The sequence below is a fragment of the Massilia phyllosphaerae genome, assembly GCF_034659755.1.
Taxonomy (GTDB): domain Bacteria; phylum Pseudomonadota; class Gammaproteobacteria; order Burkholderiales; family Burkholderiaceae_D; genus Telluria; species Telluria phyllosphaerae.
Genome location: NZ_JAXSQX010000003.1, coordinates 453,339 through 510,181, shown reverse-complemented (window position 1 = coordinate 510,181; position 56,843 = coordinate 453,339). Strand labels below are relative to the sequence as shown.

Annotated in this window: 49 protein-coding genes, 1 tRNA gene and 1 pseudogene (2 of these 51 cut by a window edge); 28 read left to right on the top strand and 23 right to left on the bottom strand. The window is 66.3% G+C overall.

Annotated features, from left to right (window positions below; all coding sequences use genetic code 11):
• Together U1H99_RS14900 and U1H99_RS14895 are read right to left on the bottom strand one after the other, a co-directional pair.
• Window positions 1-1,717: the 5' portion of a DEAD/DEAH box helicase gene (locus U1H99_RS14900; RefSeq protein ID WP_323142504.1), read on the bottom strand. 1,394 nt of this gene lie to the left of the window's left edge; only the first 1,717 of its 3,111 coding nucleotides appear in the window; it begins with the start codon at window positions 1,715-1,717; its stop codon lies beyond the left edge, outside the window.
• 242 nt (window positions 1,718-1,959) lie between these two features.
• Window positions 1,960-2,577 carry a TetR/AcrR family transcriptional regulator gene (locus U1H99_RS14895; RefSeq protein WP_323142503.1) on the bottom strand — a complete coding sequence of 206 codons (618 nt, stop codon included), beginning with the start codon at window positions 2,575-2,577 and terminating at the stop codon, window positions 1,960-1,962.
• 121 nt (window positions 2,578-2,698) lie between these two features.
• Here U1H99_RS14895 and U1H99_RS14890 point away from each other — a divergent pair, with 121 nt between their 5' ends.
• Window positions 2,699-3,721: an MBL fold metallo-hydrolase gene (locus U1H99_RS14890; RefSeq protein WP_323142502.1), complete on the top strand. Its 1,023-nt coding sequence runs from the start codon at window positions 2,699-2,701 to the stop codon at window positions 3,719-3,721.
• A 91-nt stretch (window positions 3,722-3,812) separates the two neighbouring features.
• On the opposite strand, the gene U1H99_RS14885 is transcribed toward U1H99_RS14890, so the two are convergent.
• A complete protein-coding gene (locus U1H99_RS14885; RefSeq protein WP_323142501.1) occupies window positions 3,813-5,636 on the bottom strand; it encodes a putative bifunctional diguanylate cyclase/phosphodiesterase in 1,824 nt (607 codons plus the stop codon).
• Window positions 5,637-5,853: 217 nt separating this feature from the next.
• Between U1H99_RS14885 and U1H99_RS14880 the strand changes: the two genes are divergently transcribed.
• Together U1H99_RS14880 and U1H99_RS14875 are read left to right on the top strand one after the other, a co-directional pair.
• Entirely contained in the window at window positions 5,854-8,211 is a 2,358-nt protein-coding gene (locus U1H99_RS14880) for a Tex family protein (RefSeq protein ID WP_323142500.1), read from the top strand.
• Between the two features lie 2 nt (window positions 8,212-8,213).
• A complete protein-coding gene (locus U1H99_RS14875; protein ID WP_323142499.1) occupies window positions 8,214-8,693 on the top strand; it encodes a GNAT family N-acetyltransferase in 480 nt (159 codons plus the stop codon).
• Here the strand turns inward: U1H99_RS14875 and U1H99_RS14870 are convergent.
• Window positions 8,674-9,249, bottom strand: a complete 576-nt coding sequence (locus U1H99_RS14870; RefSeq protein ID WP_323142498.1) for a c-type cytochrome — start codon at window positions 9,247-9,249, stop codon at window positions 8,674-8,676. The genes U1H99_RS14875 and U1H99_RS14870 overlap by 20 nt on opposite strands.
• The gene (soxC, locus tag U1H99_RS14865) at window positions 9,236-10,435 is read right to left on the bottom strand and encodes a sulfite dehydrogenase (RefSeq protein ID WP_323142497.1); all 1,200 of its coding nucleotides are present in this window, start codon (window positions 10,433-10,435) and stop codon (window positions 9,236-9,238) included. The genes U1H99_RS14870 and soxC overlap by 14 nt, the downstream gene beginning before the upstream one ends.
• A gap of 342 nt (window positions 10,436-10,777) precedes the next feature.
• Between soxC and grxD the strand changes: the two genes are divergently transcribed.
• On the top strand, window positions 10,778-11,095 hold the full coding sequence (grxD, locus tag U1H99_RS14860; RefSeq protein WP_323142496.1) for a Grx4 family monothiol glutaredoxin: 318 nt from the start codon (window positions 10,778-10,780) through the stop codon (window positions 11,093-11,095).
• A gap of 4 nt (window positions 11,096-11,099) precedes the next feature.
• On the top strand, window positions 11,100-11,714 hold the full coding sequence (locus U1H99_RS14855) for a UbiX family flavin prenyltransferase (RefSeq protein ID WP_323142495.1): 615 nt from the start codon (window positions 11,100-11,102) through the stop codon (window positions 11,712-11,714).
• Here the strand turns inward: U1H99_RS14855 and U1H99_RS14850 are convergent.
• From U1H99_RS14850 to U1H99_RS14840, 3 genes are all read right to left on the bottom strand, one after another.
• Window positions 11,711-11,881, bottom strand: a complete 171-nt coding sequence (locus tag U1H99_RS14850; RefSeq protein ID WP_323142494.1) for a hypothetical protein — start codon at window positions 11,879-11,881, stop codon at window positions 11,711-11,713. The two genes, U1H99_RS14855 and U1H99_RS14850, sit on opposite strands and share 4 nt — an antisense overlap.
• A 172-nt stretch (window positions 11,882-12,053) precedes the next feature.
• Complete coding sequence (locus tag U1H99_RS14845; protein ID WP_255517587.1) at window positions 12,054-12,473, bottom strand: hypothetical protein; 420 nt, start codon at window positions 12,471-12,473, stop codon at window positions 12,054-12,056.
• Window positions 12,474-12,775: 302 nt separating this feature from the next.
• The gene (locus U1H99_RS14840) at window positions 12,776-13,843 is read right to left on the bottom strand and encodes an MBL fold metallo-hydrolase (protein WP_323142493.1); all 1,068 of its coding nucleotides are present in this window, start codon (window positions 13,841-13,843) and stop codon (window positions 12,776-12,778) included.
• A 138-nt stretch (window positions 13,844-13,981) separates the two neighbouring features.
• Here U1H99_RS14840 and U1H99_RS14835 point away from each other — a divergent pair, with 138 nt between their 5' ends.
• From U1H99_RS14835 to U1H99_RS14805, 7 genes are all read left to right on the top strand, one after another.
• A complete protein-coding gene (locus U1H99_RS14835; protein WP_323142492.1) occupies window positions 13,982-14,398 on the top strand; it encodes a MerR family transcriptional regulator in 417 nt (138 codons plus the stop codon).
• A gap of 87 nt (window positions 14,399-14,485) precedes the next feature.
• The gene (locus tag U1H99_RS14830) at window positions 14,486-15,670 is read left to right on the top strand and encodes an isovaleryl-CoA dehydrogenase (RefSeq protein ID WP_323142491.1); all 1,185 of its coding nucleotides are present in this window, start codon (window positions 14,486-14,488) and stop codon (window positions 15,668-15,670) included.
• A 245-nt stretch (window positions 15,671-15,915) separates the two neighbouring features.
• Window positions 15,916-17,118 (top strand): acetyl-CoA C-acyltransferase, encoded by a 1,203-nt coding sequence (locus tag U1H99_RS14825; RefSeq protein ID WP_323142490.1) that lies wholly within the window; start codon window positions 15,916-15,918, stop codon window positions 17,116-17,118.
• Window positions 17,119-17,183: 65 nt separating this feature from the next.
• Window positions 17,184-17,852 carry an SDR family oxidoreductase gene (locus U1H99_RS14820; RefSeq protein ID WP_323142489.1) on the top strand — a complete coding sequence of 223 codons (669 nt, stop codon included), beginning with the start codon at window positions 17,184-17,186 and terminating at the stop codon, window positions 17,850-17,852.
• 43 nt (window positions 17,853-17,895) lie between these two features.
• Complete coding sequence (locus U1H99_RS14815) at window positions 17,896-19,023, top strand: acyl-CoA dehydrogenase family protein (RefSeq protein WP_323142488.1); 1,128 nt, start codon at window positions 17,896-17,898, stop codon at window positions 19,021-19,023.
• Between the two features lie 7 nt (window positions 19,024-19,030).
• Window positions 19,031-19,597, top strand: a complete 567-nt coding sequence (locus U1H99_RS14810) for a GNAT family N-acetyltransferase (RefSeq protein ID WP_323142487.1) — start codon at window positions 19,031-19,033, stop codon at window positions 19,595-19,597.
• 110 nt (window positions 19,598-19,707) lie between these two features.
• On the top strand, window positions 19,708-20,757 hold the full coding sequence (locus U1H99_RS14805) for an MORN repeat-containing protein (RefSeq protein WP_323142486.1): 1,050 nt from the start codon (window positions 19,708-19,710) through the stop codon (window positions 20,755-20,757).
• A 10-nt stretch (window positions 20,758-20,767) separates the two neighbouring features.
• Here the strand turns inward: U1H99_RS14805 and U1H99_RS14800 are convergent, their stop codons facing one another.
• Window positions 20,768-21,781 (bottom strand): zinc-binding alcohol dehydrogenase family protein, encoded by a 1,014-nt coding sequence (locus tag U1H99_RS14800; protein ID WP_323142485.1) that lies wholly within the window; start codon window positions 21,779-21,781, stop codon window positions 20,768-20,770.
• Between the two features lie 118 nt (window positions 21,782-21,899).
• Between U1H99_RS14800 and U1H99_RS14795 the strand changes: the two genes are divergently transcribed.
• Together U1H99_RS14795 and U1H99_RS14790 are read left to right on the top strand one after the other, a co-directional pair.
• Window positions 21,900-22,802 carry a LysR family transcriptional regulator gene (locus tag U1H99_RS14795; RefSeq protein ID WP_323142678.1) on the top strand — a complete coding sequence of 301 codons (903 nt, stop codon included), beginning with the start codon at window positions 21,900-21,902 and terminating at the stop codon, window positions 22,800-22,802.
• Between the two features lie 78 nt (window positions 22,803-22,880).
• The gene (locus U1H99_RS14790) at window positions 22,881-23,423 is read left to right on the top strand and encodes a PaaI family thioesterase (RefSeq protein ID WP_323142484.1); all 543 of its coding nucleotides are present in this window, start codon (window positions 22,881-22,883) and stop codon (window positions 23,421-23,423) included.
• Between the two features lie 20 nt (window positions 23,424-23,443).
• Here the strand turns inward: U1H99_RS14790 and U1H99_RS14785 are convergent, their stop codons facing one another.
• From U1H99_RS14785 to U1H99_RS14775, 3 genes are all read right to left on the bottom strand, one after another.
• Window positions 23,444-24,478: a S66 peptidase family protein gene (locus U1H99_RS14785; RefSeq protein WP_323142483.1), complete on the bottom strand. Its 1,035-nt coding sequence runs from the start codon at window positions 24,476-24,478 to the stop codon at window positions 23,444-23,446.
• A 207-nt stretch (window positions 24,479-24,685) separates the two neighbouring features.
• Window positions 24,686-27,448 (bottom strand): TonB-dependent receptor, encoded by a 2,763-nt coding sequence (locus U1H99_RS14780; RefSeq protein ID WP_323142482.1) that lies wholly within the window; start codon window positions 27,446-27,448, stop codon window positions 24,686-24,688.
• Between the two features lie 171 nt (window positions 27,449-27,619).
• A complete protein-coding gene (locus U1H99_RS14775) occupies window positions 27,620-29,431 on the bottom strand; it encodes an ABC transporter substrate-binding protein (protein ID WP_375341614.1) in 1,812 nt (603 codons plus the stop codon).
• 177 nt (window positions 29,432-29,608) lie between these two features.
• Here U1H99_RS14775 and U1H99_RS14770 point away from each other — a divergent pair, with 177 nt between their 5' ends.
• Both U1H99_RS14770 and dacB read left to right on the top strand, forming a co-directional pair.
• Window positions 29,609-30,847 carry a spore maturation protein gene (locus U1H99_RS14770; protein WP_323142481.1) on the top strand — a complete coding sequence of 413 codons (1,239 nt, stop codon included), beginning with the start codon at window positions 29,609-29,611 and terminating at the stop codon, window positions 30,845-30,847.
• Window positions 30,848-30,859: 12 nt separating this feature from the next.
• Window positions 30,860-32,419, top strand: a complete 1,560-nt coding sequence (dacB, locus tag U1H99_RS14765; protein WP_323142480.1) for a D-alanyl-D-alanine carboxypeptidase/D-alanyl-D-alanine endopeptidase — start codon at window positions 30,860-30,862, stop codon at window positions 32,417-32,419.
• A gap of 136 nt (window positions 32,420-32,555) precedes the next feature.
• Here the strand turns inward: dacB and U1H99_RS14760 are convergent, their stop codons facing one another.
• The 9 genes and pseudogenes from U1H99_RS14760 to murQ form a co-directional block, all read right to left on the bottom strand.
• Window positions 32,556-33,272 (bottom strand): hypothetical protein, encoded by a 717-nt coding sequence (locus U1H99_RS14760; protein ID WP_323142479.1) that lies wholly within the window; start codon window positions 33,270-33,272, stop codon window positions 32,556-32,558.
• A 140-nt stretch (window positions 33,273-33,412) separates the two neighbouring features.
• A complete protein-coding gene (locus U1H99_RS14755; RefSeq protein ID WP_323142478.1) occupies window positions 33,413-34,024 on the bottom strand; it encodes a M15 family metallopeptidase in 612 nt (203 codons plus the stop codon).
• Between the two features lie 2 nt (window positions 34,025-34,026).
• Complete coding sequence (locus U1H99_RS14750; RefSeq protein ID WP_323142477.1) at window positions 34,027-34,938, bottom strand: LysR family transcriptional regulator; 912 nt, start codon at window positions 34,936-34,938, stop codon at window positions 34,027-34,029.
• Between the two features lie 268 nt (window positions 34,939-35,206).
• Window positions 35,207-36,064 (bottom strand): annotated as a pseudogene (locus U1H99_RS14745) (N-acetylmuramoyl-L-alanine amidase); the annotation flags it as partial.
• Entirely contained in the window at window positions 36,061-37,014 is a 954-nt protein-coding gene (locus U1H99_RS14740; protein WP_323142475.1) for an N-acetylglucosamine kinase, read from the bottom strand. The pseudogene U1H99_RS14745 and the gene U1H99_RS14740, both read right to left, overlap by 4 nt.
• 55 nt (window positions 37,015-37,069) lie before the next feature.
• Window positions 37,070-38,620, bottom strand: coding sequence for a glycoside hydrolase family 10-like protein (locus U1H99_RS14735; protein WP_323142676.1), 1,551 nt, complete (start codon window positions 38,618-38,620; stop codon window positions 37,070-37,072).
• 87 nt (window positions 38,621-38,707) lie between these two features.
• A complete protein-coding gene (locus U1H99_RS14730; RefSeq protein ID WP_323142474.1) occupies window positions 38,708-39,850 on the bottom strand; it encodes an acyltransferase family protein in 1,143 nt (380 codons plus the stop codon).
• A 4-nt stretch (window positions 39,851-39,854) separates the two neighbouring features.
• Window positions 39,855-41,135, bottom strand: coding sequence for an MFS transporter (locus tag U1H99_RS14725; protein WP_323142473.1), 1,281 nt, complete (start codon window positions 41,133-41,135; stop codon window positions 39,855-39,857).
• Window positions 41,136-41,187: 52 nt separating this feature from the next.
• Window positions 41,188-42,069: an N-acetylmuramic acid 6-phosphate etherase gene (gene murQ / locus U1H99_RS14720; RefSeq protein ID WP_323142472.1), complete on the bottom strand. Its 882-nt coding sequence runs from the start codon at window positions 42,067-42,069 to the stop codon at window positions 41,188-41,190.
• Between the two features lie 307 nt (window positions 42,070-42,376).
• On the opposite strand from murQ, the gene U1H99_RS14715 reads away from it, so the two are divergent.
• The 11 genes from U1H99_RS14715 to U1H99_RS14665 all read left to right on the top strand — a co-directional run bounded on the left by U1H99_RS14715 (window position 42,377) and on the right by U1H99_RS14665 (window position 55,329).
• Window positions 42,377-43,618 carry a D-amino acid dehydrogenase gene (locus U1H99_RS14715; RefSeq protein WP_323142471.1) on the top strand — a complete coding sequence of 414 codons (1,242 nt, stop codon included), beginning with the start codon at window positions 42,377-42,379 and terminating at the stop codon, window positions 43,616-43,618.
• A 272-nt stretch (window positions 43,619-43,890) separates the two neighbouring features.
• Window positions 43,891-44,343, top strand: coding sequence for a YchJ family protein (locus U1H99_RS14710; protein ID WP_323142470.1), 453 nt, complete (start codon window positions 43,891-43,893; stop codon window positions 44,341-44,343).
• Between the two features lie 16 nt (window positions 44,344-44,359).
• Window positions 44,360-45,967, top strand: a complete 1,608-nt coding sequence (locus tag U1H99_RS14705; protein ID WP_323142469.1) for a carboxyl transferase domain-containing protein — start codon at window positions 44,360-44,362, stop codon at window positions 45,965-45,967.
• 15 nt (window positions 45,968-45,982) lie between these two features.
• Window positions 45,983-46,771 (top strand): enoyl-CoA hydratase/isomerase family protein, encoded by a 789-nt coding sequence (locus U1H99_RS14700; RefSeq protein ID WP_323142468.1) that lies wholly within the window; start codon window positions 45,983-45,985, stop codon window positions 46,769-46,771.
• Between the two features lie 59 nt (window positions 46,772-46,830).
• Window positions 46,831-48,171: an adenosylmethionine--8-amino-7-oxononanoate transaminase gene (gene bioA, locus U1H99_RS14695; RefSeq protein WP_323142467.1), complete on the top strand. Its 1,341-nt coding sequence runs from the start codon at window positions 46,831-46,833 to the stop codon at window positions 48,169-48,171.
• Between the two features lie 4 nt (window positions 48,172-48,175).
• Complete coding sequence (gene bioF, locus U1H99_RS14690) at window positions 48,176-49,375, top strand: 8-amino-7-oxononanoate synthase (protein ID WP_323142466.1); 1,200 nt, start codon at window positions 48,176-48,178, stop codon at window positions 49,373-49,375.
• Window positions 49,372-50,199: a dethiobiotin synthase gene (bioD, locus tag U1H99_RS14685; RefSeq protein WP_323142465.1), complete on the top strand. Its 828-nt coding sequence runs from the start codon at window positions 49,372-49,374 to the stop codon at window positions 50,197-50,199. The genes bioF and bioD overlap by 4 nt, the downstream gene beginning before the upstream one ends.
• 28 nt (window positions 50,200-50,227) lie before the next feature.
• Entirely contained in the window at window positions 50,228-51,256 is a 1,029-nt protein-coding gene (gene bioB / locus U1H99_RS14680) for a biotin synthase BioB (RefSeq protein ID WP_323142464.1), read from the top strand.
• Between the two features lie 146 nt (window positions 51,257-51,402).
• Complete coding sequence (locus U1H99_RS14675; protein WP_323142463.1) at window positions 51,403-53,442, top strand: acetyl-CoA carboxylase biotin carboxylase subunit; 2,040 nt, start codon at window positions 51,403-51,405, stop codon at window positions 53,440-53,442.
• A 44-nt stretch (window positions 53,443-53,486) separates the two neighbouring features.
• Window positions 53,487-54,416 carry a 2-hydroxyacid dehydrogenase gene (locus U1H99_RS14670; RefSeq protein ID WP_323142462.1) on the top strand — a complete coding sequence of 310 codons (930 nt, stop codon included), beginning with the start codon at window positions 53,487-53,489 and terminating at the stop codon, window positions 54,414-54,416.
• A 4-nt stretch (window positions 54,417-54,420) separates the two neighbouring features.
• Entirely contained in the window at window positions 54,421-55,329 is a 909-nt protein-coding gene (locus tag U1H99_RS14665; protein WP_323142461.1) for a hydroxymethylglutaryl-CoA lyase, read from the top strand.
• A 199-nt stretch (window positions 55,330-55,528) separates the two neighbouring features.
• Here the strand turns inward: U1H99_RS14665 and U1H99_RS14660 are convergent.
• Both U1H99_RS14660 and rsmI read right to left on the bottom strand, forming a co-directional pair.
• Window positions 55,529-55,605, bottom strand: a tRNA-Pro gene (locus tag U1H99_RS14660).
• A gap of 167 nt (window positions 55,606-55,772) precedes the next feature.
• Window positions 55,773-56,678, bottom strand: a complete 906-nt coding sequence (rsmI, locus tag U1H99_RS14655; protein ID WP_323142460.1) for a 16S rRNA (cytidine(1402)-2'-O)-methyltransferase — start codon at window positions 56,676-56,678, stop codon at window positions 55,773-55,775.
• A gap of 11 nt (window positions 56,679-56,689) precedes the next feature.
• Between rsmI and U1H99_RS14650 the strand changes: the two genes are divergently transcribed.
• Window positions 56,690-56,843, top strand: the 5' portion of a protein-coding gene (locus U1H99_RS14650) for a penicillin-binding protein activator (RefSeq protein ID WP_323142459.1). Its footprint extends 1,187 nt past the window's final position; the window shows 154 of its 1,341 coding nt (coding positions 1-154); it begins with the start codon at window positions 56,690-56,692; the stop codon falls past the right edge of the window.

Sequence of the window (56,843 nt, the reverse complement as noted above, 5' to 3'; positions counted from 1 at the left end):
GGTAGTCGCGCAGGGTCGCCTGCAAGCCCTTCGGCGCATCGACCTTTTTCACTTTGCCGAACTGGCTCAGCTTGCGGCCGGTCTCGCGCAGGCGTTCGCCGCCGGTCCAGTTGAAGGCGGCGCCGCGCGCCAGCTCTTCGAGGCGCGCCGCGTCCAGCGTCGACAGGCGCACCTTGCTCTTGATCTTGTCGTTGAAATACAGCTCGCCCAGCGTCGACAGGATCGGTTTGACGCGGCCCCAGGGCAGCGCCACGCGCAGGCCGTCGGGCAGGGTCGCCAGCATCTGGTCGGCTTCGCCGTGGAAGGCCAGCACTTCCGGATTGAAATCGAGCGGCGTGCTGCGGATGAGTTGCACCAGCACCGGCAGCAGTGGCACGCGCTTGCGGTTGACCACGATGCCCAGTTCCAGCTCGAACCAGGCGTTACCCGCCTCGGCCGGCTCTTCGATCTGGGCATACCAGTCCTCGACCGGCACCACGTCGTAGCGGTACTTGGGCGACTTCTGCAGGTGCCAGCCGATGTCGGACAGCGCATCCAGTTCGTTTTCGGCAAAGCGCAGCCAATGCGCCTGGCTGTCCAGCAACTGCGCGCCGGCCAGTGCCGACAGGGGCGCCGTGGCCGGCTTGCGGAAGCCGATCTCGTGCAGCATGTCGAGCGCCGCGGCTTCGAATGCCTCGTTGCGCTGGATCACTTCGGTGACGTCGCCGATCTGGCGCACCACGCGCTGGGCCGGGTCGAAGGACACGCGCTGGCCGTCGTAGTCGAACGACAGCACGGCGAAATCCTGCCAGCGCTGGGTCGTGCCGTCGGCCACCTGCACCGCATCCAGCAGCAGGTGCGGCTGCGGCTTGACGTCGGTGCGGATGCGCTGCGTGAGCGGCTGCGGCAGCGGCATCAGCTGCTGCAGGCCGTGCGCCAGCAACAGTTGCGACACGCGCTTCTTGTCGTTGCCCGCCAGCGGTGGCGCCTGCGACACCAGAGCCTGCAGGTCGGCCAGCGAAATATCGATGCCGCCGCGGTTCAGGGCCAGCGGACCGCAGGACAGGTTGTCGATATACCACGGCGGATCGGTCGGCAGCATGTAGTCGACCAGGTCGGCGCCCGGGTGGTTGGCGCCCTTGGCCGGTTCCACCGACCAGCCGAGCTTGGCAGTACGGCCCTCGTCGCGCCAGGTGAGGTTGGCCTGGCGCTCCGGGCCGGCCTGCAACGGATACAGCAAGCCGTTGCTCATGTCCGACCAAGAATTAGCCCACAGCAATTTACCTTGCGCCAGCAATTGCGCCAGCAGGATGGCGCCGACCTTGCCCTTGGGCTCGGTCGCGCTGGTGCTCTGGTTGGAACCGCTGCGCATGGCGATGAAGAAACGCACCAGATCCTCGTCATCCCCTTCGAGATAGGCGGGCGGCGCCGACAGCAGCGAGAACACTTCGCCAACCGGACTGGCCGACGCCACGTCCCCGTTCGGACGCAGGCGCGCCTTGCACAGGCACACCGCGACATGGCGGCCACCGCTGGTCGGGGCCATGACATAAACGAATTTGTACTGGACAGCCTTGGGGTCAGCCACTTCGGCGGTCAGCTTGGGTTGCGGATGCGCTGCCGCTTCGACCCTTTGCAGCCAGCTCAATACCGGGGCGGGCAGGACAGGTGCGCGTGCGGGCGCTCGAGCCGGCGGGGCGTCGCTGGTATCGTCGCGAGGAAAATCAACTGTGTGCATGGGGTCTCAGGAATCTGGGATTTGAAAAAACAACAATGTTTATTATCCTCTATACGGACAGAACTGTTTTGTTCGTGATCGCACGTAGCAGGATGAAACTTTACAAGCCGAAAGGAGTAAAAGTTACACTCTTCCGCAGGTTTTTTCTAGCACCTGCACTCGTAAACATCGATTGTTGGGAGATTGAGCAAGCTTGCGCGCGTTTTGGCAGCCTTCCGACAGCGACAGCCAGTCCGCAGGTGTCAGTCGGCGCCGCTACCGAAGTAAGCCAGGAACATCGACACCGACGCGTCGATGAGACGCGCCTGCGCCTGCGCATCCAGCGGTGCGGCGCCCAGGGTGACTTGCGGCCAGAACGCGAAGGTCTTGATATGGCCTTGCAGCAGGGTGGAAGCAAATGCAGGGTCGCCCGGTTTCAGCCTGCCGTCGGCCTGGGCGGCGCGGATCCAGGCGGTGAGTCCCTCCTCGCGTTCGCCGATGCGGTCGAACACGGCGCGCGCGTGCGCGGGCGCGTGGATCGCCTCGGCCACCGCGACCCGGGCCAGGTCGATGAAATCGCGCTCGGCCAGCGTGCGCATCTTGTGCGCCAACAGCTCGGTCAATTGTTCGCGCAAGCCGAGGGCGCGGCGATAAGGCAAGTCCAGCGCCTCGGCCTCGCTCTGGAACAATTGCACCAGCGTCTCCGCGAACAGCTCGTCCTTGCTCGGGAAATGGTTGTACACGGTGCGCTTGGACACCCCTGCGGCGGCAGCGATCCGGTCCACGCTGGTGGCCTCGAAGCCACAGGCACGGAATTGTTCGGCGGCGGCCTTGAGAATGGCCTGGCGCTTGCGGTCGGTAAGGCGGGTTGGTGCGTCCATCGGATAATTCTACACTCGCTAGTTTACTTTCTCAAAAACGGAAACTACACTGTGTAGTGTACATTTACATTTATCCAACGCGATGCGCCTTCTGACGAATGCCCTTTTTGGAGTCCTGCTCATGACCGGTTCTACCCTGGCGTCGACGCCTGCCCCCGCGACCTCTCCCCAATTCCACGACGGGAAATTCCGCAACCCGGTACCGATGCACGAGCACAGCTTCGGCGAGATGGTCAGCCTGTGGTGGAACTTCATGGTCCACAAGCCGGCCGGCACCGTGCCGGAAGGCGCGATTCCGGTACGAACCCTGAGCCGGGCCGACCTGCTGGCGGCGCCCGACAACACCCTGTTCCGGCTCGGCCACTCGACCCTCCTGCTCAAGCTGGCCGGCGAGTTCTATCTGACCGACCCGGTGTTCTCGAAGCGCGCGTCGCCGGTGCAGTGGGCCGGACCGGCACGCTTCCATGCGCCGCCGATCACGATCGAGGAGCTGCCGCCGATCAAGGCGGTGATCCTGTCGCACGACCATTACGACCACCTCGACGAAGCCGCGGTCAAGGCGCTGGCCGGCAAGACCACCCACTTCCTGGCACCGCTGGGCGTGGGCGACCGCCTGGCCGGCTGGGGGATCGACGCCGCCAAGATCCATCAGTTCGACTGGTGGCAGGGCACCGAGATCGACGGCGTACGCTTCGTGGCGACGCCGTCCCAGCATTTCTCGGGCCGCGGCCTGGGCGACCGCAATACGACGCTGTGGGCATCGTGGGTCATCCTGCACCAGGACCTGCGCGTGTTCTTCAGCGGCGACAGCGGCTATTTCAGCGGCTTCAAGGACATCGGCGCCAAATATGGCCCGTTCGACGTGGCCCTGCTGGAAACCGGCGCCTACGACAAGCAATGGCCGGACGTCCACATGCAGCCCGAGGAAACCCTGCAAGCCTTCCTCGACCTGAAAGGCAAGTGGCTGGTGCCGATCCACAACGGCACCTTCGACCTCAGCCTGCACCGCTGGCAGGACCCGTTCGAGCGCATCTCGGCGCTGGCGCAAGCGCGCGGCGTGGCCCTGTCGACGCCGGAGATCGGAGAACCGCTCGACCTGGTGCAGCCGCACCCTGGCCGGCCATGGTGGCGCGCCGTCAAATGAGCCGCCAGCCGGCATGCGCGGCGACGTCGGCGACGCGCCGGCTGTGCAAGGCAGCTGGCCGGGTACCGGGCCGGCGCAAGGTTTGCCATCGCTAGCGCAGCAGGGCGCGCAACGCCACCGGATCGAGCCTGCCGTTGCTGTCCTTGCCCAGGCCGGCCAGCCAGCCTTGCACCGTCTCGGCCGGGCGCGCCGGGCTGAAATACCAGCCCTGCACGCAGCCCATGTCCCTGCCGCGCAGCCAGTCGAGATCTTCCTGGCGCTCCACGCCTTCGCACAGCAGTTCGGCATCGAACACGGCGGCGACCCCGTGTATCAGGGTCAGCAGGCCGGCCGTGCGCTGGTTGCTTGCCACGCCGTGCACGAAACGGCGGTCGGCCTTGAGGCGGTCGAAGCAGAAGCTGCTGAGCGTGTCGAGGTTCGAATAGCCGGTGCCGAAATCGTCGACCGCGATGCGCAGGCCGAGTGCGCGCAGCGCGGCCACCCGTTCGGACAGCAGCTGGGGCGATTCGAGCAGCTGGCTTTCGGTCACCTCGACTTCCAGCAGATGGCCGGGCACGCCGCTACGCGCGAGCAGGTCGCGTATGCGCGGCAGCACCTCAGGATGCAGCAGCGTGGCGCGCGACGCGTTCAGGGACACCGGCGCGGGCACCAGGCCGTCTGCCAGCCACGCCTGCAGGTCGGTGCAGACACGGGCCAGTACATGCAGGTCGAGCTCGACGATATCGCCGGCATGCTCGGCCAGTCCGATGAACCGGTTGGGCCCGAGCAATCCCAATACCGGATGCCGCCAGCGCACCAGTGCCTCCAGGCCGATCAGGCGGCCCTGCGCCAGATCCACCTGGGGCTGGTAATGCACTTCCAGCGCGCCGGCATCGCCGGCCCCGCGCTGCAAGGCTTGCAGTTCCATGCGCAGCTGCGTGCCGGCCCGCAGGCCCTGGTCGTACTCGCGGATGACGCTGGCGCTGCGCGCGTGACCCACCGCATGGGCGGCCGCTTCCGCACCATCCAGCAGGGACAAGGCGCCATCGTGGGCGGCATCATGCGCGCCAGCCAGCACGCCGCCGGCGGGGTGCCGCACGATACCGATGCGGGCATGCAGCCGACGCTGTCCCGACGCGGTATCGAAAGGCGCATCCAGCACGTCCCGCAATGCATCGATCCTGGCCGCGCTATCCTGCAGCACAGCATCCATGGCAAACGCGAAACGGTCGCCGCCCAGGTGGCCGGTCAGCCCGTACAAGCCACCCCAGGCCACGATGCGCTCGCCGACCAGGCGCAGGATGGCGTCGCCCTGGGCACGGCCGACGGCGTGGTTCAGCTGGCGAAAGCCGATCAGGTCGACGTAGCCGACCGTCAGCTCGGCGCCGTCCTCGGCATGGTCGAGCAGGCACTGCAGGTGATGCGCGAACACCTCGCGCTTGTACAGGCCGGTGGCGCTGTCGCAGTAGCGTGCATTCAGGGTCTCCGCCGCCACCTCGCCGAGCAGGCGCAGCTGGGCCGCCTGGTCGGCGTGGAGGGTGCGCGCCTCCTTGCCCATCACCCAGAGCGTGCCGAACACGTGACCGCCGGCCCCACGCAGCAGCACGGCGGCATAGTGGCACAGTCGCGCCACGGCCACGACGGGATTGTCCGCGAAGCGCGGATCGTTGGAAGCATCCGGCACTTCGAACCAGTCCTCGCCGACTTCGAGCGCGGTGTCGCAGAAGGACCCCACGCGCGGCAGGTAAGCATCGCCAACGCCATAGCGCCCGGGTACCCACATCTGCGACTGGAACACCAGGCTGACGCCGCCGATGCTGGTGCCGGTGGCCTTGACCGCCAGTTCGGTAATGCAATCGAGCCGTGGGTCGGTCGGCGCCAGTACTGGCTGGACTTCCCGCTCAGGGCGGGTCTGGGGGCGGCGCGCACTTTCCATGGTTACGCAGAATAATGATGGGTTCCTCCATCCTACTCCTGCTCGCATGGGGATGGCATAGCGACATGACTGGATACAGTCAATTGTGCATTCTTATTTGTGGATGCTTACCCGCCGCGCATGGGCGCCTTCCATGCGCCGCGGCCGCTGTCAAGACTGGCGAATCTGCCCGGTTTGCGTATCATTGCCACTCTGATCCATACCACTGCCCGACTCCATGCTGCCGTCCATCGAACAACGCCTCGCCCAAGAACTGTCCGCCAAACCGGTGCAGGTGGCCGCCGCCATCGCCCTCCTCGATGAAGGCGCGACCGTCCCCTTCATCGCCCGCTACCGCAAGGAAGCCACCGGCGGCCTGGACGACGTCCAGCTGCGCCTGCTGGAAGAGCGCCTGCGCTACCTGCGCGAACTGGAAGACCGGCGCGCTGCCGTGATCGCCTCGATCACCGAGCAGAACAAGATGACGCCGGAACTGCTGCAGGCGCTGGCGCTGGCCGAGGACAAGACCCGCCTGGAAGATCTCTACCTGCCGTATAAACAGAAGCGCCGCACCAAGGCCCAGATCGCGATCGAGGCCGGGCTGGCGCCGCTGGCGGACGCCCTGCTGGCCGATCCGTCGCAGCATCCGGACACCGTCGCCACCCAGTACCTGCGCGAGGCCTTCACCAATGCCGACGGCGTCAACAACCCGGGCGTGGCGGACACCAAGGCCGCGCTCGACGGCGCGCGCCAGATCCTGATGGAACGTTTTGCGGAAGACGCCGAACTGCTGCAGGCGCTGCGCGAATACGTGCAGGAACACGGCATGGTCGAATCGAAGGTGGTCGAGGGCAAGCAGGACGAAGGCGAAAAGTTCGCCGACTACTTCGATTACTCGGAAACCCTGTCGACCGTGCCCTCGCACCGTGCGCTGGCACTGATGCGCGGCCGCCGCGAAGGCATCCTCGACGTGACGCTGCGCCTCGATACCGAGCTTGAAAAGCCGAAGTGGGATGCCCCGCTGAACCCGTGCGAAAGCCGCATCGCCGCGCGCTTCGGCATCAAGGGCGCCGGCCGCCCGGCCGACAAATGGCTGCAGGATACGGCGCGCTGGACCTGGCGCGTAAAAAGCTTCATGTACATCGAGACTGAACTGATGGGCCTGCTGCGCGACAAGGCGGAAACCGATGCGATCCAGGTGTTTGCGCGCAATTTGAAGGCCCTGCTGCTGGCGGCGCCGGCCGGCCCGCATGCCACCATGGGCCTGGACCCGGGCCTGCGTACCGGCGTCAAGGTCGCGGTGGTCGACCCGACCGGTAAAGTGGTCGACACCGCCACCATCTATCCGCACGCGCCGCGCAACGACTGGGACGGCTCGCTGCACACGCTGGCCAAGCTCGCGGCCAAGCACAAGGTGTCCCTGATCTCGATCGGCAACGGCACCGCGTCGCGCGAGACCGATAAACTGGCGCAGGACTTGATCAAGCAGCAGCCTGACCTGAAACTGACCAAGATCGTGGTGTCGGAAGCCGGCGCCTCGGTGTATTCGGCGTCGGAATTCGCGTCGCGCGAGCTGCCCGACCTCGACGTCTCGATCCGCGGCGCGGTCTCGATCGCGCGCCGCCTGCAGGATCCGCTGGCGGAACTCGTGAAAATCGACCCGAAGAGCATCGGCGTCGGCCAGTACCAGCACGACGTGTCGCAGACCCAGCTCGCGCGCCAGCTCGACGCCGTGGTCGAGGATTGCGTGAACGCGGTCGGCGTGGACGTCAACACGGCGTCGGCGCCGCTGCTGGCGCGCGTGTCCGGTTTATCGGCCAGCGTGGCCCAGAGCATCGTCAACTATCGCGATGCCAAGGGTGCGTTCGCCTCGCGCGCAGCCCTGAAGAGTGTGCCGCGCCTGGGTGATAAAACCTTCGAACAGGCCGCCGGTTTCCTGCGCGTGATGGGCGGCGAGAATCCGCTGGACGCGTCGGCGGTGCACCCGGAATCGTATCCGGTGGTGCAGAAGATCCTGCTGGACATCCAGCGCGACATCAAGCACGTGATCGGCGACGGCGCGCTGGTGAAGTCGCTGAACCCGGCCAAGTATGCCGATGAAAAATTCGGCGTGCCGACCGTGTCCGACATCCTGAAGGAACTGGAAAAGCCGGGACGCGATCCGCGTCCGGAATTCACCACGGCCACCTTCAAGGAAGGCGTGGAAGAGATCAGCGACCTGCGTCCGGACATGATCCTGGAAGGCGTGGTGACCAACGTCGCCGCCTTCGGCGCCTTTGTCGATATCGGCGTGCACCAGGACGGCCTGGTGCACATCTCGGCGCTGTCGAACACCTTCGTCAAGGACCCGCACACGGTCGTAAAAGCCGGCCAGGTGGTCAAGGTAAAAGTGCTCGAAGTCGACGTCAAGCGCAAGCGCATCGCGCTGACCATGCGTTTGTCGGACAGCGCGCCGCAGGCAGGCTCGCAACCGCAGCAGCGCGGCGACCGCGATGACCGCAAGCGCATGGGCCAGCAACAGCAGCGCCAGGAACGCTCGGCGCCGGCGGCAGCGGGCGGTGCCATGGCGGCGGCATTCGCCAAGCTCAAGAAATAAGCATGTTCACGATCGCCCGCGCCGACCCGGCATCGCCCGACGCCCGCGTGCTGCTGGCGGAACTGGGCGCGGCGCTGGCGGCGATCACCGGCAGCGACGGGTCGGCCTCCTTCGATGCGGCCGGCGTGCGCGAGCCAGGGAGCTGCTTCCTGCTGGCGCGCGATGGCGACAGCAAGCCGGCCGGCTGCGGCGCCCTGCGTCCGCTGTCCGGATCGGTGGCCGAGCTCAAGCGGATGTATGCGCGGCCCGGCAGCGGCGCCGGCGTGCACCTGCTGGCGGCGTTGGAGCGCCAGGCCGCCGGCTTCGGCTACACCGAGGTGTGGCTGGAAACCCGCAGGGTCAACGCGCGCGCGGTCGCCTTTTACGAAAAGCATGGCTACCGGGTGATACCGAATTACGGCAAGTACGCCGGACGGCCGGAAGCCCTGTGTTTCGGCAAGCGCTGCGGGTCGGACTACCCTGTTATTTCAATACCGGCTTGAACCCGTCCCGGTTCGGCATCCGGATGGCGGCCAGCGACGCCGCATCGAGCACCGCGTCGGCTTTCAGGATGCCGTTCAGGTGCAGCGTGTAGGCGGTCACCGCATATACCTCGTCAGGCGTCAGCGATTGCGGGCTGTCGAGCGGCATGGCGCGGTGGATGTAGTCGTACAGCGTGGTGGCATACGGCCAGTAGCTGCCGACCGTGAGCACCGGCGCCTTGCTGGCCAGCGTGCCCTGCCCGCCCGCCAGGCGCGGCGCAATCCCCTTGTCGACGTTGGTGCCGTGGCACGACAGGCAGCGCGCCTCGTAGATCGCCCGCCCCCGGGCCACCGAGCCGGAACCGGGCGGCAGCCCGGCGCCGTCGGCGCGCACGTCGATATCCCAGCCGCGGATCTGGTCGGCGCCGGGCGTCTGGCCGAGTCCCAGGCGCGTCGCCTCGCGTGGTGCCGCGCCTTTTTCCATTTCAGGGCGCGGGGCCGCCGGCGCGCAGGCAGCCAGCGCCACGGCAGCCGCACCCGCCACGGCCAGCACAGCGATGGTCTTAGACGTGGACATTCGACACCTCGCCATTCGATGCGACCTTCCAGCTCTGGATGGCGTTGTAGTGATAGATCGAGTTCTGGCCGTCGGTCCCGATCAATGCCGCGCGGGTCGGCTGCACGTTCCCCGCTTCGTCGACGGCGCGGCTTTGCAGGATCGCTTCCTGTCCCGACCACACCCATGGCAGGCGAAAGCGGGTCAGGGCCCGGCTTTGCACCGGCCCGTCCAGCGTCGCCGCCTGCCACTGCCGGCCGCCGTCGAGCGACACCTCGACCCGGCTGATGCGTCCATGCCCGCTCCAGGCCAGGCCGCTGATCTCGCGGAACCCGTGGCCGTCCAGCACCTGGCGTGCCGAAGGCGCCGTGATCACCGATTTCACGCCCATCGCGAAGGTGAACTGGCGCGCCGTCCCGTCCGGCATCAGGTCGGTGTACTTGGCGGTTTCCTCGCGCGTCTGGAACGGCGCGTCGCCTACTTTCAGGCGGCGCAGCCACTTGATGTTCATGTTGCCCTCGAAGCCGGGCAGCAGCAAGCGCAAGGGGTAGCCCTGCTCCGGGCGCAGCATCTCGCCGTTCTGGCCGTAGACCAGCAGCGCATCGTCGAGCGCCTTGGCCAGCGGGATGCTGCGCGTCATGGCCGCCGCGTCGGCGCCCTCGGCCAGGATCCAGCTGGCTGACGCTTTCAGGCCGGCTTCGCGCAGCACGTCGGCCAGGCGCACGCCGGTCCATTCGGCGCCGCTGATCAAGCCGTCGATGTCCTGCACGCTGCCTTTGCCGGGTGCCTTGAATTCGGCCATGCTGTTGCCGGAACACTCGATGAAATGGCTGCGCGAGACGGCGGGAAAGCGCAGCAGGTCCTTCATGCTCAGCAACAGCGGCCGCTCGACCAGGCCATGCAGCATCAGGCGGTGCTGGGCCGGATCGATGGCCGGCACGCCGGCGTGGTGGCGCTCGAAGAACAGGCCGTTCGGCGTATTCGTGCCGAACAAGCTTTGCAAGGGGGTGCGGGTGGCGGTGGGAAACGGCGACGGCTGGTCCGGCAGCTTGCGCAGCACGTTCTTTTCGAACGGCGAGGGCAAGCCGTAGGCCGGATTCAGGAAGCCGGCGCCGGGCTCGCGCATCCATTGCGGCACATTTGGCGGCAGATTCGGCGGCAGGTTGTCCGCCACGGCGCTGCCGCCGGCGGCGGCCAGCGAGGCCACGGCGCCGCGCGCGATGAAGCGGCGCCTGCGCGGTGACGCCGGCGCCGCTGCCGGCGCGTCGGCATCTGGTCAAGCGATGTCCATCGTGTTCCCATCAGCAATTGAAGAGCTGATAACTTTACGCCGCTGCGAAAGTCACCGTCAACGGCAGCGCTAGACCAAGTTCAGATAAGCTCATGCAGTTTATGAGCGGATTTGGATAACACCCAGATTGACGGGAGAATGGGCGCACACCTTACAAATTGGATCCCCGCCTTCGCGGGGACGACCCGGCGGTAAACCTGCCGGGTCGTTTTCTTATAAAATGCCGGCATCCACGATTAATTACCTGAGGCGACAACCATGAGCGACGTACAAACCTGGATCAAAGAAACCGTGACCAACACGCCTGTCGTGCTGTTCATGAAGGGCACCGCCCAGTTCCCGCAGTGCGGCTTTTCCGGCCGCGCCATCCAAATCCTGAAAGCCTGCGGCGTCGATAACATCGCCACCGTCAACGTGCTGGAAGATGCGGAAGTCCGCCAGGGCATCAAGGATTACTCGAACTGGCCGACCGTGCCGCAGCTGTACGTGAACGGCGAATTCGTCGGCGGTTCGGACATCATGACGGAAATGTACGAGTCGGGCGAACTGGCTGCCCTGCTGAAAAAGAACGGCTGAAAGCATGGCTGATCTGCAGCCGCGCGCCGTGACCCGCCGCATTGTCGTCGCCATCACCGGCGCGACCGGCGCGGTCTACGGCGTGCGGCTGCTGCAGCGGCTCGGCGCCTGTCCTGGCGTCGAGACCCACCTGGTCGTCTCCGATGCCGCAGCGCTTACCCTGCACCAGGAAGTCGGCTTGCAAAAGCGCGACGTGGAAGCGCTCGCCCATGTGGTGCACCGCAACCGCGAGATCGGCGCCTCGATCGCCAGCGGCTCGTTCCAGACCGAGGGCATGGTAATCGCGCCCTGTTCGATGAAAACCCTGGCCGCGGTGGCGCACGGGCTGTCGGACAACCTGATCACGCGCGCCGCCGACGTCATCCTCAAGGAACGCCGGCGCCTGGTGCTGATGGTGCGCGAGACGCCCTTCAACCTGGCGCACCTGCGCAACATGACCGCCGTCACCGAAATGGGCGGCATCGTGTTCCCGCCCTTACCGAGCTTCTATAACCTGCCGGCCAGCATCGACGAGATGGTCGACCACACGGTCGCGCGCGTGATGGACCTGCTCGGCGTGGACAACAGCCTCGCACCGCGCTGGGCCGGCATGCGCGGGGACAATGCCACGGCCGACTAACGGTCGCCGTAGCGCTCTTTTTCTGCTTGCCGGGCTTCCCTGGCGTCTTCGATCTTCCTGCGCTGCTCGTTACGCTTGCGCATGATTTCTGCATGTTGCTGCGCCGTCATCGGCGGCGCGGTCATCAAATCCTTCAACTGCGCGGCATTGCTGTAGTTATTAATCATGAGGTCGTTGCATCCTTGTTGACTGATAACGATACCGATTATGCGCGAGACTCTGCAGTTTGTGCCGTTCGCTTGAACAAAAATCACGTATGCAAGGAAATAAAAAAGCCCGGTCGGAAATCCGCCGGGCTTGTTACCGTTCCTGTTCGCTGCCAGGCAGCGTGTAAGAAACTTATTTTTGCTGGTGATGCATGCGCACCAGCATGCGGATGAATTCGCGTGCCAGTTGCTTGTGGTGTTCGTCCAGGCGCTGCAAGTCGGCGATCAGTTTGACGTCGGCCGATTCGAAACGGGCGGCGCCTTCGCCGCTGTCGCCATTGCTGGCGGCGTTTTCCGAGCCACCGAAACGCAGCCAGTCGGCCGGCACGCCCAGCCACTGGGCGATCATGCGCAGTTTTTCCTGGGTCGGGATGGCTTCGCCGACCAGCCACTTGCGTGCAGCGTGGACCGTGATCGGGCGGCCTTCAAAGCGAATGTTAAATTCCCGTGCCAACCGCGTAGGGCTATCCGGCGAGTAATGGGCATTTTTCAGGGCTTGCTGCAGGCGCTCGCTGAAGCTCTCCCGTTCGTTGGTCGAATTCATGGGTGGCATTAATGGTTCATGCAAAGCCGTCATTGGTCGCTCCTTAAGTCAGACCGTCTGTGACGACAGGACAGGCTGGACGTAACAAAAGTGTGAGTATTGATCGATTCTCACATGCTGTCCAGCAATTCCCCACCTTTTCGGTCCTTGATTATGCAAGTGTGAAAAATATCCTACAGGAAAAAGAAAACGTTTGCCGAAATGATTTCACACGTGGCAATACCTAGGCAATCGCAATGAATGCCCATCATGCATTGGATGGGGCCGGGGGCCGCTTATGCAGGCCGCTTACGGTGAAAGTAAGTGATTGCTTAGGTGGCCTGGAAGCGAATGATGCCGTCGGCACCGGTTACACGGCGCAAGTGACCGTTTTGCCACAAAGCATGCAAATGGGCCAGTGCTTCGCCCAGGGCGAAGCTCAGCTGGTGGGCGTCGAGCGGGCGCCGGAACATGATCGGCACAATGTCAACCGCCGATTGCGGCGTGGCGCAGGCGGCCTGGACTTCGTCCAGCCGCGCCGCATGGTGGTCGCGCAGCTGGCGGATGCGGGTGTGCAGGCCGCGGAAGGGCTTGCCGTGCGACGGCAGGACCAGCACGTCGTCCGGCAGGTCGCCGAACTTGTCCAACGAATCCAGGTACAGCTGCAGCGGGTTGCCCTCGGGCTCGACCGCGAATACCGAGACGTTGGTCGAAATGCGCGGCAACACCATGTCGCCCGACACCAGCACGTTCAGCGCTTCGCTGTAGAGCGACACATGTTCGGGCGAATGGCCGAAGCCGGTGATCACGCGCCACGTGCGGCCGCCGATCGCGACCTGCTGGCCATCCTGCAGGCGGGTATAGGCCGGCGGCACCGACGGCACCAGCGACGGGTAGTAATTCTTGCGGCTCGCCATCTGTTCCAGCATGGCGGCATCGACCAGCCCGTGCAGCCGGAAATGCGGGATGGCCGAGGGGCCGTCGACGCCGGGCAAGGCCGCCGCCATCATGCGCGCGAAGGCGAACTCGGCGGCGCTGGTCCAGAACGGTACCTTGAAACGCTCGCACAGCCAGCCGGACAGGCCGACGTGGTCGGGATGGCAATGCGTCGCGAAGACGCGCAGCAGCGGCCGGCCGTCCAGGGCGCCGGCGATCAGCTGTTCCCAGGCGGCGCGGGTGGCATCGGTGCCGGCGCCGCAATCGATCAGCGACCAGCCGCGCCGGCCGTCGATCTCGTCGTCCAGCAGCCACAGGTTGATATGGTCGAGCGCGAACGGCAGCGGCATGCGCAGCCATTTGATGCCCGGTGCGGCCGGCGTAGGTGCTATGTCGAGCACGGTGCCGAGGGCCGGGACGGTGTCGCCGAAAGGATAGGCCAGCTGGGATTCGAGAGCGTTCATGCGCAGGTCTTTCGTGATATGACGGACGCGGCGCGCTACAATCACCGCCAATGAGATTACGTTGACGTAAACGGAAAGCGGCGCCAGCCTGGATTTTAAGCGATTCCCGGCGCCGTCACACTTTGCCCGCAGGACACCATGGCCACGACCTATACCATCGCCGAACTGGCACGCGAATTCGACATCACCGCCCGCGCCATCCGCTTCTATGAAGACCAGGGTTTATTGAGCCCGAAACGCGAGGGCCAGGGCGGACGCAACCGCGTGTACACGCCGCGCGACCGCACGCGCCTGAAACTGACGCTGCGCGGCAAGCGACTGGGCCTGACCCTGTCGGAGATCAAGAGCATCATCGACATGTACGAGTCGCCGAAGGACACCGTGGCCCAGATCGACCGTTTCCTCGACGTGCTGGCGCACCAGCGCCGCACCCTCGAGCAGCAGCGCGCGGACATCGAGATGTCCCTGGCCGAGATCGCCGTGCACGAGGACGAGTGCAGACGCTTGCTGGAAGAAGCCGGCGTGCAGGACGCGCCGGAGCGCAACGCCGCCTGACGCAACAGCCGTCTCACTTGACGTTTACGTTAACGTCACTCCGCGTTATCATGCACTTATAAGACACCCGATAAGGACGGAGACGATATGCTGCACCTTCCAGGCTTGACCTTTGACCACGGCGAAGACATCGCCGCGCTGCGCGAAGCGGTGCAACAGTTCGCGGCCAGCGAAATCGCGCCGCGCGCTGCGGAGATCGACCGCACCGACCAGTTCCCGATGGACCTGTGGAAGAAGATGGGCGAACTGGGCCTGCTGGGCATCACCGTCGGCGAGGAATACGGCGGCGCCAACATGGGCTACCTGGCCCACATCGTGGCGATGGAAGAAATCTCGCGCGCCTCGGCCTCGGTCGGCCTGTCGTACGGCGCCCACTCGAACCTGTGCGTGAATCAGATCAAGCGCAACGGCAACGAAGAGCAAAAACGCACCTACCTGCCCAAGCTGATCTCGGGCGAGCACGTCGGCGCGCTGGCCATGTCCGAGCCGAACGCCGGTTCCGACGTCGTCAGCATGAAGCTGCGCGCCGAGCTGAAGGGCGACCGCTACGTCCTGAACGGCACCAAGATGTGGATCACCAACGGCCCCGACGCCGACACCCTGGTGGTGTATGCGAAGACCGACATCGAGGCCGGCCCGCGCGGCATGACCGCCTTCCTCATCGAAAAAGGTTTTAAGGGTTTCTCGATCGCGCAGAAGCTGGATAAATTGGGCATGCGCGGCTCGCACACCGGCGAACTGGTGTTCCAGGATTGCGAAGTGCCGGTCGAGAACGTGCTGGGCGGCGTGGGTAAAGGCGTCAACGTGCTGATGTCGGGCCTGGACTTCGAGCGCACCGTGCTGTCCGGCGGCCCGCTGGGCATCATGTCGGCCTGCATGGACGCGGTGGTTCCCTACATCCACGAACGAAAACAGTTCGGCCAGGCGATCGGCGAATTCCAGCTCATGCAGGGCAAGATCGCCGACATGTATTCGACCATGATGGCCTGCCGCGCCTACGTCTACGCGGTCGGCCAGGCCTGCGACCGCGCCACCGGCCCGGAGCAGGTGCGCGCCCTGCGCAAGGACGCCGCCGGCGCCATCCTGTACAGCGCCGAAAAGGCGACCTGGATGGCCGGCGAGGCGATCCAGACGCTGGGCGGCAACGGCTACATCAACGAGTACCCGGTCGGCCGCCTGTGGCGCGACGCCAAGCTGTACGAAATCGGCGCGGGCACCAGCGAGATCCGGCGCATGCTGATCGGGCGCGAGCTGTTTGGCGAGACCATGTAAGTCAAGGTTCAAGCAGGAGAAGTGGAGGGGAGACGCGGGCTGCGTCGTAGAGCCGAAAAGGCCACAAGAAGAGTCGCAAAGACCGCCGCAAGCCCCCACCGAACGTCGTTCCCGCTTGCGCGGGAAGTCGGTTCCGGCAATGCCGGGAACGACGGGCTGGTGGTCCCTCTTCCAGTTACAGCCGTTCGACGTCCTCAAAACACCGGCGATCCCATCGCCACCCTCATCCTGTCTGGAGACACACCATGAACAACGATCCGATCGTCATCGTCGGCGCCGCCCGCACCCCGATGGGCGCCTTCCAGGGCGACTTCTCCTCGAAATCCGCCAGCGACCTGGGCGCCGTGGCGATCAAGGCCGCGGTCGAACGCGCTGGCGTCGACGCCGACAAGGTCGAACACGTCTACTTCGGCAACTGCCTGATGGCCGGCCAGGGCCAGGCCCCGGCGCGCCAGGCGCTCATCAAGGCGGGCCTGCCCGTCTCGACCGGCGCCGTGACCCTCTCCAAGATGTGCGGCTCGGCGATGCAGGCCGCGATCTTCGCCCACGACGCCTTGAAAGCCGGCAGCGCCGACATCGTCGTGGCCGGCGGCATGGAGTCGATGACCAATGCGCCCTACCTGATCCCGAAAGCGCGCGGCGGTTACCGCATCGGCCATGCGCCGATGTTCGACCACATGATGCTGGACGGCCTCGAAGACGCCTACTCGCGCAACGAAAAGACGGGAGAAGGCCGCTCGATGGGCACCTTTGCCGAGGAATGCGTGGCGACTTACCAGTTCACGCGCGAAGACCAGGACGCGTTCGCGATCGAATCGGTCAAGCGCGCCCAGAACGCCAACAACGACGGCAGCTTCGACTGGGAAATCGCGCCGGTGAGCGTGGCGAATCGCCTGGGCGAGCAGATCATCGAAAAGGACGAAGGCCCGCTCAAGGCGCGCACCGACAAGATCCCGTCGCTGAAACCCGCGTTCAAGAAGGAAGGCACCGTGACCGCCGCCTCCTCGTCCTCGATCAACGACGGCGCCGCCGCGCTGGTGATGATGCGCGAATCGACCGCCAAGGAACTGGGCCTGGCGCCGATCGCACGCGTGATCGGCCACGCCACCCACGCGCAGGAACCGAATTTGTTCACCACCGCCCCGATCGGCGCGATGAAAAAACTGTTCGCCAAGACCGGCTGGACCAGCGGCGACGTCGACCTGTTCGAGATCAACGAAGCCTTTGCCGCGGTGCCGATGGCCGCCATGCGCGACCTCGACATCCCCCACGGCAAGGTCAACATCCACGGCGGCGCCTGCGCGCTGGGCCACCCGATCGGCGCCTCGGGCGCGCGCATCGTCGTCACCCTGCTGGGTGCGCTGAAGAAGACCGGTGGCAAGCGCGGCGTGGCCTCGCTGTGCATCGGCGGCGGTGAAGCGACCGCGCTGGCGATCGAAATGGCCTGAACCACGCGCGTCGCCAAAACACGGTATGGTGACAGCTTGTCATCCATACCGTAAGGAGCTGCACCATGTCCACCGTTCTCATCTTAGGCGCCTCGCGCGGCATCGGCCACGAACTGGTCCGCAAGTACCGCGCCGACGGCTGGCGCGTGATCGCCACCGCCCGCCAGCAGGCCGACTGCGACGAACTCGCGCAGCTGGGCGCCCAGGCGCTGCGGCTGGACGTGACCAACGCCGAATCCATCGCCGGCCTCGGCTGGCAGCTGGACGACGAAAAGATCGACGCCGCCTGGCTGGTGGCCGGCGTCTACGGCCCCACCCACGACGGCTTCCCGACCGAGCAGGAATTCGACCAGGTCATGCACACCAACGTGCTGGCCGCGATGCGCCTGCTGCCGATCGTGGCGCCGCTGGTCGCCGCCACGCGCGGCAAGCTGGCCGTGATTTCCTCGCGCATGGGTTCGATCGGCGAGCGCCGCAGTGCCGACGGCTCGCTGTACCGCGCCAGCAAGGCCGCGCTGAACTCGGTGCTGGCCGATACCGCCTTGCGCTTCGGCCCGCAGGGCGTCACCTGCGTCAGCTTCCATCCGGGCTGGGTCCAGACCGACATGGGCGGCGCCGGCGCCACCCTGACGGTGGAAGAGAGCGTCAGTGCGTTGCGCGCGACCCTGGCCGGCGTCGGCCACGGCCAGAACGGTTCCTTCTTGAACTACGACGGCGGTCCGATTCCCTGGTAACGCGCAGGCAGGGGCGCCGCGATAACAATACAGACGAGACACCATGATATTGAGCGAAGAACACCAGATGATCCGCGACGCCCTGCGCGCTTTCTCGCAGGAGCGCCTGGCCCCCAACGCCGCGCGCTGGGACCGCGAACACCACTTCCCGAAGGAGGAGCTTAAGGAACTGGCGCAGCTGGGCGCCTTCGGCGTGGCGGTGCCCGAACAGTATGGCGGCGCCGGCCTCGACTACGTGGCGCTGGCCCTGGTGCTGGAAGAAATCGCGGCCGGCGACGGCGGCACCTCGACCGTCATCTCGGTGAACAATTGCCCGGTATGCTCGATCGGCATGACTTACGCCAGCGAAGCCCAGAAACAACGCTGGCTGCGCCCGCTCGCCCAGGGAGAACTGCTGGGCGCCTTCGCCCTGACGGAACCCCATACCGGCAGCGATGCCGCCGCCCTGCGCACGACTGCCACCCGCGACGGCGATCATTACGTCATCAACGGCACCAAGCAATTCATCACCAGCGGCAAGAACGGCGACGTGGCGATCGTCATGGCGGTCACGGACAAGGCCGCCGGCAAGAAAGGCATCAGCGCGTTCTGGGTGCCGACCGACACCCCCGGCTACATCGTGGCCGGCATCGAACACAAGATGGGCCAGCATTCCTCGGACACGGCGCAGATCGTGTTCGACAACTGCCGCGTCCCGCTTGACAACCTGATCGGCGAAGAAGGGCAAGGCTACAAGATCGCACTGTCCGGCCTGGAGGGCGGCCGCATCGGCATCGCCTCGCAATCGGTCGGCATGGCGCGCGCCGCCTACGAGGCCGCCCTGAATTATGCAAAAGAGCGTACCAGCTTCGGCAGCCCGATCTTCGACCACCAGGCGGTACAGTTCCGCCTGGCCGAGATGGCGATGGGGATCGAAGCCGCGCGCCAGCTGATCCTGCATGCGGCATCGATGAAGGATGCGGGACTGCCCTGCCTGAAGGAAGCGGCGATGGCCAAGCTGTTCGCCTCCGAAATGGCCGAACGGGTGGTTTCGAGCGCGATGCAGGTGTTCGGCGGCTACGGCTACGTGGCCGATTTCCCGATCGAGCGCATCTACCGCGACGTGCGCGTGTGCCAGATCTACGAAGGCACCAGCGATATCCAGAAGATCCTGATCGCCAGGGCGTTATGATGGCGTCATGAATGCACCCAACGAACAGGTAGCGAAGATGAAGATCCGCCCAGCCGTCGAAGCCGACCTGGCGGCCTTCTTCGCCTACCTGGACGACCACCTGCGCGACAACGGCGCCAACGGCACCCCGCTGTTCCAGCCGCTGTCGCGCGACCAGCCGCGCATGCCGGCCGGGCTGCGCCTGGCCTTCATCAAGGGTCTGCACCTGGCGGTCGGCCAGCCCGGCTGGCGCCGCCTGTGGCTGGCGCTCGGACCGACCGGCAACATCGCCGGCCACATCGACCTGCGCGCGCGGCCTGAATCCGCTGCCGCGCACCGGGCAATGCTGGGGATGGGCGTGCAGCGCCTGTACCGGCGGCGCGGCCTGGGTGTGCAGCTGGTCGGCACTGCCGTCGACTGGGCGCGCCAGGAAGCCGGCATCGACTGGATCGACCTGGAAGTGCTGGCCGATAACCGGCCCGCCGTCGCGCTGTACCTGCGCGCGGAGTTCCGGATGATCGCGCGCATCGAGGACATGGTCAGGGTCGATGGCGCCAGCTACGACCTGTGCTACATGACCTTGCCGCTGGGTTGAGCTGCAGCGGCGCCGCTGCAACAATAATTTTCCCTTTTGTTAACATTCCTGTGGCCGCGTGCTAGAGTGGAAATGCTTGCGTTTTCATAAACTTTATCAGCCGAGTCCACATGAAATCCATGATCGTCCTGAGCCTGGCGCTGAGCGCAGGCGGCGCCCTGGCGCAAGATGCGCCCATCACCTACGGCGCCGCCGATTGCAGGATCGCCAAGCTGCTGCCCGCGCCGGCGACCGCGGTGCAGTGGAGCGGCAAGTGCCAGGATGGCTTTGCCGATGGCGTCGGCATCCTCACGTGGAAGACCGCGGACGGCAGCGCCATGCGGCTGCAGGGACGGCTCCTGCGCGGCGCCGTCGCCGGCGAAGCCAAGCTGCGCATCGGCGACAAGCTCACCTACATCGGTTCGCTGCGCGACGGCATCCCCGACGGTGAGGGCTATCTGAAATATGCCGACGGCCTGCAGTATGAAGGCGGTCTGAAGATGATGGTGCGCGAAGGGAAAGGCACGCAAATCTACGTCAACGGCAACGTCTACCAGGGCCAGTTCAGCAAGGACCGGCCGAACGGCCAGGGACGCCTGAGCTTCGTACTCGGCGGCAGCATCGAAGGCGAATTCGTCGACGGCAAGCCGACCACCAGGGGCAAGATGGTGTATGCCGGCAGCGGCCGTACCGAGGACTTGCAGACGCTCGCGCAAAAGGAAGCCCACCCCAAGCCCGCTGCCGACAAGACCTTCAGGACGCGCGAGGACGAAGCGCAACTGGGCACCCACTTCCGCCGCGTCAACGGTAGCGGCTCACTGCCCAGCAACGCCGGCTGGGAGATGCTGACCGAGGACGAGAAAGCACAGTTCCGCAGCCAGTATCCGGCACTCGAGGAAGGCGACGATCCGCCTTATCCGGAACACGGTCCGGGCGGCATCTACAAGGTGGTGCGCGCGGCCGGCGGCCGCTACGGCGACAACAGCGAGCTGCACCTGAACGTGCTGGTCGGCGCCGACGGCGTAGCGAAACAGGTGGTCAAGCTGGGCGACTTCGACGCCGAAGCCACCCGCTACGTCGCCGCGGCCGCCATGGGGGAGCACTACAAGCCGGCCAAGTGCCACGGCGCGCCGTGCGAGATGATGTATCCGCTGCACGTCAGGTTCCAGCTGGTCTGGTGACCCGCGCCGCTTAGAACCCTTCCAGCACGATCTTGCCCTGCGCCCGGTTCGACTCGAGCAGCGCATGCGCACGCTTCAGGTTGTCGGCGTTGATGACGCCGAAGTTCTGGTTGACCGTGGTCTTGATCGTGCCCGCGTCCACCAGCTCGGCGATGCGGTTCAGGATGCGGTTCTGCTCGGCCATGTCGGCGGTGTTGAACAGCGAACGGGTGAACATCAGTTCCCAGTGCAGCGACACCGCTTTTCGCTTGAACTTGCGCACGTCGATCGGGGCCGGGTCGTCGATCAGGCCGAATTTGCCCTGCGGCGCGATCAGGTCGACGATCTGGTCGAAGTGGTGCTCGGTGTGGGTCAGGCTGATCACGTAGTCCGGGGCCGGCAGCCCGGCCTGCGCCAGTTCCTCGCCCAGCGGCTTGCTGTGGTCGATCACGTGGTGGGCGCCCAGCTGCAAGGCCCAGTCGCGGGTTTCCGGACGCGAGGCGGTGCCGATCACCGTCACCTGAGTCAGCCGGCGCGCCAGCTGCAGCAGGATCGAGCCGACGCCACCGGCGGCGCCGATCACCAGCAGGGTTTTACCCTTGCCCGCGTCGCCGGTCGGCACGTCCAGGCGGTCGAACAGCATTTCCCAGGCCGTCAGGCCGGTCAGCGGCAGCGCCGCGGCCGGGCCGAAATCGAGCGATGCCGGCATGTGGCCGACGATGCGCTCGTCCACCAGCTGCAGCTCGCTGTTGCTGCCGGCGCGCGCGATCGAACCGGCGTACCAGACGCGGTCGCCCGGCTGGAACAGGGTCACGTCGGGACCGACCGCCTTGACGATGCCGGTCGCATCCCAGCCCAGCACCTTCCATTCGCCGGCTTCCGGCTTGGCGCTCTTGCGTACCTTGGTGTCGACCGGGTTGACCGACACCGCGTGCACCTCGACCAGCAGGTCGTGGCCTTGCGCGACCGGGTCCGGCAGGGTGATGTCGACCAGCGCCTGGGCGTCGTCGATGGGGAGGCTGGTCTGGTATCCGATGGCTTTCATGGGGGGCTCCTTATGCAGATGGGTTATCGATGGCTGTCATTCTGACCAGTTTCGCTTTTTTGATAAACTGGGTAATGCCGAATTCACTTTCAATAATATTTTGAAAATCGCTTTGAAAATTCGTAGCGTCCAGGACCTGGAAATCTTCGTGGCGACGGCCGACCACGGCAGCCTGTCGGCGGCGGCGCGCCAGCTTGCGCTGTCGCCGGCCGTGGCCAGCGCCGGCCTGAAGCGCCTCGAGGCCGACCTCGGCGCTGCCCTGTTCGTGCGCACCACGCGCAGCATGCGCCTGACGCTGGCCGGCGAACGCCTGCTTGGGCGCAGCAAGGCGCTGCTGGACGGCTTGCGTGAGGCCGAGGACGAACTACGCGCCGGCGGCGATGGCGTCGAGGGCCAGCTGCACATCTCGATGCCGTCCGACCTCGGCCGCCACGTGGCGCTGCCTTGGCTGAACGAGTTCCAGGCGCGCCATCCGGGCGTGCGCCTGCGCCTGCAGCTGACCGACCGCGTGGCCGACATCTACCGCGAACCGGTCGACATCGGCCTGCGCCTCGGCAAGCCGCCCGGATCGAGCATGGTGGCGCTGCCGCTGCTGGAGGATAACCGGCGCGTGCTGTGTGCGGCGCCCGCCTACCTGGCAAGGCGCGGGGTACCGGCCTCACCGTACGAACTGGCCGGCCATAACTGCCTGTGCTTCATGCTGGACGAGACGGTCAACGACCGCTGGCGCTTCAGCAAGGACGGCGAGGATATCGAGGTCACGGTGCAGGGCGACCGCGTGGCCGACGATTCCGAGATCGTGCGGCGCTGGGCGCTGGAAGGACTCGGCATCTGCTACCGCTCGCGCATCGACGTCCAGGCCGACCTCGCTGCCGGCCGGCTGCGGCAGGTATGTCCGGACTGGCAAGGGAGCAACGTGCCCTTGTACATGGTGCTGGCCAACCGCCGGCAGGTGTCGCCGGCGGTGCGGGTGCTGCGCGAATTCCTGGTGGCGCGCTGCCGGGCGCTGGCGGAAAATTGAAGGCCACCGGATGACGCTGCGGAACCCGGGCATAATCGTCGCACCAACCCGTGCATAGGCACTTACCGAGGACAGCGCATGAACACCGCATCGACGACGGCAGAACAATGGGAGCGACAACTGCGCGAGGTACGCGCCCGCGTGGCGCAGGCCGGCGGCAAGCCGGGCGTGGTGCCGGCGGAAGCGGCACGCGCCATGAGCGGCCTCGAGATCATGCAGGCGCTGCTGGCCGGACACTTTCCGTATGCGCCGATCGCCGAGACGCTGGACTTCTTCCTGGTCGAGGTGGAGCCAGGCCAGGCGACCTTCCAGGGCACGCCCCTGCCCGGCCACCTGAACCCGATGGGCACCGTGCACGGCGGCTGGTATGCGACCCTGCTCGATTCGGCGGTGGGCTGCGCGGTGCAGACGATGCTGGCGCCGGGCCAGGGCTACACGACGGCGGAACTCAGCGTGAACCTGGTGCGCGGCGCGCGCCTGGATGGCGGACCGCTGCGCGCGATCGGCAAGGTGCTGCATTGCGGCCGCCAGCTGGCGACCGCCGAGGGCAGGATCGTGGATGCGCAGGGCCGGCTGTACGCGCATGCGACGACCACCTGCCTGGTGTTCGGCGCGCGCTGACCGCTGCTAACTGACCTCTGCTAGCTGACCGCCGGCTCCAGCAACGTCAGCGTCTGCGCAGCCGTATCGAGCGTGGCGCGCACGCCCAGCGGCATGGTGAACTGGTGGCGGATGTGGCCGAACGAATAGCCGCTCACCGCCGGTACCTGTAAAGGCTGCAGGTGTACGTCGAGGGTCTGGTCCAGCGTGAGCGACGGTCCCTCCCCCTGCGGCCCGCAGTTCTCGCAGATGCCGATCATGAGGGCGGCCGCCCCCGCCAGCGGCAGCGACAAGTCGAGCTGGGTCATCCAGCGGTCGATCCGGTACGGTTCCTCGTTGACTTCCTCGATGAACAGGATGGCGTCGCGGTAATCGGCGGCATACGGCGTGCCGGCCAGCGCACTCACCAGGGACAGGTTGCCGCCGACGAGACGCCCGCTGGCGACGCCGCCATGCACGGTGCGTATGCCGTATTGAGGCGCCTGCAGCGCCTTCAGGGCATTCTCCGCCGCCATCGGGATCGTGTAGCTGGCGCGCGGGTCGGTCAAGACCGCCAGCATGTGCCCGTCCGAATAGGCGGACGGCGTGCTGCTGGCGACCGGGCCGTGGAAGGTCACCAGGCCGGCATGGGCTTGAATAGCCAGGTGCAGCGCCGTGATGTCGGAATAGCCGAGCAGGATCTTGGGGTGGCGGCGGATCAAGCCGTAATCGAGGTGCTGCAGCAGCGAGATGCAGCCGGAGCCGCCGCGGATCGCCCAGATGGCCTTGACCTCCGGGTCGCGGAACATGCAGTGCAGGTCGGCGATGCGGGCCGCCACCGTGCCGCCGTAGTTGCCCCAGACTTCGCGCAGCCAGGCGCCCTGCTTCACCCGGAAACCGAGGGCTTCGATGTGCTTGACGGCCTTTTCGATGGCATCGTCGCTGGTGTAGCCGCCGGGGGCGACCAGGCCGATGACATCGCCCTTGCGCAGGCGCGGGGGTTTGATCAGGGGTGGCATGAAAGGGGAGGAAGAGGCAGTTGCGGCAGGCAACGCCAGGGATGCGGCCAGCGCGCTCCCGAAACGGCGCCTGCTCATGCGGGTTATGCTCGACATGCGGATACGGACCATCCTTAACGTCGTCCCTGCGAAGGCAAGGACCCAAGTTGCAAGCTTATCGTTAACGAAAGCAGAACTTGGAGAAATGGTGCCGGGGGCACCATTTCGCCTGCGCGGGGATGACGGTATGGATGGCGGGGACGACGGTGTGGATGGCAGGGGCGACGTAGTGAATGGCGCGAACGATCAGAAGAACGTATAGCGCACGTTGAAATTCAACGACCGCCCACGTGGATCGGCCACGCGCGGGTCCCAGCCTGCGCCCACGACTTCGTCCACGTTGTGCGCCGTGAACGGCGGGTCGCGGTCGAACAGGTTCTGGATGCCGACCGTGATCGCGGTGTTGCGGAAGCCGGTGTAGGTGGTCGACAGGCCGAAGGTGGTGTAGCTGGCCACGTGCGGCTTGAAACCGGCCGGCGGCGCGCTCTTGCCCGCGTCCGGCAGCTGGTCCTTGTAGCCGTCGCGGTACAGGTTACTCAGCAGGAAGCTCCACGGCCCATTGCTCACGCTGAAGGTCGCGTTGTGCTTCCAGCGTAGGTACAAATCGCGCGTATAAAAATTGCCGACGTATTCGACGTAGGGCTGGCCCTCGAATTCGGCGAACTGGTAGCTCTGGGTCCAGGTGCCGTCCAGACCCGCATTCCAGCGCCAGCCGCCCGGCAGGCTGCCGCGGCCACGCAGGCCGACGTCGGCGCCGCGCGTCTTGAGGCCGGCCGCATTGATCCAGCCGGCGTCGATGTACTCGATGATGCCTTCGCCGTTGCGGTGGATGTATTCCGGCAGCGCGGCGGCATTCGCCAGCACCACTTGCGGGGTGCGGTTCAGGATGCGGTCCTTGACGTTGATCGCCCAGTAGTCGACCGACACCGAGAAGTTCGGGCTCGGCTCGAGGATGATGCCCAGCGTGCCCTGCTTCGAGGTTTCCGGACGCAGGTTCGGATTGCCGCCGCTAAAGTAATCGAGGCGCTCGATCGCGCAGTAGCGCGGGTCGTTCGGGTGGGCCGCGCAGCCGACCGGGTCGGACACGCCGTTCGGCAGCTCCTGGCTCAGGCGGCCGCTGTACAGCTGGCCGAAGCTCGGCGCCAGGAAGCCTTTGTTCGCCGAACCACGCAGCATCACCCAGCTGGCCGGCCGGTAGCTGAAGGCGACCTTCGGATTGGTGGTGGCGCCGATCAGGCTGTAATCGTCGCGGCGCAGCGCCAGCTGCAGTTCCAGGTCCTTGATGACCGGCACCACCAGCTCGGCGTAGACCGCCTTGATGTTGCGCGCCACGCGGTTCTGGTTGGCGTTGCCCGGCGCCAGCAGGATCTGGGTGGCGTCGACGTCCTGGTGGAAGGCGTAGCTTTCGCGGCGCAGGTCGGTACCGATCGCGCCCGAGACGGCGCCGGCCGGCAGCTGGAAGATCTCGCCCGAGATCGAGCCGTTCAGCTGGGTCAGCGTGGTCTTGCCCTGCTGCAGGCGGCCGTAGAACCTGGTCGCGTCCAGCGCCGCCATCGCGGCGTCGGTCTGGCCCTGCTCGGGCGAGGCCCACGGATTCACGATGCCGCTGCCCAGCACCGAGTACAGCGCCTTGGTATTCGCATAGCCGTCCAGCAGGTCGGTCGTGGTGCGGCTGAAGCTGTGCGACAGGTCGACCCGGTAATCCCATTTGCTTGCCAGCGTGCCTTCGGCGCCCAGCAACAGGCGCGCGGTGTCGGTGCTGTATTGCTGGGTGCGGTCGCCGAGTGGCCAGGCGCGCCATTTGTACAGGATCGGCTTGGTCGGATCGTAGCTCGGAATATAGGCCTGCAGGTTCTGGTAGTACGGACCGCCCACCGGATAGGCATTGCCGGCCGCCAGCGTGGTCGAGATCTGGGCCGGGGTCAGGATCGCCAGGGCATTGGTGTGCGCGCCGACGGCTTCGGCGTACAGGCGGTGCTCCGGCGCCAGCTGGAAGGTGCCGCGCGCAACGAAATTGGTGCGCTCGGTCGGCAGCTGCATCACGTAGTCGCCGCCGTAGTCGTAGGTACAGGAATAGGTTGAACGCAGCGGCGACGTGGTCTTGGCCCACAGGCTGCTGGTGTACTGGTGCATGCCGGGGACGGTGTCGCACTTGCCTTGCAGGCTCAGCAGGCCGGCCTGCAGGTAGGTGTTGGGGTCGCCCGGCATCTTGAAACCGGTGCCCAGCGCGCTGCCGGCGCCGGTCAGCTGGTTGGCGACCGGGGTGCCGGTGGTGTCCGGCGACAGGCCGCGCTGCGGCTGGTAGCCGTTCGAGAAGCTGCGCTGGCTGGAGTCGAGGCGGTCGTTCTTGTCGTGGCCAAGGGCGAACATGACGTTGTAGCGGTCGGTGTCCAACTTGCCCTTGCCGGCCGTCAGGCCCAGGCGCCGGGTGGCGCCGCCGCCGGCTTCGGTGAAGTTGCCGCTGGCGCTCGCCTGCACGCCTTCGAAATCGGTCTTCAGGATGAAGTTGATGACGCCGCCGACCGCATCGGTACCGTAGATCGCCGAGGCGCCATCCTTCAGCACCTCGACGCGGGCGATGGCCGCCAGCGGGATCGTGTTCAGGTCGACCGCCTTGCCGGACAGGCCATAGCCGGCGATGCGGCGGCCGTTGATCAGCACCAGCGTGCCGCTCGGGCCGAGGCCGCGCAGCGACGCGAAGGAACCGCCGCCGCTGACGCGGTCGGAATCGGCGCCGAACACGTTGTTCCCCGAGGTCATGTTGTCGGCACCGGTGCCGTTGGCCGAGATCAGCGTCATCAACTGTTCGGCGTTGTTGATCCCCTGCTTGTCGAGCTGGTCCAGCGTGATGGTCTGGACCGGCAGCGCGCCTTCTAGGTTGATGCGCCGGATGCTGCTGCCCGTGATTTCGACGCGCTGCATCGGCTGCTGCGATGCCACCTGCTGGGCGAAAGCCGGGCTGACGGCGCCGATCAGGGCAATCATGTGGGTTAACGTCTTGAGCTTCACGCCTCTCTCCTTGGGTACTTGCCGCGCGCGTTTCATAGGCCGGTAATGTGTTTGCATTACGATATGGGTCATCTCAAAGGTAAGCGCAGGCATGCTGCGCCAGCCAATGAAAATTCCGGCGCTGAGTATAACTAGAGGGAATGTTTAGCTAAGGAAAAACTGGCAAAAGAATCACTTTGCCCGGAGCGTGCGTGCTCTTTCTGCAACATCGACATCCAGATAACGCCACTGCGTCAATTCGACCGGGTGGCGTTTGTAGTTTTTCAACCACGGTTGGCGGATATCGGCCGACAGCACCTGGGTCAGCGGCACCCACGGGTTGTAGGCGTGGATCAGCTGGTTCATCTCGAAGTACAGCTTTTGGCGGGCCGGACCGTCGGTCAGCAGCCGCGCCTGTTCGTAGCGTTCGTTATAGGCCGGCAGATCGAAGCGCGCGTAATTGGCGCGGCCGGCGTTCGGGCCGTACAGCAGCTGGTAGAAATTCTCGCCGTCCGGGAAGTCGGCCACCCAGTTACTTTCGAACATCTGCACCTTGCCGAGGCGCGAGGCCTTGATGATCTCGGTCTTCTTGTCCGATTTGAATACCACCCGCAAGCCGATCGCATTCAGGCATTTGCGCCACAGTTCGTCGCGCAGGCGGCCGCTGACCGTGGCTTCGCTACTCATCTGCAAGGTCAGGTTGGCGCCGTTCGGCTGCGTTCTGAAACCACCCGGGTCGCGCCGGGCGTAGCCATATTTGTCGAGCAGCGCGTTGGCCAGCGCCGGATCATAGCGGACCGGGCTGCGGTAGCCAGGATCGTAGCCGAGCACGTTCGGCGGCAGCGGCGATTCGGCCTTGATCGCAAACCCTTTTTTTAACAGCGCAATGTCTTCCGCGCTGTTGTAGCTCAGCGCGATCGCGCGCCGCAGCGCCAGCTTGTCCTTGCCGTAGCCGCCGATGAGCGGGTCCTGCATGTTCATCCACATGTAATAGGTCTGCAGCACCGGGAAGCGGTACAGTTCCATGCCGCGCGCGGCCAGCTCAGGCTTCAGCTTGCCGTCGCGGATCACCATCTCCGTCATCGATTCCGGCACCTGCTCCAGGTAATCGTATTCGCCGTTGAGGAAGCCCAGCATGCGGCCCTGGAATTCTTCCGCGATTTTGACTTCGACCCGGTCCACGCGTGGCAGGGTCTTGCCCTCGAGTGCCGCATCGATCGCCTTGTCGGCGGGTGTGTTGGCCGGCGTGCCGTGGAATACCGCCGTGGATGCCGGATTCTTCAGCAGGACGATGCGGTCGCTGTGCTTCCACTCGCCCAGCATGAAGGGGCCGGTACCGACCGGGTGGTTGCCGGCCTGGCCCGGGTAAGCCTCGATCACTTCGCGCGCCACCACGCCGGTGGCCGGGGTCGCCATATAAAACAGGAAATTGTTGTCAGGCTCGACTAGTCGGATCCGCAGCGTGTAGCGGTCGAGCGCCTGCAGGCCGGGAATCCGGGTGTCGACGCTGAAATTGGTCTTCAGGGCAGCATCGCCCAGCAGCTTGCCGTCGAACAGGAAGGACCACGGCGATTTCAGCGCCGGATCGTACAGGCGCGTCAGGCTGTAGACGTAATCCTGGGCCGTCACTTCGCGCTGCTTCCCTTTGAACGCCGGGTCGGGCGTGAAATGGATGCCGGGGCGGATGTGGAAGGTGTAGCTGCGGCCGCCCTCCTCCACGGTCGGCAGCGCGGTTGCCGTATTGCCCTGCAATTTGAGCGGGCGCGCCAGGTAGTCGTAGCGCAACAGCGGATCGAACAGGTTTTCCAGCAGGGACAGGCTGGCGAGGTCGGAACCGACCGCCGGGTCGAGGCCGGCTTCGCTGGTGGACAGGAACATGTGCAGCACCTTGCCCTCGCCGGCGGCGGCGGCGGTGGTAGCGGCCAGTACCGGAACGGCCGCGGCATGAAGCAGGGTCGACAACAGGGCAGCAACGGTAACGGCAGCGGGGCGGAAGATCGGCATGGCAGAGGTCCAGGAGGCGTTGCGAATTATAGGCCGCGGAAGCGCCGCCAAGCGCATCCAGCGGCAATACAGGCCACGCAATATAACTTTTAAACATAGCCTTGCAGCATTCTTTCATCGTGGCAGCGGGCTGTGCGCCTATACTCTTCCCTGCACGCGACCCGAACGACATTTCCCATGGCACTGAATTACATCTGGATCGGCTTCTTCCTGGTTGGTTTTATTGCGGCGCTCGCCCAATGGATCTTTCTTGGCGATACTGAAATCTTCAAGCGCATCATCGACGGCACCTTCGACTCGTCCAAGATGGCGGTAATGGACATCGCCCTGCCGCTGGCCGGCGTGATGACCCTGTGGCTCGGCCTCATGAACGTCGGCGAAAAGGCCGGCGCCATCGGCTGGCTGGCGAAACTCATCTCTCCCTTCTTTTCGCGCATCTTCCCGGACGTGCCGAAAGACCACCCGGCCACCGGCCACATGGTGATGAATTTCTCGGCCAACCTGCTGGGCCTGGACAATGCGGCCACGCCGTTCGGCCTGAAGGCCATGGAAAGCCTGCAGAGCTTAAACCCGCAGAAAGATACCGCCAGCAACGCGCAGATCATGTTCCTGGTGCTGCATACCTCGGGCCTGACCCTGATTCCGCTCGCCATCATGGCCCAGCGCGCCATCCTCGGTGCGAAAGACCCGTCCGACATCTTCATTCCCTGCATGGTCGCGACCTATGTCGCCACCGTGGCCGGCATCATCGCGGTGTCGATCCGCCAGCGCATCAACCTGATCAATGGCGTGGTGCTGAGCTGGCTGGGCGGCATCACGGCCGCGATCGGCCTGATGATTTTCTACTTCACCAATTACCTGACCAAGCCGGAAATCGAGACCGTGTCCAAGGTCGCGAGCAACCTGATCCTGTTCACGATCATCGTCGTGTTCATCGTCGGTGCGCTGCGCAAGGGCGTGAACGTCTATGAAGCCTTCATCGAAGGCGCCAAGGGCGGCATCCAGACTTCGCTGACCATCATTCCGTATCTCGTCGGCATGCTGGTGGCGATTTCCGTGATCCGCAATTCGGGCGTGCTCGGCTTTGTCGTGCAGGGCCTGGAATGGGTGATCCGCATGGTGGGCCTGGACACCGCCTTTACGCCGGCACTGCCGACCGCATTGATGAAACCGCTGTCGGGCAGCGGTTCGCGCGCGCTGATGATCGACGCCATGAAGACCTACGGCGTGGATTCCTTCGTCGGCCGCCTGGCCTGCATCTTCCAGGGTTCGGCCGACACCACCTTTTATATCGTCGCCCTGTATTTCGGCTCGGTGGGCGTGCGCAAGACGCGCTACGCCATTTCGTGCGGGCTGATCGCGGACCTCGCCGGTATCGCCGCCGCCATTTCCGTCGCCTATGTGTTCTTTGGATAAATCAGGATGAGCATGTTCCGAAGCAGACTCCTTGCCCTTGCCTTTCCTGCCCTGCTGGCCGCCTGGCTGCCGGCCCAGGCCCAGTTGCCGGCACCGGTGGTTAGCGCCCTGCGCAGCACCACGATTCCCGAGGAGGCGCTGAGCGCGGTGGTCCTGCGCGACAACCAGACCGTGCTGTCGCACCTGGCCGACCGCCCGGTGCATCCGGCCTCGACCATGAAACTGATCACGACCCTGGTCAGCCTGGACGTGCTGGGGCCGGTGTTCCGCGGCCGCACCGAGCTGCGCAGCAACGGCCAGGTGCAAGGCGACACGCTCAAGGGCGACCTGGTGCTGCGCGGCGGCGCCGACATCGACTTCACGACCGAAGCCTTGAGCACCATGCTGCGCAGCCTGCGCTACCAGGGCATCCGCCGGATCGACGGCAACCTGGTGCTCGACCGCCAGCTGTTCAACCCGGCGCGTGCCGACCTCGGCGCGCCGCCTTTCGACGAATCGCCCGAGTCCTATTACAACGTCATTCCGGACGCCCTGCTGCTCAACAAGAACATGCTGCAGCTGGACCTGCGTTCCACCAGCGGCCGCCTGAAGATTGCCGCACTGCCGGAAATGGATGGCGTGACGGTCGAGTCCGACATGCGCCTGGTGAACGGCGATTGCGGCAACTGGGACGCCGGCTGGCAGCACCCGGACGTCCAGACCGGCGCAGACGGGCGCCTGCGCGTGATGCTGCACGGGACCTTCCCGAAAAATTGCGTGGCCAGCGAATCGATCAACGTGGTCGACCGCCAGGAGTACGTCGGCCGCATGGTCCGTACCGCCTGGTCCGCCCTCGGCGGCACCATCGACGGCAGCACGATCGAAGGCGCGGCGCCATCCGATGCCAAGCTGCTGGCCGAACACGTGTCGCGCGCCTTGCCGGAACTGGTCCGCGACACCAACAAACCCTCGGACAATCTGCTGGCGCGCACCCTGTTCCTGAGCCTGGGCGCCCTGGCGCCGGACCCGGTGCTGGGCAGCCGCCCGCTGCCGGGCAGCCTCGAGCCGACCCTGACGCGGGCCCAGGCCACGGTGCGCACCTGGCTGCGCGCCCACGGCATCGACGACACCGGCCTGGTGCTGGAAAACGGCTCGGGCCTGTCGCGCATCGAGCGCGTCACCCCGGTGCAGCTGGCCGGCGTGCTGCTGGCCGGCCAGCGCAGCAACTGGGCGCCCGAATTCCAGGCCAGCATGCCGATCGTCGCCATCGACGGTACCATGCGCCGCCGCCTGCACGACAGCCCGGCGGCGGGCCGCGCGCGCATGAAGACCGGCACCCTCAAGAATGTGGTGGCGCTGGCCGGCTATGTGCCGGATGCGAGCGGACGCCAGTGCGTCGTGGTGGCCATGATCAACAGCGACCTAGTCAGCAACGGGCGTGGCCGCACCGTGCTGGACACGCTGGTCGACTGGGTGGCGCGGATGGATGGGCCGCAACCGGCGCAGCCTGTACAACCAGTGCAGCCGATACAGGCGCTGTCGGCGGCACCAGCGCTGCCGGCAGCGCAACCGGTTCCGGCCACGCAACCGTAGGGTGGACGGCTCGACCCTTGCAGATAAATCTGCCTGAGCGCATGCGCCGTCCACGCGACAGCATGGACGGCGCATCACTGCGTGGGCGGCGCATCCGTACGGGCTGATCAGCTGGTAACGGTCGAGCCGCACCACCCTACCGTGCAGGTGGCGTACCGGGTGCCGCTGTCGCTGCCGCCGGTGTTGCCGGCGCAGCCGTACTGGCCTGCGCACTGCCATTCTTGCCCGGCTCCAGCCACGGCGTACCGGCCAGGTTCGGCTTGGCCTCGACCAGCGTCACATTGGCGCCGGTGCCTTCGCGGATCGCGCGCACCAGGTCCATCATGGTCGATTCGGTAAATTTTTCCGGGGTGCCCAGCACCATGCCGCCGACCCGGCGCGGCCAGGCCAGCCAGCCGCCTTCGGGCTTGGTGAAGACCGCGTACATGTCGAGGTGGTAGCCGCTCTTGTACGGGAACAGGCAGGCGACCAGGTTCATGTTGTCGCTGCCGTGCACCTTGGGCGCGGCCTTGGCGGTCCAGGAAGCGCCGTCGCAGCTCGGGCCCTTGTCGACGGCGGTGCCCGGCGCCGCGGGGGTCGGATCGGCGATCTTGAAGTGGCCCGGGAGCTCGGTGACCTGCACCCCGGCCGGCGTGGCGACCTGGGCATCCTTGACGTTGCGGTTGATGCCGTTGCTGGCGGCCTTGGCCACCGTTTCGGCGGGGGCTTCGGTCTTGATGTCGAATACGCGGTAGTACTCGACCGTCGTGTCGCGTGCGGCCAGGTTGTTGCCGCCGTTGCCGGTGCTGCAGCCGGTGGCCAGCGCCGCCATGGCCGCCAGCATGCCGGCACCCGCCAATATCGAGCCTTTCATACGCACCTCCCATGTTTTGGGGACGGTTACCCGCCCTGCATTGATGGTGGGATTTTCCAGCCAGGGATGCGGCGCAGACTGCGTTTGCTCAAGCGTTTGGCTTGAGCGTCAGCGTGGCGCGACAGCGGCGTGGGTTCCGGTCAGAGCACGCGGCGGAAAGTCCGGCGCACATGGTCGCGGTCGCCGCAATCGAAATGCCACCACTCGGTATTGATGCCGACGAAGCCGGCCTGGACCATGGCGGCGCGCAGCAGGCGGCGCTGCGCCACCTGCTGGTCGGTCAGCGCCCCGGCGTGCAGGAAGCCTTCTTCCAGCGCCGGGTGCGACAATTCCGTCATGTCGTCGAAACCGGTACCCATGTCGAGCTCACGGCCTGCCGCATCGAGCAGCGTGACGTCGAGCGCCATGCCGTAGGAGTGGATGGAGCCGCGCGCCGGGTCGGCCAGGTAGATGCGCAGCTCGGTGCCGTCGAGCGCATCCCACAGCTGCTGCTGCACGCGCTGCGGACGCAGGGCGTCCAGCACCAGCAGCGTGTGGCCGGGCGCGTGCTGCGCCAGCCAGGCCACCGCCCGCTCGAGCGCGACGGCGGCGTCGCGGTGCAGCCAGGCGCAGTCGAACGGCGAATACAGATCGCGGCCGGTGAAATTGTACGGCGTCGCGTAGCGCAGGTCGACGCCGATGCCGGCGACCGTGGACAGGTGGCGGAACGCCGGATCGCCGCCGATGTCTTCGCTGGCTATGCTCAAACCCATCGTCATCTCTTTTCGATCAGTGCCCGAGCGGTGGCGCCGATGCAGTTGGCCAGTTCGCGCGCACCGTGCGACAGCGGCGCATGGCTGGCGGTGAGCAGGTACAGCTGTACCGGAAGCGCCGGTGCCCACGGGCGGCACTGCACCTTGTCGCGCGTACCGGACGCGGCCGTGAACGGATCGAGCACGGCGCAGCCGGCGCCCGCTTCCACCAGTGCCCGCGCGATCTGGTAAGTCTGCACCACGGTGTGGAAGACCGGACGCACGTCCTGCGCTTCGCAGGCGGCGACCACCATCTCGCCGAGCGGGTCGCCGTCGGCCAGGCCGATCAGTTCGCCGTGCATGCTGTCGATGAGCGCCGCCGGCGTGACCGGTTCGGCGCATTCGGCTTCGCTCCAGGTGCCGGCCGGCGCCATCACGGTCAGCGCACCCTGTGCGATCGCTTCGGCCTCGATGCCGGGGTGGCGCGGATCCTGCAGCGACAGCGCGAGGTCGGCTTCGCCCAGGCGCAGGGCGTTCACGATCTCGCTGGTATGAAAAGTGGCCAGTTCGCAGCGGGTCTGCGAGAAATCGCGGCGCCAGTCGGTCAGCGCGGCCGGCAGCACGCTGATCGCGACGGTGGGCGTGGCCACCAGGCGCACCGTCTCGCAGGCGCGGTTTTTCAGGCTGGCGGCGAGGCGGCGGATGCCTTGCAGGTCGCGGTGCAGCTTTTCGGTTTCGGCGAACAAGCGGTGCGCTTCCGGCTTCGGGTACAGCTTGCCGCGCACGCGCTCGAACAGCGGCATGCCCAGCTGCAGCTCGGCGTGCTGCAGCACCTTGGTCACCGCCGGCTGGGAGATGTGCAGCACCTGGGCGGCGCCGCTGATGGTACCCACCTGCATGATGGCGTGGAAAACTTCGATATGACGCAGACGCATCGCTGTTCCTTGGCTTGGACGACCGCCGCGCGTCAAGCGCGCGGCATTGCCAAGCTTAGCGGAAAACCCGCCCGGCGGAAAAGCCTCACTGCTGGACCGGCACCGGCGGTGTTGCGGGAACGACAGTCGGGCTGCCCGGCGCCGTGGCCGGCGGCGTGGTCGGCAGCGGCGGCGTGGTCGGTGCGGACTGCGGCTGCGTGGCCGGTGCCGGCGGCTGTACCGGCTGATACTGCGGCTGTGGCTGTGGCTGCGGCTGTGCCGGCTGGTACTGCGGCTGCGGCTGCACCGGCTGGTACTGATAATGCGGCGCCGGCGCCGGGAACGGTTGCGGCAGGGCGCCGCGCGGATTGGTCAGCGCTTCCAGCAGCACCGCCGTTTGCAGGTCCGGCAAGCCGTCGATGTTACTTGGGCGGTATTTCATCTGGAAAGCGGACAGCACGGTGCGGGTCTGCTCGTCCAGGTTGCCGGACTGGACCAGGCCGTAGCCCCAAGTGGCCAGCTTCTTCTGGTACCAGGCGATGTCCGGCAGCTGCACCTGGAAGATCGGCGTCAGCGCGGCGACGCGGTTGGCGTCCGGCCAGGCCACCAGGCCGGCGGCGGCCAGCTGGCGCCACGGGAACATCGGACCCGGGTCCTGCTTGCGCAGCGGCGCGATGTCGCTGTGGCCGAGCACGTTTTCCGGCGCGATGTGGTGACGCGTGACGATGTCGCGCACCAGCGGGATGATGGCGTCGATCTGCGACTGCGCGAACGGCGCGTAGACGCGCCCGCTCGGGGTATCCTTCCAGCCCGGGTTGACGATCTCGATGCCGATCGAGCTGTTGTTCAGCTGCGTGAAGTTCTTCCAGCTCGAGTTGCCCGCATGCCAGGCGGCGTTCTTTTCGTCGACCAGGTTGTAGATGTGCGGGACCGGGTCGTCGGTGACCAGGTAATGCGCGCTGACTTCCTGCTGGGTCAGCGTGGTGAGCGAGGAGGCGCGGTCGCCCACGGTGTAGTGCAGCACCAGGAAACGCGCGCGGCTGGCCTGGCCCTTGGCGGTGTAGGTATGGTCGTATTGCGGACCGGACGGTGGCGTGGCGCAGCCGGCCAGCAGGGCAAGCAGCAAGGTGGCAACGAGAGTCTTCATGGTGGGTTCGTATTGTTGTTGATTGGGGTCAGTGCCAGGCGCGCGGCCGCATGGTGGGCGCCGGCTGTGGCTTGGGTCAGTACGGTATCCGGCGCCAGGCCTGCGCGCATGGCGTCGAGGATGAGCGGATGCAGCCCGGCCGCGCGCCCGGACAGCGTCACCGGACGCGGACCGAAGCGGCTGGTCAAGGCCCGGGCCAGGCGCGCCAGTTCGCGGCCGGCCTCGCGCAGGATGTCGGCCGCGACCGGATCTTGTTCCGCGCTGGCGGCCACCGCCAGCGCCAGCTTGCCGACGGCGCCGCGCTCCTGGCCGTAGATGAACTGGCGCGAACATGCCCAGTCGTCGCCGCCGACGTAGTCGAATACCGCCCGCGCCATCGGCGAGGTGCGCCAGGCGCCGGGCCGCTCGTCCTCGTTGCGCCAGATGTGGCGCATGGCCTCGCGCGCGATCCAGAAGCCGCCGCCACCATCGTCCAGCACCACGCCGCGGCCGCCGGCCCGGTGGAACTGGCCGTCGGTGTCGATGAAGGCGCCGATCGAGCCGGTGCCGGCGTACACCAGGTAGCCTGCGCCGAGGTCGAAACTGGCGCGGTAGGCGATGTCGATGTCGCTGCAGAAGTGGATGGCCGCCGGCGCCAGGTGCAGCAGCTCGGCCAGCCAGCGTTGCAGCAGTTCGCTGTCGCCGCCGAAGCCGGTCAGGCCGGCCCACACGCGCGCCGGCGCACCGTGCGGCAGCACCGCCAGCGCCAGCCGGGCAAAGGTCGCCTGCACCGCATCGCGCCCGGCCTGGCTACTCATCTGCAGCGCGGACAGGCCATCCACGCTGCCTTCGGCCACGATGGCGCCGCCGGGTGCGGCCAGCGCCCAGCGGGTGGCGGTACCGCCGGCGTCGATGCCGAGACCGAACTCGGCAGCCAACCCGGACCCCGGTGCGTATTGTGAATGAATCATGATCAAAGCGAAGTGTACGCCGTCGCGCCGATCCGCCGCGCATGAATGAGGGTGTTTACGCCCTGCGCCAGGCCTGCACGCGCGCGCTTTCGTTGCCGAGGCGGTCGACCGCGCTGACCACCACCGCGTCGGCCGGGCCCAGCTTGACGTCGTCCGGCACCGTCCAGTCCACGCGCGACGCTGGCGCCACCGCGAATTGCCAGCGGCCGCCATGGCGCGACCAGATCGCATAGGTCGCGTTGGCGCTGCCGGCGGCCAGCTTCAGCAGCACGCCATTGCCCTTGCGCACGGCCGCGACCGAGGGCGTGCCCGGCGTGGTCTTGCCGAGCCAGGGCGTGGCCGGCACCAGCGCCGGCGATGAATAGCAGCCGGCGCGCAGCTGGTCGCCGATGCCCTTGCGGTTCTGCATCAGCGCGACCATGCTGAAGTGGACGTGGCCGGACGCGGCCGGGCGCGTGCGCGTGACGCCGATCTGCTCGACGATTTCCTGCGGCAGGTATTCCTTACTGGCCGCGCCGATGCGGCTGGTGAACAGGCCCGGCCACAGGTGGCGGCCGCGGGTGTTCTGGGTGACCCAGTAGTCGAGCAGCGTGCCGTAGGCCTGGCCCGGCTGGCGGATCGCCCAGTACAGCTGCGGCGTGAAATAATCGAGCCAGCCGTTCTGCAGCCAGGTCTCGACATCCGCGTACAGCTTGTCGTACTGCGAAAAGCCGTTGATGCCATGCGGGCGGCGGTCCGGGCGGCCGATGCCGAACGGGCTGATGCCGAAGCGCACCCAGCTCTTTTCGCGGTGGATCTCTTCGTTCAGCGCTTCGATCAGTTTATTCACGTTCTGGCGGCGCCAGCCCGCGCGGTCCAGCCTGCCGCCGCCGCTGACGTAGCGCTGGAAGGATGGGCCATCCGGGAAGTCCAGCTCGCCCTTGCCGGCCTTGCCTTCCAGCGCCAGGCTCTCGGCGCCGCTGGCGCCCGGCGCTTCGATCGGATACGGATAAAAATAATCGTCGATGTGGACGCCGTCGATGTCGTAGCGGCGCACCACGTCCAGCACTACGTCCAGCGTCTGCTTGACCGCGCTGTCCTCGCCCGGATCCATCCACAGGTATTTACCGTAGCTCTTCACCGCGGCCGGGTTGGTACGGGTGATGTGGTTCGGCGCCGCCGGCGAGCGCGCGCCGTTGTTGCGAGCGCGGTAGGGATTGAACCAGGCGTGCAGCTCGAGACCGCGCGCGTGCGCCTGCGTGATCCAGAATTTCAAGGGGTCGTACCACGGCTGCGGCGCCTGGCCCTGCAGCCCGGTGAGATATTCCGACCACGGCTCCAGCTTGGACGGGTAGATGGCGTCGGCCGACGGGCGTACCTGCAGCACGATCGCATTCAGGTTGAGCGCCTTGGCGCGGTCCAGGATGGCGATGGCCTCGGCCTGCTGCTTTTCCGCGTTCAGGTTCGGCTTGCTGGGCCAGTCGATGTTGGCGACCGTCGAAACCCAGGCGGCGCGGAATTCGCGCGGTGCGGGCGGCGGCACATCGCTACCGGTGCCGCCGGTCGCCACCGGCGCGATGCCGGGCTGCGTGCTGGTACAGGCCGAGAACAGGCCGCTCAGCGCCATCGCACCGGCCACGCCGGCCAGTGTGAATGCGCGTCGTTGTTTTTGTTTCTGATCGAGTTGCAAAACCGCTCCGCTTGTTAAATCTTGTCAAACCTTGACGAACCACCGTTGCCGCCACATGCCCCAGGCCAGCAGGAACATGCAGGCATCGAACAGCAGCGCGTGCAGCAGCGAGGCATTCACGGCCCCGATGGGCAGGGCGGCGATCGGCGCGTACAGCACTTCCCCGGCAGAACGCAGGCTGCCGTCCGGCTGGGCGAATTTTACATACCCGAGCATGTTGGCGACCAATCCCGACATCGCAAAGATGAACAGCGCATTCATGCCGTAGATGACAAAGGGCCAAGTCCAGCGCGCCGCCGCCGTGCGCAGCGCCGCATACGGGTTGACGTCCAGCAGCCAGTAAAACGCCGCGAACACGATCGCCGCCCAGCCGGTCATGAGCAAGCAAAACGACGGCGTCCACAGGCTTTTATTGATGGGCATCAGAAGTGTATCCAAAATCGCCGCCACACCCAGGCACGCCAGGCCGGCCAGCAACAGCCATACGGTCTGTTCGGTGCGCTGTACGCCGGACCCCAGCCAGCGCCCGGCCAGCACGCCGAACAACTGGCTGCACAGGGCGGGCAGGGTCGATACCAGTCCTTCCGGATCCCAGGTTTTTGAACTCGCCCACAAATGGTTGCCGAACAGCGCGCGGTCGACCCAGGCGCCGAAGTCCTGCCCCGGCGCCAGCACGCCGGCGCCGATCCCGGGCACCGGCACCCACAGCATCAGCAAGCTGTACAGCGCCAGCAGCGCGCCGATGATCGCCAGCTGGGCGCGCCAGCCGCAATACACCACGATGGGCGCCGCCAGCAGCGTGCACAGGGCGATGCGCTGTAGCACGCCGGGTATGCGTACACTGTCGACATTAAAATGGGGAACCAGGTTAAGCAGGAAACCGACCAGGAAGATCAGCAGCGCCCGTCTTGCCAGTTTGATGAGCAGGCGCGGCTTGTCGGCCCCGGCGGCGCTCAGTCGCCCCAGCGACAGCGCCATCGCAACGCCGCCGATGAACAGGAAAAATGGAAAGATGCAGTCGGTGAAGGTCCAGCCGTTCCAGTGCGCATGCGCGAGCTGGGCATACAGGTGGCCCCAGTCGCCGGGGTTATTTACCAGCACCATGGCGGCAATTGTGAAGCCCCGGAACGCATCGAGCGAGGCCAGCCGGCCGGTCGTGGCATGCATGGATCTATTTCTTTCCGAATTCCGGATCGATCTTCACCAGCGCCGCCATGATGAACGCCGGGATCGTCGCCAGGCAGGTCCACACGAAGAAATGCTGGTAGCCGATCATTTCCTGCAGCTTTCCGCTCCACATCCCCGGCACCATCATCCCCAGCGCCATCAGGCCGGTGCAGATGGCGTAATGCGCGGTCTTATAGGGGCCATCGGCCACCATGATCATGTACATCATCATCGCGGTGAAGCCGAAGCCGTAGCCGAACTGCTCGATCGCCAGGAAGCCGCAGATCACGCCGAAGTTCTGCGGCTGCACCTGCGACAGGTAGACGAACACCAGGTCCGGCAGGTGCACCGCGAACACCATCAGCCACAGGCAGCGCTTCAGGCCCAGGCGCGAAATCAGCCAACCGCCGCACAGGCCGCCGACGGTCAGCGCGACGATGCCGATGGTGCCGTAGGCCAGGCCGTACTGCACGGTGGTCAAGCCGAGGCCGCCCTTGTCCAGCGGGTCCTTCAGGAAAGGCGCGATCAGTTTCAGCAGCTGGGCCTCGCCCAGGCGGAAGGTCAGTATGAAACCGAGGATCAGCCAGATGTCGCGCTTGGCGAAGAAGGTGGCGAAGGTTTTACCGAAACCTTCCAGCAGACCGCTGCCCGCCACATTGCCGCCGCTGGCAGCCTGGTGGTCCACGTCCGGACGCGGCAGGATCTTCTGGTGCCAGGCGAACAAGGCGAGGAACAGGCCGGCCAGCACGAAGAACACGATGGCCCAGGCCTGGCGTACGTCGCCCAGCGACACCGCCAGCACCCCGGCCAGCACCACCAGCGGCCCCTGCCCGGCCAGCGTCGCGAGGCGATAAAAGGTGGAACGCACGCCGACCATCGATGCCTGCTGCTGCTGGCGCAGGCCGAGCATGTAAAAGCCGTCGGCCGAGATGTCGTGGGTGGCCGAGGCGAAGGCCATGACCCACATCACGGCCAGGCTGATCATGAAATAGGCAGGCAGGTGCAGCGTCGCCCCGACCGCGCCGAGCGCGGCGGCCAGCACCAGTTGCAGCGACACGGTCCAGCCGCGCTTGGTGCCTTGCAGGTCGACCAACGGCGACCACAGCGGCTTGATCACCCAGGGCAGATACAGCAGGCTGGTATACAAGGCGATGTCGGTGTTGGACACGCCCATGTCCTTGTACATCACGACCGACAGGTTATTGGCGACGATGTAGGGAATCGCCTGGCCGAAGTAGAGCGAGGGCACCCACAGCCACGGGTTCTTTGCTTGCGAAGTTTGCATAATTCTTTCGTGGTCGAACTCGGACCACGCGCCCCGGGAACGGTCCAGGCGGTCAGGTGGCCAGTGAGGCGCGCACGCTGCCGCCCGTCGTCTCCAGCAAGGCACGCGCCTGCTCGACCAGGATGTTCTTGGACAAGGCCACGATCGCGACCTTGACCTGGAAGCCGCACTGTTCCAGCACCGCGCGCGCCTGGTCCTCGCCGGCGCCGGTGGCAAAGGCCGTCAGGCGGATCGCGCGCCGCACCAGCTTGGCGTTGGTCGCCTTCAAGTCTACCATCAGGTTGCCATAAACCTTGTTCAAACGCACCATCAAAGCGCTCGAAAAGGTGTTCAGGGCGATCTTTTGCGAGGTACCGGCTTTCAGGCGGGTGCTGCCGGAGATGGCTTCCGGGCCGGTGTCGAGGGTGACGCCGATTTCCGCTTCGCGGGCGACCGGGGCGTCCGGATTGTTGGCGAAGCCGATCGTCAGCGCCCCGGCCGCGCGGGCGGCGCGCAGGGCGCCGAGCACGTAAGGCGTGCTGCCCGAGGCCGCGATCAGCAGCACCACGTCGTTCTTGTCCACGCCGATGCGGCCGATATCGGCGGCGCCCTGCCCGGCATCGTCTTCCGCCCCTTCGACGGCGACGAACATCGCGTCCCTGCCGCCGGCCAGCAGCGCCTCGGCGCGTTCGCGCGGCCAGGAAAAGGTGGGGTACAGTTCCACGCTGTCCAGCACGCCCAGCCGGCCCGAGGTGCCGGCGCCGACGTAGACCAGGCGCCCGCCCGCTTGCATGCGCGGCAGCGCGGCGGTGACGGCGGCGGCAAGGCGCGGCCCGGCGGCACGCACCGCCTCGACGGCCGTGAACTGGTCGTCGACCAGCACGTTCACCAGTTCGACGGTCGGGTATTGATCGAGGGACGGATGTTGGGCGGCAGGTGTTTCGGTATTCAGCATCGCAGTGCAATCAATCCGTGATGGTGCGTGACGACGTTATCGATGTGACCAGTGTAATGGCAAGGCGCACCAGGCTGTCATGAAAGGATCGGTCGCGCTCATGCCAAAAAGTTATGCGGAGCGGCTGTCATGACAGGGTGTGCCGAGCCCGTGTCCCTGCCTGCATGATACCTACTGCCGCGACAGGGAGCCGTTCGCACGTCAAACATGAACGCCGGTTATGCCCGCCGTCGCTACATTCATTGGCCGCGCCGGTGGCCGGCCCCTTAAGCTTGCGGGTCATTTCAATGATCAATCGTGTGGCCTGATGCAACAAATCATCGTGATCGGCGCCGGCGTCGTCGGCCTGACCTCGGCCTGGTGGCTGCTCGAGGCAGGCTACCGGGTCACGCTGCTCGAACGCGCGGCGCAGGTGGGCAGCGGCACCAGCTACGCCAATGGCGGCCAGCTGAGCTACCGCTACGTGTCGCCGCTGGCCGATGCCGGTGTGCCACTGAAGGCCCTGCGCTGGCTGTTCCAGGAACACGGTCCGCTGCGCCTGCGCCTGCAGGCCGATCCGCACCAGTGGCGCTGGCTGGCCGCGTTCCTCGCCAATTGCCGGGCCGACGCCAACCGCAGGACCACTCAAAAACTGCTGCAGCTGGGCGAACTGTCGCGCCGTGGCATGGCGCAGCTGGCGCCGGTCGTGCCGCCGGCCGAATTCGGGTGGCGCGACGCCGGCAAGCTGGTGGTGTACCGCAGCCGCAAGGTGTTCGAGGCCGCCACCGCCAGGGCGGACGGCGCCGCCACGCGCCAGGTCTGGAGCGCGGCCGAGTGCGTTGCGCACGAACCGGCGCTGGCGGCGGTCGAGGATCGCCTGGCCGGCGGTATTTATAACAGTGGCGAAGCGGTGGCCGACTGCTACGCCTTTTGCGTGGCGCTGGCCGAGCGCGTGCGGGCGCATCCGCGCTTTGGGGGAGTTATCCAGGGCCAGGCGGCGCGCCTCGTGACCGACCGTGGCCGCGTGACGGGCCTGGACACCAGCGCCGGCCGGCTGGCAGCCGACGCCTACGTGCTGGCGGCCGGCATGCAGAGCCGCACGCTGGCACTGACGGCCGGCATTCGGTTGCCGCTGTACCCGCTCAAGGGCTACAGCCTGAGCGCGCCGATCCGCGAAGGCGACGTCGCGCCCCGGATCAGCGTCACCGATTTCGAGCGCAAGGTGCTGTACGCGCGCATCGGCGACCAGCTGCGGGTGGCGGCGATGGTCGACATGGTCGGCGAAGACCTGCGCCTGGACGCCCGCCGCCTGGCCGCGCTGACGCGCCAGGTGCGCGAGACCATGCCGCGCGCGGCCGACTACGCCAGCATCACGCCCTGGGCCGGGCTGCGGCCGGCGACGCCCAACTCGGCGCCGATCGTCGGACCAACGCCGTATGCGAACCTGTGGCTGAACGTGGGGCACGGGCCGCTGGGCTTTACCTTTGCCTGCGGCACGGCCAGCCTGCTGACCGACCTGATGCGCGGGCACGAAGCGCCGTTCCCGCTGGACGGATTGACGCTTGCTTAATTCGGGGTCAGAGCAGATTGAGCGGCAGACGATTCACGCGTTGATGCTTGCTTGCGCATCGATGGCGAGGAAACGCTGTGGTATGGCGCTTTTGGCAGCGGGCATTCTGCTCTGACCCCGAACTTTTGCAAAATAATTGGCGACTGTTTTATTTATGTTCGGCAATCTTTAGCCGAAGTTGCACCAACGCCACCCAAGATGGCCCCATCTTCCCGATTCTGAAAAGCCCTTATGCCTGACTCAGGCACAAGAAATGGCGGATAATTGCCGCCATGTCCACCCGCGCTCCCACCCCATCCTGCCCTTGCGGCAGCGGCTCGCCGATCCTGCGCTGCTGCGGCCCCTATATTGCCGGCGCCGAACTGCCGCCGACGGCCGAAGCCCTGATGCGTTCCCGCTACACCGCCTACACGATGCAGCAGGAAGACTACCTGCGCGCCACCTGGCATCCGAGCACCCGGCCGCTTGAGCCGATCATCGACAAAAATGAAAAGATTCAATGGCTCGGACTTGAGATAAAATCTGCTTTACGTTTACGTCAACGTAAAGTAGACCTGCCGGATAATCCAGACCAGGACACCGTCGAATTCGTCGCCCGTTTCAAATCAGCGGGGAGCGGCCGCGCCCAGCGCCTGCACGAAATCAGCAACTTCGTGCGCGAGCCGGACCCTGAGCTCAAGGGCAAGATGCGTTGGTTCTACCTGGACGGCAGTTTCCCCGAATAAAAACGCAGGAGACGCAATGCCCCAGATCGACAGTCAACTCAACCCGCGCGGCGAGGATTTCAAAGCCAACGCCGCCGCCATGCATGCCGTGGTCGACGACTTGCGCGCCCGGGTCGCGGCCATCGCCCAGGGCGGCGGCGAAGCGGCCAGTGCCAAACACGTCGCCCGCGGCAAGCTGCTGCCGCGCGACCGGGTACAGATGCTGCTCGATCCGGGCACGCCCTTCCTCGAGTTTTCCCAGCTGGCGGCGTACGAGATGTACGACGGCGCCGCGCCCAGCGCCGGCATCATCACCGGCATCGGCAGGGTCAGCGGGCAGGAATGCGTCATCGTCTGCAACGACGCCACCGTCAAGGGCGGTACCTATTACCCGATGACGGTCAAAAAACACCTGCGCGCCCAGGAAATCGCCGAGCAGAACAATTTACCGTGCATCTACCTGGTCGACTCGGGCGGCGCCAACCTGCCGAACCAGGACGATGTCTTCCCCGACCGCGATCACTTCGGCCGCATCTTCTATAACCAGGCCAACCTGTCCGCCAAGGGCATCCCGCAGATCGCGGTGGTGATGGGGTCCTGCACCGCCGGCGGCGCCTACGTGCCGGCGATGAGTGACGAATCGATCATCGTCAAGGAACAGGGCACGATCTTCCTGGGCGGCCCGCCGCTGGTCAAGGCGGCCACCGGCGAAGTGGTGACGGCCGAAGACCTGGGCGGCGGCGATGTCCATACCCGCTTGTCCGGCGTGGCCGACCACCTGGCGCAGAACGACACCCACGCGCTGTCGCTGGCGCGCACCATCGTGTCGAACCTGAACCGTGTGAAACCGCTGCAGGGTGCGCTGCGCGAGGCGCAAGAGCCGAAGTACGCGGCTGAAGAACTGTACGGCGTGATCCCGGTCGACACCCGCAAGCCCTTCGACGTGCGCGAGGTCATCGCCCGCATCGTCGACGGCAGCGAATTCGACGAGTTCAAGGCGCGGTACGGCACCACGCTGGTATGCGGCTTCGCCCATATCTTCGGCATGAAGGTCGGCATCATCGCCAACAACGGCATCCTGTTCTCGGAATCGGCGCTGAAGGGCAGCCACTTCATCGAGCTGTGCTGCCAGCGCAAGATCCCGCTGGTGTTCCTGCAAAATATCACCGGCTTCATGGTCGGCCGCAAGTACGAAAACGAAGGCATCGCCCGCAACGGCGCCAAGATGGTGACGGCCGTCGCGACGGCGGCGGTGCCGAAGTTCACCGTGATCATCGGCGGCTCCTTCGGCGCCGGCAACTATGGCATGTGCGGCCGCGCCTTCTCGCCGCGCTTCCTGTGGATGTGGCCGAATGCGCGCATCTCGGTGATGGGCGGCGACCAGGCGGCCTCGGTGCTGGCCACGGTCAAGCGCGACGGCATCGAAGCCAAGGCCGGCCAGTGGTCCGCGGACGAGGAAGCCGCGTTCAAGCAGCCGATCAAGGACCAGTACGAACACCAGGGCCACCCCTACTACGCCAGCGCGCGCCTGTGGGACGATGGCGTGATCGATCCGGCCGATACGCGCATGGTGCTGGGCCTGGGCCTGTCCGCCGCGCTGAACGCGCCGATCGACGACACGAAGTTCGGCGTGTTCCGGATGTAACGAGAGGAGAACGACATGGACACCTATGAAACCCTCGAGATTACCGTCGCCGACAAGGTCGCGACCATCACGCTGAACCGCCCGCAGCTGCGCAACGCCTTCAACGAGAACGCGATCGCCGACCTGACCATGGCCTTCGACGAAGCCAGCCAGGACAGGGACGTGCGCGCCATCGTGCTGGCCGCGAACGGCCCCGCTTTTTGCGCCGGCGCCGACCTGAACTGGATGAAGAAGATGGCCGGCTATTCCGCGGCCGAGAACGAAGCCGACGCGCTGCGCCTGGCCGACATGCTGCGCACCATCTACTACAGCCCGAAGCCGGTGGTGGCCAGGGTGCAGGGCGACTGCTACGCCGGCGGCATGGGCCTGGTGGCGGCCTGCGACATCGTGGTGGTGGCCGAAGGCGTCAATTTCTGCCTGTCGGAAGTAAAACTGGGCCTGATCCCGGCGACGATTTCTCCCTACGTGATCAAGGCGATGGGCGACCAGGCCGCGCGCCGCTACTTCCTCAGCGCCGAGCGCTTCGACGCGCGCGAAGCGCACCGCCTCGGCCTGGCGCACGAGGTGGTGCCGGCCGACCAGCTGGACGCCAAGGTCGCCGAGATCGTCAAGGCCCTGGTCGGCAACAGCCCGAACGCCGTGCGCGAAGCGAAAGCGCTGGTGCGCGACATTGCCGGCCTGCCGATCGACGACGTGCTGCTGGCCGACACCGCCGGCCGCATCGCCGCCATTCGCGCTTCCGATGAAGGACGCGAAGGCGTCGCGGCCTTCCTGGAGAAGCGCAAACCGTCATGGATAGCGTAGGGTGGGCGCGGGGTGCCCGCCCTACGTTTTAAATAGTTTATAGAGTTTTAGGATTAATTTTGAATAAGCCCACGTCCTCCGACTGGATCGCCCGCAGCCTGCGCAGCGTCTGGCATCCATGCACGCAAATGCAGCACCACGAAGAGGTGCCGCTGATCGCCGTCCATCACGGCAAGGGACCGTGGCTGGTTGACCACGAGGGCAAGCGCTACCTGGACGGCATCAGCTCGTGGTGGGTCAATCTGTTCGGCCACGCCAACCCGCGCATCAACGCGGCCTTGAAAGACCAGCTGGACACGCTGGAACACGCGATGCTGGCCGGCTTTACCCACGAGCCGGTGGTCGAACTGTCCGAGCGGCTGGCCGCCCTCACCGGCCACGCGCTCGGCCACGCCTTTTATGCGTCGGACGGCGCCTCGGCGGTCGAGATCGCGCTCAAGATGAGTTTCCACTACTGGCGCAACGCCGGCTACGCCAAGAAGCAGGAATTTGTCTGCCTGCAGGGGTCGTACCACGGCGAGACCATCGGCGCGCTGGCCGTGACCGACGTCGCCCTGTTCAAGGATGCCTACGGTCCGCTGCTGCGCGCGGCGCGCACGGTAGCGTCGCCGGATGCGCGCAATGCGGTCGATGGCGAGTCGGCCCAGGACGTGGCGCTGCGCGCGGTCAAGGATGTCGAAGCGCTGTTCGCGGAACAAGCCGACACCATCGCCGCCATCATCGTCGAGCCGCTGGTGCAGTGCGCCACCGGCATGGCGATGCACGATCCGCTCTACCTGCAGCGCCTGCGCGAGCTGTGCGACCACTACCACGTGCACCTGATCGCCGACGAGATCGCGGTCGGCTGCGGCCGCACCGGTACGTTCTTCGCCTGCGAACAGGCCGCCATCTGGCCCGACTTCCTGTGCCTGTCGAAGGGGATCAGCGGCGGCTACCTGCCGCTGTCGCTGGTGCTCAGCACGGATAACATCTACGAAGCCTTTTATAGCGAAGACATCACGCGCGGCTTCCTGCATTCGCACTCCTACACCGGCAACGCGCTGGCCTGCCGCGCGGCGCTGGCCACGCTGCAGATCTTCCAGGAAGACGACGTATTGGCCAAAAACCGCGAAACCGCGACCCGCCTGATGCTGGAACTGGCGCCGCTGCTCGACCACGAGCGCGTCACCAACTTCCGCCAGCGCGGCATGATCCTGGCCTTCGACGCGGTCGAGCCGGACAGCGCGCGCGCATCGACGTTCTCGCGCCGCTTCTTCACCAGCGCGGTCGAGAACGAACTGCTGCTGCGCCCGATCGGCCGCACCGTCTACCTGATGCCGCCGTATGTGCTGAACGAGGAAGAGATCGTCGGCCTGGCCGCGCGCACGCGCAAGGTGTTCGAATCGGTGATCGCGGGCTGACGGCATGGACTTGATCGCACACGTGCAAACCAGGCTGGATGCGCTGGCCGCGCAAAGCCTGATTCGACAACGGCGCACCGCCGACACCCCGTGCGCGCCGCGCCAGAGCGTCGACGGCCGCCCGATGCTGGCTTTTTGCAGCAACGATTACCTGGGCCTGGCCGCGCATCCGCAGGTGGTGGCGGCGCTGCGCGAAGGGGCCGCGCTGTACGGCGCCGGCAGCGGCGCCTCGCACCTGGTGTCCGGCCACAGCCGCGCGCACGCGCTGCTGGAAGAGCGCCTGGCCGCCTTCGAGGCGCCGCACCTGGTGGAAGCCGGGGCGCTGTACTTCTGCACCGGCTACATGGCCAATCTGGCCACCCTCACCGCGCTTGGGCTTGATGCCGATGCGATGATCTTTTCGGAGGCGCTGAACCACGCCTCGCTGATCGACGGTGCGCGCCTGGCCCGCGCCGGCGTGACGGTCTATCCACACGGCGACGTCGCCGCACTCGAAGCAAAGCTGATCGACAGCCCGGCGTCGACCAAGATCGTCGTCACCGACAGCGTGTTCAGCATGGACGGCGACCTGGCCCCGCTGCCGGCACTGCTGGCCCTGTGCGAGCGCCATGGCGCCTGGCTGGTGGTCGACGATGCGCATGGCTTCGGCGTGCTGGGACAGAATGGCCGCGGCGCGCTCGAGCATTTCGACCTGCGTTCGACCAACCTGGTCTATGTCGGCACGCTGGGCAAGGCGGCCGGCGTCGGCGGCGCCTTCGTGGCGGCGCACCGGTCGGTGATCGAACTGCTGGTGCAGCGCGCCCGCCCTTATATCTACACGACGGCGGCGCCGCCGGCGCTGGCCCATGCGCTGCTGGCCAGCCTGGACATCATCGAAGGCGCCGAAGGCCGCGAACGGCGTGCGCATTTGAGCAGCCTGATCGCGCAACTGGACAGCGCATTGCACCTGGCGCGCTGGCAGCGCCCGCCCTCGCCCACCGCGATCCAGCCGATCGTCATCGGCGCCAACGACGACGCCCTGCGCGTGGCCGCGCGCCTGCACGAGCAGGGGCTGTGGGTGCCGGCGATCCGTCCGCCGACCGTGGCGCCGGGCACGGCGCGCCTGCGCGTGACCTTGTCCGCGGCGCACACCCGTCAAGATGTCGCGCAGCTTGCCGCTGCCCTCAACAACCTGGAGCTGGAACTGGAAAGGACATCCGCATGATGCTCAACGATCCCGAACAACCGGGCGCACCCGCGCAGGAAACAGGCCTCGCCGAACCGGCCGTCACCACCGCCGCTGCCGTGCCTGCCGCCGTGCCGGCCGCGCTGGCGGTGGAAGGCGTGCCGACCCGCTTCGCCTGCTTCGTCACCGGCACCGACACCGAGATCGGCAAGACGCTGATCTCCAGCGCCATCCTGCATAAACTGGTGCAGACGGGCGTGCGCGCCTGCGGCATGAAGCCGATCGCCGCCGGTGCCGACGAGCGCGACGGCGAGCTGCACAACGAGGACGCCGCCATGCTGCGCGCCGCCGGCAACGTCAACCTGCCGCAGCGCATCACCACGCCCTTCATGCTGCGCGAGCCGTGCGCACCGCACATCGCGGCCGCGCTGGAAGGCGTGACCATCGAGCCGGTGACGATCCTGACCGCCTATGCCGAAATCCTGGGCGCGTCCGACGCCACCGTGGTCGAAGGCGTGGGCGGCTTCTGCGTGCCCTTTTCCGACGATTTCGACAGCGCCGGCCTGGCGGTGCAGCTGAACCTGCCGGTCATCATGGTGGTCGGCATGCGCCTGGGCTGCATCAGTCACGCCCTGCTCACCGCCGAAGCGATCATCTCGCGCGGCCTGGTGCTGGGCGGCTGGGTCGCCAACCTGGTCGACCCCGACATGCGCTTCGTCGACGAGAACATCAGCGCGCTGGAACAACGCATGCCCGCACCCCTGCTGGGACGCGTGCCGCGCCTGGACAACCCTTCGGCTGCGGGAGCAGCCGCATTCATCGAACTCGCGGGCCTGCCGGGATGGCCGGCCACGCGTGCCTGAACAAGCAACGCCAAAACAAGGAACTTTTATGTCGCAAGTCATCAACCTCCATCCGCCGGTCGCACCGGTTACCCTGCCCAAGGACGCCACCTGGCCGCTGCCCGACGTGCTGGCCCTGTTCGACCTGCCGATGCCGGAACTGATGTTCCGCGCCAGCCAAGCCCACCGCGCCAACTTCCCCGACGGCGACGTCGAACTGGCCACGCTGCTGTCGATCAAGACCGGCGGCTGCGAAGAAGACTGCGGCTACTGTCCGCAGGCGGCGCGCTACGACACCGGCGTCGAAGCGAAAAAAATCCTCGACCTCGACGTCGTGCTGGCTGCCGCCAGCGAAGCCAAGGCCAAGGGCGCGACCCGCTTCTGCATGGGCGCCGCCTGGCGCAGCCCGAAAGAGCGCGACATGGAAAAGGTCGAAGCGATGGTGCGTGGCGTGAAAGCGCTGGGCATGGAAACCTGCGCCACGCTGGGCATGCTGGAAGAGGGCCAGGCCGAGCAGCTGAAACAGGCCGGCCTCGATTACTACAACCACAACATCGACACCGCCCCCGACTTCTACGGCGACGTCATCTCGACCCGCGAGTACCACGACCGCCTGGACACGCTCGGCCGCGTGCGCGACGCCGGCTTGAAAGTCTGCTGCGGCGGCATCGTCGGCATGGGCGAGACCCGTGCCCAGCGCGCCGGCCTGATCGCCCAGTTGGCCAACATGAACCCGTATCCGGAATCGGTGCCGGTCAACCACCTGGTCCAGGTCGAGGGCACGCCGCTGCACGGCCTGCCGCCGCTGGACCCGATCGAATTCGTGCGCACCATCGCGGTGGCACGCATCACCATGCCCAAGGCGCGCGTACGCCTGTCGGCCGGCCGGCGCCAGCTGGGCGAAGCGGTACAGGCGATGTGCTTCATGGCCGGCGCCAACTCGATCTTCTATGGCGACAAGCTCCTGACCACCGAGAACCCGGAAGCGGACGAGGACCGCGCGCTGCTGGAAAAGCTGGGCCTCAAGACGCGTTCGGCGACGCTGGAGTCGGCGCCGAAGGAGCGTTGCGGCTGCTGATTGAAGTTAGATACATTAGAGCCGCGCACGTAGAACCGTCGTCCCTGCGAAGGCAGGGACCCAAGTTCGTGGCTCAGTTGCAAACTTGGGCCCCTGCCTCCGCAGGGGCGACGTAACTAAATATAAATAGATAAACGAGACACCACATGTTCACCAAGATCCTGATCGCCAACCGTGGCGAAATCGCCTGCCGGGTCGCGGCCACCGCGCGCCGGCTGGGCATCCGTACCGTTGCCGTCTATTCGGAAGCCGACGCCGGCGCCAAGCACGTCGCCGTCTGCGACGAAGCCGTCCTGATCGGCCCCGCGGCCGCCAAGGACAGCTACCTGCGCGGCGACAGGATCATCGAGGTGGCCAAGGCCCATGGCGCGCAGGCGATCCATCCGGGCTACGGCTTCCTTTCGGAGAACGCCGAATTCGCGGAAGCCTGCGCCGCCGCCGGCCTGGTGTTCATTGGCCCGCCGGGCAGCTCGATGCGGGCGATGGGTTCCAAATCGGCCGCCAAGCAGCTGATGGAAGGTGCCAAGGTGCCGCTGGTGCCGGGCTACCACGGCGACGACCAGGACCCGGCCCTGCTGCAGCGCGAGGCCGACCGCATCGGCTATCCGGTACTGCTCAAGGCCAGCGCCGGCGGCGGCGGCAAGGGCATGCGTGTGGTGGAACGTTCCGACGATTTCCAAGCGGCGCTGGCCTCGTGCAAGCGCGAAGCGATCAGCTCGTTCGGCGACGACAAGGTGCTGGTCGAAAAATACCTGCAGCGCCCGCGCCACATCGAGATCCAGGTGTTCGCCGACACCCACGGCAACTGCGTCTACCTGCACGAACGCGACTGCTCGGTGCAGCGCCGCCACCAGAAGGTGCTGGAAGAAGCGCCGGCCCCCGGCATGCCGCCTGAGCGCCGCGCCGCGATGGGCGAGGCCGCGGTGGCGGCCGCGCGCGCGGTCGGCTACGTCGGCGCCGGCACCGTCGAATTCATCGCCAACCAGGACGGTTCGTTCTATTTCATGGAGATGAACACGCGCCTGCAGGTCGAGCATCCGGTGACCGAGATGATCACCGGCACCGACCTGGTCGAATGGCAGCTGCGCGTGGCTGCCGGCCAGCCGCTGCCGAAGCAGCAGCACGAGCTGGCGATCCACGGCCATGCGATCGAAGCGCGCGTGTATGCCGAGAATCCCGAGAAGGGTTTCTTGCCGTCGATCGGCACCCTGCACTACATGGCCACGCCGGCGCACGTCGCCTTCGAGCTGGGCGGCACGGTGGGGCTGCCTGCCGCCGTGCGCATCGATTCCGGCGTGCGCGAAAACGATGCGATTTCTCCGTTCTACGACCCCATGATCGCCAAGCTGATCGTCTGGGGCGCCGACCGCGCGCAGGCGCTGGCGCGCATGGCGCAGGCGCTGGCCGAATTCCACATCGTCGGCCTGGCCACCAACATCGCCTTCCTGAAACGCCTGGTCGAGGGCCAGGCATTTGCGACGGCCGACCTCGACACCGGTTTGATCGAGCGCAACAGTGCGACGCTGTTCCCGGCTGCCGGCCCGGCTCCGGTCGGCGTGCTGGCACTGGCCGCCGCCGCCCTGCTTACGGATGAGCAAGGGCAAGCCGGAAGCGGCCAGCCGGCCGATCCGTGGACGCATACGCACGGCTGGCGCATGAACGGTACCTATCGCCGTCAATTGTCGTTCACGGACGAGTATGCGGCGGCCTCGCTCGGCAGCAAAGCCTATGCACTGGGCGTGACGTATCATCCAAAAGGCTGGACGCTCGACCTTGACGGCAATAAGCATGCGCTGGCGCCGGTGGCGCGGAGCAGCAGCCGCCATGCGCTGCGCCTGGACGGCCATGCGGTGCAAGGCACGGTGCGGCGCGAGGGCGAGCTGGTGCACGTGTTCAGCGGCGGCCAGCACCATGTGCTGACGTGGGAAGATCCGCTGGCCCATGCCGGCGAGCACGAAGCCGCGGGCGGACGCCTGACCGCGCCGATGCCGGGCAAGGTGGTGGCGGTGATCGCCAGCGGCGGCCAGCAGGTCAAGAAGGGCGAGCCGCTGGTGATCATGGAAGCCATGAAGATGGAACACACGATCGCGGCGCCGAGCGACGGCCTGGTCGAGGAAATCCTGTACCAGGTCGGCGACCAGGTGGCCGACGGTGCACCGCTGCTGGCCTTCAAGGCGGCAGCTTGATGCACAACGCAGTAAATAATATAAATAATTAGGGGACAACAACCATGCGCATCTTGCTGTATCGGGGCGACGGGGTCATCGAGGCGTGGGCCCGTGACTTCGCCGCCGAGCTGCCGCATGCGGAGACCGTGGTCTGGCAGGAAGGGGAACGCGCCGCGCCGTGTGACTACGCCGTGCTGTGGGCACCGACGCCCGCCCTGCTCGACCAGCTCTGGAATGTGAAAGCGATTTTCCTGATGGGCGCCGGTGTCGACGCCCTGCTGAAATTCGGCAACGCGCTGCCGCCGGTGCCGATCGTCCGCCTGGGCGACGCCGGCATGGCCGAGCAGATGGCGGATTACGTCGCGCATGCGGTGCTGCGCTACTTCCGCCGTTTCGACGATTACGAACGGCAGGCGCGCGAGGGGTTGTGGCGCCCGCTGGCGCTGCAGGACAAGAAGACTTTCACGGTCGGCGTGCTGGGACTCGGCAAGCTCGGCGCGCCGGTGGTGCGCACGCTGCGCCAGCTCGGCTTTCCGGTACGCGGCTGGAGCCGCACGCCGAAGGACTTGCCCGGCGTCGCCTGCTATGCCGGCATGGACCAGCTGGACGCCTTCCTGGCCGGCACCCGGGTGCTGGTCTGCATGCTGCCGCTGACGCCGGAGACGGGTAACCTGCTCGACCGCGCGCGCCTGTCGCGACTGCCCGAAGGCGCCTACCTGATCAACGTCGCGCGCGGCGCCCTGGTAGCCGAACCGGACCTGCTGTCGCTAATCCGCGCCGGCCACATCGCCGGTGCCACGCTGGACGTGTTCCGCAACGAACCGCTGCCGGCGCCGCATCCGTTCTGGAGCGAGCCGCGCATCACGATCACGCCGCACATTTCCGCCCTCACGCTGCGCGAGGAAGCCGTGCGCCAGATCGCGGCCAAGATCAAGCTGCTCGAACAGGGCGAGACCGTCGCCGACGTGGTCGACCTTCAGAAAGGATACTGACATCATGAATTTGCCAGGCTACGTCAAGATCGTCGAAGTCGGCCCGCGCGACGGGCTGCAGAACGAAAAGGAAGCGGTATCGGCGGCCGTCAAGATCGAACTGGTCGACCGCCTTTCACGCGCGGGCTTTCCCAACATCGAGGCGGCTTCCTTCGTCTCGCCGAAATGGGTGCCGCAGATGGCGACCAGCAGCGAGGTCATGGCCGGCATCGCACGCCGTCCGGGCACGCTGTATTCGGCGCTGACGCCGAACATGCAGGGCTTCGAGGCGGCCCTCGCGGCGCACGCCGATGAAGTCGTGATCTTCGGCTCGGCCTCGGAAGCCTTTTCGCAAAAGAACATCAATTGCTCGATCGCGGAATCGATCGCCCGTTTCGAACCGGTGGCGCGGGCGGCAAAGGACAACGGCCTGCGCCTGCGCGGCAGCATCAGCTGTTCGTTCGGCTGCCCCTACCAGGGCGAGGTGCCGCTGGAGGCGGTGGCCGACGTGGTTGGCCGCATGCGCGACCTGGGCTGCGACGAGATCGACATCGCCGATACCATCGGCGTCTCGACGCCGCGCAAGACGCAGGCCGTGATGGAGACCGCGGCGCATGCCTTCGACCTGGCACGCATCGCCGGCCACTTCCACGATACCTACGGCCAGGCGCTGGCGAACATCTATGCCAGCCTGGAAGCCGGCGTGGCGATCTTCCACTCGTCGGTGTCGGGCCTGGGCGGCTGCCCGTATGCGAAAGGCGCGACCGGCAACGTGGCGACGGAGGACGTGATCTACATGCTGAACGGCCTCGGGATCGAGACCGGGCTCGACCTCGACCAGGTGGTGGATGCGGGGGCCTTCATTTCGCAGCAGCTCGGGCGCAAGGGCGCGAGCCGGGTTGGCAACGCGCTGTTGGCCAAGCGCGGCGGGTAGGGTGGACGGGTTTCCCGTCCACGCGTTCATGCGGCGTTTGTGTAGCCGTTACTGATCATTCCACCGTCGCTTGAACGCGTGGACGGTGGAGCCGTCCACCCTACCGACATTACGCACCGTAACTGTGAAGTTTGACGCCACAGAAATGAAAAAAGCCGACGATTTCTCGTCGGCTTTTTTCATGCTTACTGCTGAATACTGGTCGGAGTACAAGGATTCGAACCTTGGACCCTCTGGTCCCAAACCAGATGCGCTACCGGGCTGCGCTACACTCCGAAGACAGTCATCATAACCTTCGAAGCAGTTTCGGTCAAGGGAAGTGCCGATAAATATGCAAATGCGGTAAAAATGCGGTGTGAATGCGGTTTTCCGGCACATCCGTGGCGCCGCTACAAGGAACGCCGCCCCCGCGCCGGAACCCCTGCCGCCGCCGCAAACGGCGCCTACTCGCCCTTGATCTGCAGGGCCCGTTCGTACAGCGCGTTCTTTTTCTTGCCCGTGATCTGCGCCGCCAGGCTGGCCGCCTGCTTCACCGAGCACTCGGCCAGCAGGATGTTGAGGATGCGCTCGGCCTCGGCATCGCCGGCATCGGTGTCCTGCGTCGCGCCCTCGACCAGCACCACGAATTCGCCGCGCTCGCGGTTGGCGTCGGCCTTGACCCAGGCCAGCGCCTCGCCGATCGTGCAGCGGTGGATCTCTTCGAACAGCTTCGACAGTTCGCGCGCAAACACCACCTGCCGTTCCGACTCGAACACCGCCGCCAATGCCTCGACACAGTCGACGATGCGATGCGGTGCCTCATAGATCACGAGCGTCGCCGCCATCGACTTGAGCGTACTCAGTTCCGATTCGCGCTGCTTGGCCTTGGCCGGCAGGAAGCCGACAAAATGGAAGCGGTCGTTCACCAGGCCGCTGGCGGACAGCGCCGTGATCGCCGCCGACGCACCCGGCACCGGCACCACGTTCAGGCCGGCCGCGCGCACGGCGTCGACGACGCGCGCGCCCGGGTCGGACACGGCCGGCGTGCCGGCGTCCGACACCAGCGCCACGCGTTCGCCCGCGTGCAGGCGCGCGATCAGCTTCTCGGCCGCTTCGCGTTCGTTGTGCTGGTGCGCCGCGACCATGTGCTTATTTAAACCGAAGCGCGTGAGCAGGGCGCCGGTCTTGCGCGTGTCTTCGCAGGCCACCACGTCGGCCAGCAGCAGCACGTGCAGCGCGCGCAGGGTAATGTCGGTGACGTTACCGATGGGTGTGGCCACCACGTACAGCGTTGCGGTAGGATAGGACTGCTGGGCGGCTTCGCCCAGTACGGGCAAGTTGGCAATCTGGGTGGACTGGGTTTCTGTCATTTGGAGATCGGATGCTGATAAAAAGTCTCAAGGCCTGGCGCAGGGACGGTAAATCCGGCCCGGTGCGCGCATGGTTCGCTTGCTTGTTCGCTGGCCTGCTGCTGTCGGGCTGCAGCACGGTATGCCTCGAGCCGGAGGAATTGTGCGCGTCCGGCAACGCAAACA

What these genes read in the sequence shown, in the direction of transcription:
- U1H99_RS14830 (WP_323142491.1), top strand. Translation starts at nt 14,486, where the DNA reads ATGCTGCACCTTCCAGGCTTGACCTTTGACCACGGCGAAGACATCGCC.
- U1H99_RS14895 (WP_323142503.1), bottom strand. Translation starts at nt 2,577, where the DNA reads ATGGACGCACCAACCCGCCTTACCGACCGCAAGCGCCAGGCCATTCTC.
- rsmI (WP_323142460.1), bottom strand. Translation starts at nt 56,678, where the DNA reads ATGACAGAAACCCAGTCCACCCAGATTGCCAACTTGCCCGTACTGGGC.
- U1H99_RS14775 (WP_375341614.1), bottom strand. Translation starts at nt 29,431, where the DNA reads ATGCCGATCTTCCGCCCCGCTGCCGTTACCGTTGCTGCCCTGTTGTCG.
- U1H99_RS14700 (WP_323142468.1), top strand. Translation starts at nt 45,983, where the DNA reads ATGGACACCTATGAAACCCTCGAGATTACCGTCGCCGACAAGGTCGCG.
- U1H99_RS14870 (WP_323142498.1), bottom strand. Translation starts at nt 9,249, where the DNA reads ATGTCCACGTCTAAGACCATCGCTGTGCTGGCCGTGGCGGGTGCGGCT.
- bioD (WP_323142465.1), top strand. Translation starts at nt 49,372, where the DNA reads ATGATGCTCAACGATCCCGAACAACCGGGCGCACCCGCGCAGGAAACA.
- U1H99_RS14750 (WP_323142477.1), bottom strand. Translation starts at nt 34,938, where the DNA reads ATGCGTCTGCGTCATATCGAAGTTTTCCACGCCATCATGCAGGTGGGT.
- U1H99_RS14820 (WP_323142489.1), top strand. Translation starts at nt 17,184, where the DNA reads ATGTCCACCGTTCTCATCTTAGGCGCCTCGCGCGGCATCGGCCACGAA.
- U1H99_RS14730 (WP_323142474.1), bottom strand. Translation starts at nt 39,850, where the DNA reads ATGCATGCCACGACCGGCCGGCTGGCCTCGCTCGATGCGTTCCGGGGC.
- U1H99_RS14815 (WP_323142488.1), top strand. Translation starts at nt 17,896, where the DNA reads ATGATATTGAGCGAAGAACACCAGATGATCCGCGACGCCCTGCGCGCT.
- U1H99_RS14725 (WP_323142473.1), bottom strand. Translation starts at nt 41,135, where the DNA reads ATGCAAACTTCGCAAGCAAAGAACCCGTGGCTGTGGGTGCCCTCGCTC.
- U1H99_RS14670 (WP_323142462.1), top strand. Translation starts at nt 53,487, where the DNA reads ATGCGCATCTTGCTGTATCGGGGCGACGGGGTCATCGAGGCGTGGGCC.
- U1H99_RS14710 (WP_323142470.1), top strand. Translation starts at nt 43,891, where the DNA reads ATGTCCACCCGCGCTCCCACCCCATCCTGCCCTTGCGGCAGCGGCTCG.
- U1H99_RS14840 (WP_323142493.1), bottom strand. Translation starts at nt 13,843, where the DNA reads ATGAACGCTCTCGAATCCCAGCTGGCCTATCCTTTCGGCGACACCGTC.
- U1H99_RS14810 (WP_323142487.1), top strand. Translation starts at nt 19,031, where the DNA reads ATGAATGCACCCAACGAACAGGTAGCGAAGATGAAGATCCGCCCAGCC.
- U1H99_RS14675 (WP_323142463.1), top strand. Translation starts at nt 51,403, where the DNA reads ATGTTCACCAAGATCCTGATCGCCAACCGTGGCGAAATCGCCTGCCGG.
- U1H99_RS14890 (WP_323142502.1), top strand. Translation starts at nt 2,699, where the DNA reads ATGACCGGTTCTACCCTGGCGTCGACGCCTGCCCCCGCGACCTCTCCC.
- U1H99_RS14715 (WP_323142471.1), top strand. Translation starts at nt 42,377, where the DNA reads ATGCAACAAATCATCGTGATCGGCGCCGGCGTCGTCGGCCTGACCTCG.
- U1H99_RS14705 (WP_323142469.1), top strand. Translation starts at nt 44,360, where the DNA reads ATGCCCCAGATCGACAGTCAACTCAACCCGCGCGGCGAGGATTTCAAA.
- U1H99_RS14800 (WP_323142485.1), bottom strand. Translation starts at nt 21,781, where the DNA reads ATGAAAGCCATCGGATACCAGACCAGCCTCCCCATCGACGACGCCCAG.
- grxD (WP_323142496.1), top strand. Translation starts at nt 10,778, where the DNA reads ATGAGCGACGTACAAACCTGGATCAAAGAAACCGTGACCAACACGCCT.
- U1H99_RS14790 (WP_323142484.1), top strand. Translation starts at nt 22,881, where the DNA reads ATGAACACCGCATCGACGACGGCAGAACAATGGGAGCGACAACTGCGC.
- U1H99_RS14735 (WP_323142676.1), bottom strand. Translation starts at nt 38,620, where the DNA reads ATGGCGCTGAGCGGCCTGTTCTCGGCCTGTACCAGCACGCAGCCCGGC.
- dacB (WP_323142480.1), top strand. Translation starts at nt 30,860, where the DNA reads ATGTTCCGAAGCAGACTCCTTGCCCTTGCCTTTCCTGCCCTGCTGGCC.
- bioF (WP_323142466.1), top strand. Translation starts at nt 48,176, where the DNA reads ATGGACTTGATCGCACACGTGCAAACCAGGCTGGATGCGCTGGCCGCG.
- U1H99_RS14760 (WP_323142479.1), bottom strand. Translation starts at nt 33,272, where the DNA reads ATGAAAGGCTCGATATTGGCGGGTGCCGGCATGCTGGCGGCCATGGCG.
- U1H99_RS14785 (WP_323142483.1), bottom strand. Translation starts at nt 24,478, where the DNA reads ATGAGCAGGCGCCGTTTCGGGAGCGCGCTGGCCGCATCCCTGGCGTTG.
- U1H99_RS14740 (WP_323142475.1), bottom strand. Translation starts at nt 37,014, where the DNA reads ATGATTCATTCACAATACGCACCGGGGTCCGGGTTGGCTGCCGAGTTC.
- murQ (WP_323142472.1), bottom strand. Translation starts at nt 42,069, where the DNA reads ATGCTGAATACCGAAACACCTGCCGCCCAACATCCGTCCCTCGATCAA.
- U1H99_RS14880 (WP_323142500.1), top strand. Translation starts at nt 5,854, where the DNA reads ATGCTGCCGTCCATCGAACAACGCCTCGCCCAAGAACTGTCCGCCAAA.
- U1H99_RS14825 (WP_323142490.1), top strand. Translation starts at nt 15,916, where the DNA reads ATGAACAACGATCCGATCGTCATCGTCGGCGCCGCCCGCACCCCGATG.
- U1H99_RS14755 (WP_323142478.1), bottom strand. Translation starts at nt 34,024, where the DNA reads ATGGGTTTGAGCATAGCCAGCGAAGACATCGGCGGCGATCCGGCGTTC.
- U1H99_RS14885 (WP_323142501.1), bottom strand. Translation starts at nt 5,636, where the DNA reads ATGGAAAGTGCGCGCCGCCCCCAGACCCGCCCTGAGCGGGAAGTCCAG.
- U1H99_RS14855 (WP_323142495.1), top strand. Translation starts at nt 11,100, where the DNA reads ATGGCTGATCTGCAGCCGCGCGCCGTGACCCGCCGCATTGTCGTCGCC.
- U1H99_RS14770 (WP_323142481.1), top strand. Translation starts at nt 29,609, where the DNA reads ATGGCACTGAATTACATCTGGATCGGCTTCTTCCTGGTTGGTTTTATT.
- U1H99_RS14850 (WP_323142494.1), bottom strand. Translation starts at nt 11,881, where the DNA reads ATGATTAATAACTACAGCAATGCCGCGCAGTTGAAGGATTTGATGACC.
- bioB (WP_323142464.1), top strand. Translation starts at nt 50,228, where the DNA reads ATGTCGCAAGTCATCAACCTCCATCCGCCGGTCGCACCGGTTACCCTG.
- U1H99_RS14805 (WP_323142486.1), top strand. Translation starts at nt 19,708, where the DNA reads ATGAAATCCATGATCGTCCTGAGCCTGGCGCTGAGCGCAGGCGGCGCC.
- U1H99_RS14835 (WP_323142492.1), top strand. Translation starts at nt 13,982, where the DNA reads ATGGCCACGACCTATACCATCGCCGAACTGGCACGCGAATTCGACATC.
- U1H99_RS14665 (WP_323142461.1), top strand. Translation starts at nt 54,421, where the DNA reads ATGAATTTGCCAGGCTACGTCAAGATCGTCGAAGTCGGCCCGCGCGAC.
- U1H99_RS14845 (WP_255517587.1), bottom strand. Translation starts at nt 12,473, where the DNA reads ATGCCACCCATGAATTCGACCAACGAACGGGAGAGCTTCAGCGAGCGC.
- U1H99_RS14875 (WP_323142499.1), top strand. Translation starts at nt 8,214, where the DNA reads ATGTTCACGATCGCCCGCGCCGACCCGGCATCGCCCGACGCCCGCGTG.